Annotated in this window: 41 protein-coding genes and 2 pseudogenes; 21 read left to right on the forward strand and 22 right to left on the reverse strand. The window is 65.0% G+C overall.

The annotated features are described in order from the left end of the window. The coding region (locus H8A92_RS18090; protein ID WP_229197030.1) for a substrate-binding domain-containing protein at window positions 1–546 on the forward strand (546 nt) is incomplete at its 5' end. Window positions 547–854: 308 nt separating this feature from the next. Here the strand turns inward: H8A92_RS18090 and H8A92_RS41030 are convergent. Next, complete coding sequence (locus H8A92_RS41030; RefSeq protein ID WP_338026554.1) at window positions 855–1,370, reverse strand: hypothetical protein; 516 nt, start codon at window positions 1,368–1,370, stop codon at window positions 855–857. A gap of 54 nt (window positions 1,371–1,424) precedes the next feature. Between H8A92_RS41030 and mobB the strand changes: the two genes are divergently transcribed. The 4 genes from mobB to H8A92_RS18115 all read left to right on the forward strand — a co-directional run bounded on the left by mobB (window position 1,425) and on the right by H8A92_RS18115 (window position 4,604). Next, window positions 1,425–1,952: a molybdopterin-guanine dinucleotide biosynthesis protein B gene (mobB, locus tag H8A92_RS18100; RefSeq protein WP_229197031.1), complete on the forward strand. Its 528-nt coding sequence runs from the start codon at window positions 1,425–1,427 to the stop codon at window positions 1,950–1,952. A gap of 57 nt (window positions 1,953–2,009) precedes the next feature. Continuing rightward, a complete protein-coding gene (locus tag H8A92_RS18105; protein WP_163161001.1) occupies window positions 2,010–2,279 on the forward strand; it encodes a sulfurtransferase TusA family protein in 270 nt (89 codons plus the stop codon). Window positions 2,280–2,601: 322 nt separating this feature from the next. Beyond that, entirely contained in the window at window positions 2,602–4,254 is a 1,653-nt protein-coding gene (locus H8A92_RS18110; protein WP_229197032.1) for an OFA family MFS transporter, read from the forward strand. Between the two features lie 86 nt (window positions 4,255–4,340). Further along, window positions 4,341–4,604 (forward strand): hypothetical protein, encoded by a 264-nt coding sequence (locus H8A92_RS18115; RefSeq protein ID WP_229197033.1) that lies wholly within the window; start codon window positions 4,341–4,343, stop codon window positions 4,602–4,604. A gap of 293 nt (window positions 4,605–4,897) precedes the next feature. On the opposite strand, the gene lon is transcribed toward H8A92_RS18115, so the two are convergent. The 3 genes from lon to corA form a co-directional block, all read right to left on the reverse strand. Then, entirely contained in the window at window positions 4,898–7,273 is a 2,376-nt protein-coding gene (gene lon / locus H8A92_RS18120) for an endopeptidase La (protein ID WP_229197034.1), read from the reverse strand. Window positions 7,274–7,285: 12 nt separating this feature from the next. After that, the gene (locus H8A92_RS18125; RefSeq protein WP_229197035.1) at window positions 7,286–7,693 is read right to left on the reverse strand and encodes an Hsp20/alpha crystallin family protein; all 408 of its coding nucleotides are present in this window, start codon (window positions 7,691–7,693) and stop codon (window positions 7,286–7,288) included. A gap of 178 nt (window positions 7,694–7,871) precedes the next feature. After that, window positions 7,872–8,888: a magnesium/cobalt transporter CorA gene (gene corA / locus H8A92_RS18130; RefSeq protein ID WP_229197036.1), complete on the reverse strand. Its 1,017-nt coding sequence runs from the start codon at window positions 8,886–8,888 to the stop codon at window positions 7,872–7,874. Between the two features lie 259 nt (window positions 8,889–9,147). Between corA and H8A92_RS18135 the strand changes: the two genes are divergently transcribed. Next, window positions 9,148–9,423, forward strand: coding sequence for a hypothetical protein (locus tag H8A92_RS18135; protein ID WP_163149925.1), 276 nt, complete (start codon window positions 9,148–9,150; stop codon window positions 9,421–9,423). 1 nt (window position 9,424) lies between these two features. Further along, the gene (locus H8A92_RS18140; RefSeq protein WP_229197037.1) at window positions 9,425–9,589 is read left to right on the forward strand and encodes a hypothetical protein; all 165 of its coding nucleotides are present in this window, start codon (window positions 9,425–9,427) and stop codon (window positions 9,587–9,589) included. A 261-nt stretch (window positions 9,590–9,850) separates the two neighbouring features. Here H8A92_RS18140 and H8A92_RS18145 read toward each other — a convergent pair whose 3' ends face one another. Then, window positions 9,851–10,831, reverse strand: a complete 981-nt coding sequence (locus H8A92_RS18145; RefSeq protein ID WP_229197038.1) for a LysR family transcriptional regulator — start codon at window positions 10,829–10,831, stop codon at window positions 9,851–9,853. 105 nt (window positions 10,832–10,936) lie between these two features. On the opposite strand from H8A92_RS18145, the gene H8A92_RS18150 reads away from it, so the two are divergent. The 3 genes from H8A92_RS18150 to H8A92_RS18160 all read left to right on the forward strand — a co-directional run bounded on the left by H8A92_RS18150 (window position 10,937) and on the right by H8A92_RS18160 (window position 13,012). Beyond that, window positions 10,937–11,584 (forward strand): dienelactone hydrolase family protein, encoded by a 648-nt coding sequence (locus tag H8A92_RS18150; RefSeq protein WP_229197039.1) that lies wholly within the window; start codon window positions 10,937–10,939, stop codon window positions 11,582–11,584. Between the two features lie 111 nt (window positions 11,585–11,695). Continuing rightward, window positions 11,696–12,196 carry a cupin domain-containing protein gene (locus tag H8A92_RS18155; protein ID WP_229197040.1) on the forward strand — a complete coding sequence of 167 codons (501 nt, stop codon included), beginning with the start codon at window positions 11,696–11,698 and terminating at the stop codon, window positions 12,194–12,196. Between the two features lie 75 nt (window positions 12,197–12,271). Continuing rightward, window positions 12,272–13,012: a fumarylacetoacetate hydrolase family protein gene (locus H8A92_RS18160; protein ID WP_420831336.1), complete on the forward strand. Its 741-nt coding sequence runs from the start codon at window positions 12,272–12,274 to the stop codon at window positions 13,010–13,012. 255 nt (window positions 13,013–13,267) lie between these two features. Here H8A92_RS18160 and H8A92_RS18165 read toward each other — a convergent pair whose 3' ends face one another. From H8A92_RS18165 to H8A92_RS18190, 6 genes are all read right to left on the reverse strand, one after another. Beyond that, the gene (locus tag H8A92_RS18165; RefSeq protein WP_163149928.1) at window positions 13,268–14,029 is read right to left on the reverse strand and encodes a slipin family protein; all 762 of its coding nucleotides are present in this window, start codon (window positions 14,027–14,029) and stop codon (window positions 13,268–13,270) included. Continuing rightward, the gene (locus H8A92_RS18170; protein WP_229197042.1) at window positions 14,026–15,423 is read right to left on the reverse strand and encodes an NfeD family protein; all 1,398 of its coding nucleotides are present in this window, start codon (window positions 15,421–15,423) and stop codon (window positions 14,026–14,028) included. Before H8A92_RS18170 ends, H8A92_RS18165 begins: the two co-directional genes overlap by 4 nt. A gap of 116 nt (window positions 15,424–15,539) precedes the next feature. After that, entirely contained in the window at window positions 15,540–16,481 is a 942-nt protein-coding gene (gene dapA / locus H8A92_RS18175; protein WP_229197043.1) for a 4-hydroxy-tetrahydrodipicolinate synthase, read from the reverse strand. Between the two features lie 9 nt (window positions 16,482–16,490). Continuing rightward, window positions 16,491–16,745, reverse strand: a complete 255-nt coding sequence (locus tag H8A92_RS18180; protein WP_229197044.1) for a hypothetical protein — start codon at window positions 16,743–16,745, stop codon at window positions 16,491–16,493. Window positions 16,746–16,859: 114 nt separating this feature from the next. Further along, on the reverse strand, window positions 16,860–17,135 hold the full coding sequence (locus H8A92_RS18185) for a hypothetical protein (RefSeq protein WP_229197045.1): 276 nt from the start codon (window positions 17,133–17,135) through the stop codon (window positions 16,860–16,862). 13 nt (window positions 17,136–17,148) lie between these two features. Further along, entirely contained in the window at window positions 17,149–17,613 is a 465-nt protein-coding gene (locus H8A92_RS18190; protein WP_229197046.1) for a hypothetical protein, read from the reverse strand. Window positions 17,614–18,105: 492 nt separating this feature from the next. On the opposite strand from H8A92_RS18190, the gene H8A92_RS18195 reads away from it, so the two are divergent. The 7 genes and pseudogenes from H8A92_RS18195 to H8A92_RS18225 form a co-directional block, all read left to right on the forward strand. Continuing rightward, the gene (locus tag H8A92_RS18195) at window positions 18,106–18,195 is read left to right on the forward strand and encodes a K(+)-transporting ATPase subunit F (protein ID WP_016846764.1); all 90 of its coding nucleotides are present in this window, start codon (window positions 18,106–18,108) and stop codon (window positions 18,193–18,195) included. Between the two features lie 119 nt (window positions 18,196–18,314). Then, window positions 18,315–20,018, forward strand: a complete 1,704-nt coding sequence (gene kdpA / locus H8A92_RS18200) for a potassium-transporting ATPase subunit KdpA (RefSeq protein WP_229197047.1) — start codon at window positions 18,315–18,317, stop codon at window positions 20,016–20,018. Window positions 20,019–20,041: 23 nt separating this feature from the next. Next, complete coding sequence (kdpB, locus tag H8A92_RS18205) at window positions 20,042–22,153, forward strand: potassium-transporting ATPase subunit KdpB (protein WP_229197048.1); 2,112 nt, start codon at window positions 20,042–20,044, stop codon at window positions 22,151–22,153. Between the two features lie 114 nt (window positions 22,154–22,267). After that, window positions 22,268–22,873, forward strand: a complete 606-nt coding sequence (locus H8A92_RS18210) for a K(+)-transporting ATPase subunit C (RefSeq protein ID WP_229197049.1) — start codon at window positions 22,268–22,270, stop codon at window positions 22,871–22,873. A 39-nt stretch (window positions 22,874–22,912) separates the two neighbouring features. Further along, window positions 22,913–25,624: a sensor histidine kinase gene (locus H8A92_RS18215; protein ID WP_229197050.1), complete on the forward strand. Its 2,712-nt coding sequence runs from the start codon at window positions 22,913–22,915 to the stop codon at window positions 25,622–25,624. Continuing rightward, the gene (locus H8A92_RS18220) at window positions 25,621–26,310 is read left to right on the forward strand and encodes a response regulator (protein WP_212021789.1); all 690 of its coding nucleotides are present in this window, start codon (window positions 25,621–25,623) and stop codon (window positions 26,308–26,310) included. Before H8A92_RS18215 ends, H8A92_RS18220 begins: the two co-directional genes overlap by 4 nt. A 162-nt stretch (window positions 26,311–26,472) precedes the next feature. Then, a pseudogene (locus H8A92_RS18225) lies at window positions 26,473–26,694 on the forward strand (DUF6496 domain-containing protein); the annotation flags it as partial. A gap of 115 nt (window positions 26,695–26,809) precedes the next feature. Here H8A92_RS18225 and ku read toward each other — a convergent pair. Continuing rightward, complete coding sequence (gene ku, locus H8A92_RS18230) at window positions 26,810–27,697, reverse strand: non-homologous end joining protein Ku (protein WP_229197052.1); 888 nt, start codon at window positions 27,695–27,697, stop codon at window positions 26,810–26,812. Between the two features lie 104 nt (window positions 27,698–27,801). On the opposite strand from ku, the gene ligD reads away from it, so the two are divergent. Continuing rightward, on the forward strand, window positions 27,802–30,432 hold the full coding sequence (ligD, locus tag H8A92_RS18235; RefSeq protein ID WP_229197053.1) for a DNA ligase D: 2,631 nt from the start codon (window positions 27,802–27,804) through the stop codon (window positions 30,430–30,432). Window positions 30,433–30,610: 178 nt separating this feature from the next. On the opposite strand, the gene H8A92_RS18240 is transcribed toward ligD, so the two are convergent. Further along, a complete protein-coding gene (locus tag H8A92_RS18240) occupies window positions 30,611–30,775 on the reverse strand; it encodes a DUF3309 family protein (protein WP_021080901.1) in 165 nt (54 codons plus the stop codon). Window positions 30,776–30,941: 166 nt separating this feature from the next. On the opposite strand from H8A92_RS18240, the gene H8A92_RS18245 reads away from it, so the two are divergent. Next, a complete protein-coding gene (locus tag H8A92_RS18245) occupies window positions 30,942–31,250 on the forward strand; it encodes a polyhydroxyalkanoic acid system family protein (protein WP_229197054.1) in 309 nt (102 codons plus the stop codon). A 9-nt stretch (window positions 31,251–31,259) separates the two neighbouring features. Here the strand turns inward: H8A92_RS18245 and treY are convergent, their stop codons facing one another. The 6 genes and pseudogenes from treY to H8A92_RS18275 all read right to left on the reverse strand — a co-directional run bounded on the left by treY (window position 31,260) and on the right by H8A92_RS18275 (window position 45,283). Further along, window positions 31,260–34,043 (reverse strand): malto-oligosyltrehalose synthase, encoded by a 2,784-nt coding sequence (treY, locus tag H8A92_RS18250; protein WP_229197055.1) that lies wholly within the window; start codon window positions 34,041–34,043, stop codon window positions 31,260–31,262. 4 nt (window positions 34,044–34,047) lie between these two features. Beyond that, on the reverse strand, window positions 34,048–35,799 hold the full coding sequence (gene treZ / locus H8A92_RS18255; protein WP_229197056.1) for a malto-oligosyltrehalose trehalohydrolase: 1,752 nt from the start codon (window positions 35,797–35,799) through the stop codon (window positions 34,048–34,050). Then, window positions 35,796–37,868: a glycogen debranching protein GlgX gene (glgX, locus tag H8A92_RS18260; protein WP_229197057.1), complete on the reverse strand. Its 2,073-nt coding sequence runs from the start codon at window positions 37,866–37,868 to the stop codon at window positions 35,796–35,798. The genes treZ and glgX overlap by 4 nt, the downstream gene beginning before the upstream one ends. A gap of 3 nt (window positions 37,869–37,871) precedes the next feature. Beyond that, window positions 37,872–40,018: pseudogene (gene glgB / locus H8A92_RS18265) on the reverse strand (1,4-alpha-glucan branching protein GlgB). Then, a complete protein-coding gene (treS, locus tag H8A92_RS18270; protein ID WP_229197058.1) occupies window positions 40,015–43,323 on the reverse strand; it encodes a maltose alpha-D-glucosyltransferase in 3,309 nt (1,102 codons plus the stop codon). Before treS ends, glgB begins: the two are co-directional and overlap by 4 nt. Window positions 43,324–43,333: 10 nt before the next feature. Further along, window positions 43,334–45,283, reverse strand: coding sequence for an alpha-1,4-glucan--maltose-1-phosphate maltosyltransferase (locus H8A92_RS18275; protein ID WP_229197059.1), 1,950 nt, complete (start codon window positions 45,281–45,283; stop codon window positions 43,334–43,336). Window positions 45,284–45,486: 203 nt separating this feature from the next. On the opposite strand from H8A92_RS18275, the gene malQ reads away from it, so the two are divergent. Both malQ and H8A92_RS18285 read left to right on the forward strand, forming a co-directional pair. Next, window positions 45,487–47,436 carry a 4-alpha-glucanotransferase gene (gene malQ, locus H8A92_RS18280; RefSeq protein WP_229197060.1) on the forward strand — a complete coding sequence of 650 codons (1,950 nt, stop codon included), beginning with the start codon at window positions 45,487–45,489 and terminating at the stop codon, window positions 47,434–47,436. 15 nt (window positions 47,437–47,451) lie between these two features. Further along, a complete protein-coding gene (locus H8A92_RS18285) occupies window positions 47,452–49,260 on the forward strand; it encodes a glycoside hydrolase family 15 protein (protein WP_229197061.1) in 1,809 nt (602 codons plus the stop codon). A gap of 117 nt (window positions 49,261–49,377) precedes the next feature. On the opposite strand, the gene H8A92_RS18290 is transcribed toward H8A92_RS18285, so the two are convergent. Genes H8A92_RS18290 through pgl form a run of 3 tightly spaced genes read right to left on the reverse strand, consistent with a single transcriptional unit; the run spans window position 49,378 to window position 51,488 of the window. After that, window positions 49,378–50,196, reverse strand: a complete 819-nt coding sequence (locus tag H8A92_RS18290; protein ID WP_229197062.1) for an HAD family hydrolase — start codon at window positions 50,194–50,196, stop codon at window positions 49,378–49,380. After that, window positions 50,193–50,681: a gluconokinase gene (locus H8A92_RS18295; RefSeq protein ID WP_420831337.1), complete on the reverse strand. Its 489-nt coding sequence runs from the start codon at window positions 50,679–50,681 to the stop codon at window positions 50,193–50,195. The genes H8A92_RS18290 and H8A92_RS18295 overlap by 4 nt, the downstream gene beginning before the upstream one ends. Before the next feature lie 57 nt (window positions 50,682–50,738). After that, window positions 50,739–51,488, reverse strand: coding sequence for a 6-phosphogluconolactonase (gene pgl / locus H8A92_RS18300; protein ID WP_229197064.1), 750 nt, complete (start codon window positions 51,486–51,488; stop codon window positions 50,739–50,741). Between the last annotated feature and the right edge of the window lie 42 nt (window positions 51,489–51,530).

Consider the following 51,530-nt stretch of genomic DNA (forward strand, 5'->3'; position numbering starts at 1 on the left):
CTTGCGGCTGCCAAGCGCGGTGAATGCGATCTCGCCCCGATCCATCTGTTCGACGACAAGACCGCGACCTACAATGCGCCGTATCTCTCCGACGGCCTCGTGCTGGTGCCGGGCTGGCGGCGCATGCAGGGCATCGTGTTCCGCAAGGACGATGCGCGCTTTGCCGGCTTGAGCGCGGAGGAGGCGGTGCGCGCCGCGCTCGCCGATCCCGCCTGCATCATGGTCAACCGCAACCAGGGCGCCGGCACTCGCATCCTGATCGATCGCCTGCTGGACGGCCACCGGCCCGACGGCTACTGGAATCAGCCACGGTCGCATAATGCGGTCGCGGCAGCGGTGGCGCAGCATCGCGCCGACTGGGGCATGACCATCGCGCCGGTCGCCCTTGCGTCCGGGCTCGGCTTCATTCCGCTTGCCGAAGAGCACTACGACTTCGCGCTGGTGACGGCACGCAAGCGGCGGCCCGCAGTGCAGGCTTTTCTCGACGCGCTGGCGTCGGAGGAGGGGCGGGCTGCGTTGACGGCGGCGGGGTTCAGGCCGGCGTAGCCGAGTATGCGGCCGCGCTGCTACACCAATCACAACTGTCGTCCCGGCGAAGGCCGGGACCCATAATCACCAATGCTTATTGTTGCGCGACGCCATGGCCACAGGCTTCTTCAACAACACAACCCTGTGGTTATAGGTCCCGGCCTTCGCCGGACGACACTGAGTTTGTTGCACCGCTTGCGAGTCGCACTCACGCATTCTCGCGGCATGATTGCCTGAGCTTTGCGTTCGCGCGCGGATTGACGGGTTTTGCCGAGTTGCCCGTCGGGCTATCTTGCCGCGTGTCTCGGTGCGGTCGCGGATACTGCTCAGTGCCGCATGGCCGTCTCGACGAACTCCAGCACGGAGCGCGGGACCTCATCGTATTCGACGAAACGGCGCCGAAGCTCGTCGGCAATATCGGTCGTCACGTCGCGGGACCATCCTTCGGCGGTATTGAAGGCCACGATGCGCACCGGATGGCTGTACTGATCGTCGAGGAGACGGCGGATCAGCGTTTTCCGGTCAGTGCCTTCTTCATCGGTTTCGCACCAGGCGCGGCCAAGCCGGCCAAAATCGTTCAGCACCAAATAGGTGTCGTGATCGATTTGATGCGGCACGATCGAAGGCGAGCGAGGCATACGTGGCACTCCCGCGATGCATGTTACCGCGTTCCGGTCGCCCCGCGCATTGGAAACTTCGAGGTATATCCGCTGGATAGTCAGATGACGTGTGCCATGCGATGAGAGGGCGACGGTTCCCCGGAGCAAAGCGTCGACGCCATTGGCGACCGGACCGGCTTCCGGCAGGCTGCCTGTTTCCGCCCGGCGGGGCTGGCATGACATTGCGTCAAGCCTGATATAAGCAGCGTTGGACGCTATTTGCCTTCGGAGACGCGCATGAAAGTGATTGGCCTCGCGGGATGGAGCGGTGCCGGGAAGACCACCCTGCTGTCGCGGGTGATCCCCTACCTGCTGGGCCGGTCCTTGCGCGTCTCCGTGATCAAGCACGCGCACCACGAATTCGATGTCGACGTGCCCGGCAAGGATTCCTGGGTGCACCGGCAGTCCGGCGCGACCGAGGTGCTGGTGTCCTCGACACGACGCTGGGCGCTGATGCACGAGCTGCGCGGCGCCGAGGAGCCGCGGCTGCCGGAGCTGCTTGCCAAGATGGCGCCGGTCGACCTTGTTGTGGTCGAGGGGTTCAAGCGCGAGCCGGTCAACAAGATCGAGGTGTATCGCGCCGCCAACGGCAAGCCGCTGCTGTTTCCCGATGACCCACGCGTGGTCGGGATCGCGAGCGACGTCGCGATTGAAACCACGCTGCCGATCGCGCATCTCGACGACATCGAGGACGTTGCCGAATTGATCTTGCGTTCCGCGAGTCCCGTCGTCGATGTGCTCGCTTCGGCTACGGCCGATATCTGAACAGGGCGAGGAAGCGCCGGCGTTGACGATGCAGGCCAGCTTCGCCAAGGTCCAATCATGACAACGACAAAGCTTGATCTCACCGGCCTGAAATGTCCGTTGCCTGCGCTGAAGACGCGCAAGGCCCTCAGGAGCGTGACGGCGGGAGATTTCCTCGAGGTGCACTGCACCGATCCGCTTTCGGTGATCGATATCCCGGCGCTGATCCAGGAGACCGGCGACAAGGTTGAGATCACCGAACGAAGCGACGTTCGGATCGTTTTCCTGATCGAGAAGACGAATGGAATGATAGACAAATCAAATGCTGCAGCGCCGCGTACGCGCTAGATGCAGCCTGATATCTACCTTTTGCCTATCGACACCTATTTCCCCTTCTGCGCGAATTGATAAGCTGCACCGGCTTGTGCAGGTGGAGCTGTGCCCGGATGTGGGCACGTGGACGGACAAAACCGGCCCGCGCCCGGATCGGGTTGTACGGCTTGGCGTATTCGTTCGCATTGGGGGTTAACATTTCCAGAGTGCGCGTGGTTGGTCCCGGCGCACCGAGGGAATGTGCGGAATAGCCGGGCTGGCGCGTGCCGCAACGGGCTGAGACGGGATCGAAGACGCAGATGCGCCTGACGCAATGGCGGCTGCAGGGGAGGTTTCAATGACGACGATGAGCAGCGCCGGCCGCGTATCGACTGCAGGCGCAGGTTTCCTCGACAAGGAACACACGATCGCGACCGCCGGCTTCAACCGTTGGCTGGTGCCGCCGGCGGCGCTGTGCATCCATCTGTGCATCGGCATGGCCTACGGCTTCTCGGTGTTCTGGCTGCCGCTGTCGCGCGCGATCGGGCTGACCGCGCCGAAGGCATGCCCGGATATCTCGCTGGTGCAGGAGTTGTTCACGACGAGCTGCGACTGGAAGGTCGCGAGCCTCGGCTGGATGTACACTCTGTTCTTCGTCGTGCTCGGCGTTTCCGCCGCGGTGTGGGGTGGCTGGCTCGAGCGGGTCGGACCGCGCAAGGCCGGCTTCGTCGCCGCGCTATGCTGGTGCGGCGGCCTCGTGCTCGGCGCCATCGGCATCATCACCCATCAGCTGTGGCTGATGTGGCTCGGCTCCGGCGTGATCGGCGGCATCGGGCTCGGCCTCGGCTACATCTCGCCGGTGTCGACGCTGGTGAAATGGTTCCCGGACCGCCGCGGCATGGCGACCGGCATGGCGATCATGGGCTTTGGCGGCGGCGCGATGATCGGCGCTCCGCTGGCCGACAAGCTGATGAACTACTTCAAGACCCCGACCTCGGTCGGCGTCTGGGAGACCTTCCTCACCATGGGCGCGGTCTATCTGGTGTTCATGATGATCGGCGCCTTCCGCTATCGCCTGCCGCCGTCGGGCTGGCAGCCGGACGGCTGGACGCCGCCGGCCAAGACCAACGCGATGATCTCGAACAAGAACGTGCATCTCGACAATGCGCACAAGACGCCGCAGTTCTGGCTGATCTGGTGGGTGCTGTGCTTGAACGTGTCGGCGGGCATCGGCGTGATCGGCATGGCCTCGCCGATGCTGCAGGAGATCTTCGCCGGCAAGCTGATCGGCTTGCCCAACATCGGCTTCAACGCCCTCGATGCCTCGCAGAAGGCGCAGATCGCGGCGATCGCCGCCGGCTTTGCCGGCCTGCTGTCGCTGTTCAACATCGGCGGCCGCTTCTTCTGGGCCTCGCTGTCGGACAGGATCGGCCGCAAGAACACCTATTACACGTTCTTCGTGCTTGGCATCGCGCTCTACGCGCTGGCGCCGACCTTTGCCGCGATGGGCTCGAAGCTCCTGTTCGTGCTCGGTTTCGGCATCATCCTGTCGATGTATGGCGGCGGCTTCGCCACCGTGCCGGCCTATCTCGCCGACATGTTCGGCACCCAGTTCGTCGGCGCGATCCACGGCCGGCTGCTGACGGCGTGGTCGACTGCGGGCATCATCGGCCCCGTAGTCGTGAACTATCTGCGTGAATTCCAGCTCGCCGCCGGCGTGCCGCGCGACCAGCTCTACAACACGACGATGTACATCCTGTGCGCCATGCTGATCGCGGGCTTCATCTGCAACTACATGATCAAGCCGGTCGATCCGAAGTGGCACATGAGCGACGCCGAGGTGGCGAAGCTGCAGGAAGCCACCGCGACTGGCGGGGCCGGCCCGAGCGGGTCGTTCGGCATCGGCAAGGGCGGTCTGGACGGCCGGGCGGCGCTGTTCTGGCTGTTCGTCGGCATTCCGCTGGCCTGGGGCATCTACATGACGCTGCTCAGCGCGGTCAAAATCCTCTGATCGCGACCGTCATCGCCGCGGGTTGCCGGTTCTCCGGCGCCCGCGGCGCTCGCCTTATTCAACAGAAATGGAATTGGGGGATTTCAATGTTTCGCACCCGGATTTGCCTTGCCGCCGCGCTGCTCGCCCTGGGTCTTCATGCCGCCTCGGCCCAGACCGCGGCGCCGGCCGCCACGACCACGGCCAAGCCGTCGAAGGTCAAACTGACAATGGAGAAACTGAAGGCCATGAAGGCGCAGTGGCACGCCAACAAGCCCAAGCTCAAGGCCTGCCGCAAAGAGGTGAAGCAGAAGGGATTGGCCGGCGATGACCGCTGGTTCTATATCGAAGAGTGCATGGCCAAGAGCTGAAGCGCGGCTGCGTCGAATGCGTTGAACTTGAGCGGAGAGGGCGTGCCGTGGGGTACCCCTCTCCCTAACCCTCCCCCGCAAGGGGGGAGGGAACCCTTCCGCCGGTGCCTCCCTTACACTCGGCGCGGCGTTGGTCGCGAGCGCTGTGAAACGCCGAACGGCGCGAGCAAATCAATCATCCAATCGAGATGATATGCATGTGAGGTGAGCACGCAGATCAGGCTCCCTCCCCCCTTGCGGGGGAGGGTTGGGGAGAGGGGTAAGCCCCGGGCGTGATGGTCGATGCGGAGCAATCACTCCGCAGCCGCAGGCGTCGCCTTGGCGGGCTCCAGCGCGGCGGCGATTGCCTCGTCGACGCGTTCCAGCCAGATGAACTCCAGCTTGGCGCGGGCGCCGGCGGGGATGTCGTCGTAGTCGCGCTTGTTGCGCGCTGGCAGCATCACCCGGGTCAGGCCCGCGGCCGCGGCGGCGACCACCTTTTCCTTGATACCGCCGACCGGAAGCACGAGGCCGCGCAGCGAGATCTCGCCGGTCATCGCGGTGTCGCTGCGCACCGTGCGGTCGGTCAGGAGCGAGGTGAGGGCGGTGAACATCGCAACGCCCGCGCTAGGGCCGTCCTTCGGCGTGGCGCCGGCAGGAACGTGGACGTGAATGTCGCTCTTCTCGAACACGGCGGGGTCGATGCCGAGCTGGGCAGCGCGGCTTTTGACCAGCGTCATCGCGGCCTGCACGCTTTCGCGCATCACGTCGCCGAGCTGGCCGGTGATCATCAACGCACCGCGGCCCGGCGTGCGCGAGGCCTCGATGAACAGGATGTCGCCGCCGACCGGGGTCCAGGCAAGCCCGGTGGCAACACCCGGGATGCTGGTGCGCTGCGCGATCTCGTTCTCGAAGCGCGGCTGACCGAGCAGCGACACGATGTCCTTTGGCGTGATCGTGACGTGGCTGGTGCTGCCCTCGGCGATCTGCACCGCGACGTTGCGCAGCACCTTGCCGATCTCGCGCTCGAGATTGCGGACGCCTGCCTCGCGGGTGTAGCTCTTGATGATGAGCCGCAGCGCATCCGGCCCGATCTCGACCTGTTCGGCCTTGATACCGTTGGCCTCGAGCTGGCGGCGCACCAGATAGCGCTTGGCGATCTCGAGCTTCTCATCCTCGGTGTAGCCGGCAAGGCTGATCAGCTCCATGCGGTCGAGCAGCGGGCCCGGGACGCCGTCGAGCATGTTGGCGGTGGCGATGAACACGACGCGGGAGAGGTCGAACGGCACGCCGAGATAATTGTCGCGGAAGGTGCTGTTCTGCTCGGGGTCGAGCACCTCTAACATCGCGGCCGACGGATCGCCCTGGATGCCGCGCCCCATCTTGTCGATCTCGTCCAGCATCATCACGCAATTGCGCGCGCCGGCCTTCTTGATCGCCTGGATGATGTTGCCGGGCAGTGCGCCGATATAGGTGCGGCGATGGCCACGGATCTCGGCCTCGTCATGCACGCCACCAAGGCTGACTCGAACGAACGGCCGCGACATCGCGCGCGCGATCGATTGCCCGAGCGAGGTCTTGCCGACGCCGGGGGGCCCGAGGAAGCAGAGGATCGGTGCCTTGCCGCCGGGCGCGAGCTTGCGCACCGCGAGATATTCGATGATGCGGCTCTTGATCTTTTCCAGACCGTAATGGTCCTGGTCGAGGATCTTGCGCGCTTCCGCGATGTCGATCGGCTTCTCCTCGGGAATGCTCCAGGGCAGGTCGATCAGCCAGTCAAGATAGCTGCGCACCATGCCGGATTCGGCTGCGGCCTCCGGCATCCGCTCATAGCGGCGCAATTCCTTCTGCGCCTGGCTCTCGGCCTCCGGCGGCATCTTGGCCTCGGCGATCGCCTTGGTCAGCTCGGCGACCTCGGCGGCCTTGCCGTCGCCTTCACCGAGCTGGCGCTGGATGGTCGCCATTTGCTCGCGCAGGATCGCCTCGCGCTGCCGTTCGTCGAACACCGCCTTGGTCTTCTGCCCGATCTCCTGGCTCAGCCTCAGCACCTCGATGCGCTCGGCAAGGTGTCGTGACACCTTGTCCATACGCGCCACGAGGTCGATGGTTTCCAGGATGTCCTGCTTCTCCGCCGGCTTGATGTCCATGTAGGAGGTCGCAAGGTCGGCCAGCGTCGCGGGCGACGTCGTACCCTGCAGCGCTGCGATCAACTCGGGCGGCGTCTGCGGCAGCAATTGCGCGGCCTCCAGCGCCTGGCGTTGCAGATTGAGGAAGCGCGCTTCGATCTCGGGCGAGGTGTTGGTCGGTTCGGGAATCTGCAGCACGCGTGCGGCGAGGAACGGCGTGCCGGGCAGATAGTCGAGCACGCGCATGCGCTGCACGCCCTGGCAGACCAGATGGTGGGTGTCGTCGGCGCCGGTGATGTAGCGCACGATGTTGGCGACGGTGCCGACACGATAAAGCCCGTCCGGGCCGGGATCGTTGGTCTCGGGATCGCGTTGCAGCAGGATACCGATCGGCCGCTGCTCTCGCACCGCCTGCTGGGCGGCGGCAATCGAGCTCGCGCGCGCGATGGTAATCGGGATGATGACGTCGGGAAACAGCACGGTGTTGCGCACCGGGACGATGATCGTCGCGTCGCTCGGGATCGGCGCCGAGCCCGTCGGATTTGAAACGTCTGAAGCAGCCATGTCGAAATCCCTTTAGCTCGATTTTCCGAGCCGCAGGCCGACGCAACCGTGCGCGGCAAAGCGGCTGATGGTGTAGCGGCCGGTCGGCAGCGTGATGCGGCGCTCGAAGCGGCCCTGCGGCAGCTCGAGGCGCAGGATGCGGGCGTTGCGCAGCTCGGAAGGCAGAGTGCGGCGGCCAGAGATCACAAGCGCACCGCCGTCGAGCGCGGCCTCGACCTCGTCGGGATCGACCCCGGGCAGCGCGACCAGGATCAGGATCTCCTCCTCGGTCTCGATCACGTCCATCGGCGGTTCCCAGCTCGGCTCGCTGGTGCCCGCGCGCGGGTGCAAATTGAGGAAGCTCTGGTGCAACCGTTCGGCGCGGGCAAGCGCCTCGATCGCATCCGTCAGCATCCAGTTGGTCTGATCCTTGGGCCGCATGGGCACTCTCCACGTCGCATTGGCCGGCAACGTTACCGGTCTTGCAGCCCACCGTAAACCGGCCCCAAGCGGGGCCGTTCGAGGGAAAAATTGTCCAAATTGCTGGCGATTTGCACTTAGTCGCGCTGCGCCGTTGCGCTCGGCGCGGGCCGGAATGGCCCGATGTTCGGATCGCCGCCTACAACCAGCCGGAGCGCCTGAACCGCCAGAACAGCCCGCCGCATGCGGCCAGCATCAGGCCCATCACGACGAAATAGCTGTACTCCCATTGCAGCTCCGGAATGTACTTGAAGTTCATGCCATAGATGCCGGCGACCGCCGTCGGCACCGCCACGATCGCAAGCCATGAGGCGAGCTTCTTGGAGATCGCGGTTTCCTGCGCCTGACCGACCAGGAGGCTTGCCTCAAATGCAAAGGCGAGCACTTCGCGCAGTGAATCGATGCGTTCCTGGATGGTGCGGACGTGGTCCGTGACGTCGCGGAACAGCGGCCGCATCGTCTCGCGCACCATCGGCAGGTTGTCGCGCTCCAGCCTGCGGCAGACCTCCACCAGCGGCCCGACCGCGTTGCGTAGCCGCAGCAGGTCGCGCCGCAGCAGATAGAGTCGCTCGATCTGCGCCCGCGTCATCGCGCTCGCCAGCACCTCCGCCTCCATCGCCTCGACCTCGTCCTGGATGGTCTCGAGCACCGGCGAGTAGTTGTCGACGATGAAATCGAGGATGGCATAGAGGATGTAGTCCTCGCCGCGGGCAAGCGCGCGCGGGCAGCTCTCGCAGCGCTCCCTGACCGGCGTATAGGACGTCGAGGCGCCGTGGCGGACCGAGACGATGTATCCCTCGCCGACAAACAGATGCGTCTCGCCGAACGCGATGCTTTCGCCGTCGAGCTGCGCGGTGCGGGCCACGATGAACAGCGCATCGCCGTATTGCTCGATCTTCGGCCGCTGATGCGCGTGATCGGCATCCTCGATCGCGAGGTCGTGCAGCTGGAATTGCCGCTGCAGGCTGCTCAGCAACGCCATGTCGGGTTCGTGCAGGCCGATCCACACCACGTGATCCGGCTTGTTGCGCCAGCTCGCGGCCTCATCGATCGCGATATTGGCGACCCGCCGTCCCTCGACGTAGACACCTGCCGCGATCACACCATCGCAGGGGACGGGTCCGGCGGTTGCGACAGTTGGCGATACGAGGTTCATGGTCTCCACCCTCGGTTATCGGACCCGCTTGACGCTGTTTGCTGTCGAAAGGCTAGCACTGAATGGGCGCTGGTCAACCCGGCCAGCGACGTTGCGTTCCGGCCTGTACGGGGCGGCACATCCGGTCCCATCGCAGGTTGGCCGATCTTTATGCGGCTCCTATGTCGCGCCGCGGCGGGCCCTCTCGAATTCCTACGGCCTTCCCAGCATCTTTGGCGTGACGCGGTGCGTTCGCGCGCCGCCAACAGGAAGGTGGGATATGACCTTGCTCCACGTACACGATGTCCGGCCGCACGGTTCGGCGGGTGCCATGCCTCTGGTGCTGCGGCGGACCATCCGGCGGATCGGCCTCGCCTTCAGGACGCTTCACCGCGCCATCGCCGCGGCAAAAATCCACCGGCTGCGCAACGAGCTGTTGCTGCATCGCGGGCATGAGGACTGGGCACGGACCCATCTCAACGTCGGCATGCCCGGCGGCGATGCCGAGAGATATCCGCGGGCGCCGGTCGTACTCGGCGAGAAGTGGGACTACTGAGATGCGCGCAGTTGTATTCATCGCGTCCCTGCTGCGCAGCGCCGCAGAGGGGATGCTCAAATTCTTCGCCTGGATCGGCGAGGAGCCGATCAGCGTCTACCGGCCCGAGGCGCACTATATGCGCGGCCCGGGCCCGGCCTGGCGGGCCAAGCATCACGGGCATTAGCGCGCGTACTCATCAATTCGGGACGTCGGCTTTCGGGGGCAAAGCGGACACGCGACCCGGCCTCAGGGATATCGCCTTGTGACCCGAAGCGGTCGTCTCGATTTTCGTTTGCAGCTTCCACATAATTAAGACGACACACAAGGTCGAACTCAACTCCCGGCAGGCGCCCTTGCTTCACGTCGCCACCACGGGGGCAGTTCGCCGACTGATAATGACACAAGCGGAGAGTCCGCGAGGCGGATGCAAAATGCTATGCAGGCGTCATCGAGGTGGTCGCAACTGGCTGGCGTTTGTGACCGCCACCCTCAGCGTCTTTCGCAGCCACATCAGTGCTGGCTCCGCATCGAAGCGCTCGTGCCAGAACTGTCTGATCACCAGCTTCGGGAGCTTGAGCGGGTGCGGAAGTATCTCGATCGGGACTGCATCCGCCATCAGCACACCCAGCGGCCTTGGAACTGTCGCGACCAGATCCGACGCCGCCACGATCATCGGAAGCGCGAGGAAATGCGGCACGCGCACCGCGATCTGTGAATCGAGCCTATGCTTGCGCAGCGTCCTCTCGACGATGGCGTGACCGGTTCCCTCGGCTCGCGCAACCGCGTGTCGCTGTCTCAGAAAAACTGGCTTGGACATCGCCGATTGCTTCACGCCGGGATGGCCGCGCCGGGCCAGTACCACATAGTCGCTTTCGAACAAAAGCTGTTGCCTCGCGCCGGAGCGAAGCTCCGGAATATATCCGACCGCCAGATCGACCGTCCCCGCACGTAATGCGGGGAGCGTTTGCTCCATGGGCAGTTGCATCGTGCTGATGAAGATGCCGGGCGCAGTCTCCCGGCATACATTGAGCAGATGAGGCAGGATCACGGCTTCCGCGATATCGCTCATCACGATCGTGAACGTGCGCTTGTCGGTCGCGCTGTCGAAGCCCGATCGCATGGCAAGCCCGCGTCGGACCGAGCTCAAGCCGTCGCACCAGTGGGTCGCAAGCCGCTCGGCAAGGGGCGTCGGCTCCATGCCACTCCCGCTGCGGACGAAAAGCGTATCGCCCGTGAAGTCCCTCAGCCGCCGCAATGCATTCGACACCGTGGGCTGACTAGCGTTGAGCTCGATCGCGGCCCGCGAAATGCGTCGATGGCGCCAGACGGCATCGAACACGACGAGCAGGTTGAGGTCTATCTTATTATTCATAGCGGAAATATCTAGTATTTCAGTATTCTCCTTGCAAATGAAATCGCCAGCCATAGTCTTGTTGGCATGAACAGCATCCGATTTTCCGGCGCGGACCGCGCTGCCCTTTCGACACCCCTCGTCCTTCCCCAAACCGGGAAACGTGGGGTTGCAGCCATCGTGCTCCTTCCGGCCATCGCCGGCGTGAACGACTATGTGATGCGCGTGGCGCATCGCCTGGCAGCAGACGGCTTCGCGGTCGCGATCCTCGATTACTTCGCGCGCGAAGGCGGGGTTCCCGATGTCTCGACCCCGGCTGCGATCGACGTCGCGGTGAATTCCCTCGCCGATCGCCGTGTGATCTCGGATGCGTGCGGCCTCATCGGCGCCTTGCGCGAACACGAGGCGATTGATCCGGAACGAGTCGGCTCGCTTGGCTTCTGCATCGGCGGCATGTATTCGCTGATGCTGTCGGCGGAGACATCGGATATTTCCGCCTCGGTCGATTATTACGGCTCGGTTCGCTACGCGAAGACGTCAAGCCAGAAGCCGGTGTCGCCGCTCGATCGCGTCAAGGACGTCCAGGCCCCATTCCTTGCTCATTTTGGCACGCTCGACCGGCTGATTTCTGCAGCCGACATCGACGCGCTCGACGCCGAGCTGAAGCGCGCCTCCAAGTCATACGAACTTTTCACCTATCGCGGCGCGCCCCACGCCTTCGATGAGGACTTTCGGCCTGCGGCCTATCGCCCGGTCGCATCGCAACTCGCCTGGCAGCGCACGATGACGTTCTTGGACTGGCATCTGAAGGGTTCACCCGCACGTTGAGTTTTTGTCAAACCGAAAAGGAGGAAACTGATGAACAAACTAACGAGGACGATCGCGGCCGACCCGGGCGCGAACATGAAAAATACCGATACGACCGATTGGTCGAAGTTCATGACCGACGACGAATACTATCCGTTCCTCGTCAAGAAGAACATCCGCCCGGCGATCTGGCGCTGGCGCGACCTCAAGCCGAGGCTTGAAGAGGTCGCCCAGGATCCGCTCCGCCGCGCGGACCGGCGGTTCATCGCTCTGGTCAATGCGGATACTGGCGAGGCGGGCGGCGTGCTGCCATCGATATTCCTCGGCATCCAGATCATCAATCCCGGCGAGCATATCGTGCCGCACCGGCACAATTCCTACGCGCTTTATCACATCATTACGGGCAGCGGTTACTCCATCGTGGGTGACCACAAGTTCGAATGGTCGCGCGGCGACACGTTCGCGTGCTCGCCCTGGGCTTCGCACGAACATATCAACACCGGCAACGAGCCCGCGATTCAGTACGTCATTCAGGACATGCCGGCCCGCGCCATGGATCGCAACCTGATTTGGGAGGAGCCGGTCGGCCACATGTTCCACATGGTTGAAGGCAACGTCCCACACTCGGACTGATCGCCTTTTTCTTCAATGTCTCCGGCTTCCCCGAGCCGGAGGCGGTGAGCCGCACCAGACAAGAAAGCCATGACGATGAGCTACGTGTTCGATCCGCCGGCTCCGCCGTCGGTCGCAATGGCCGGCGGGGGCGGGAGGTTTCCGGTCCGCCGCATCTTCTGCGTCGGCCGCAACTATGCCGCGCACGCCCGCGAGATGGGCAAGGATCCGGATCGCGAGCCACCGTTCTTCTTCACGAAGCCGGCGGATGCGGTTGTCGATAGCGGCGCGATTGTGCCCTATCCTCCTGAAACCAGCGATTTCCAGTACGAGATCGAATTCGTCGTGGCGATTGGCCGGGAAGGCTTCGACGTCGGCCGCGAGGCGGCGCTCGACCTCGTGTTTGGCTACGGCGTCGGCATCGATCTCACTCGCCGGGATCTGCAACTGGAAGCAAGGGACAAGGGACGCCCCTGGGATTGGGGCAAGGCGTTCGACCAGTCGGCGCCGATTGCGCCGCTGCATCGTGTGAACGGCGGACGGCATCCGGCCGCGGGCCGCATCTGGCTCGCCCTTAACGGCGTGGTGAAGCAGGATGCGGACCTCACTGAACTGATTTGGCCGGTGCCGGACATCATCTCGATCCTGTCGCGCTCCATGGTGCTCAAGCCGGGCGACCTCGTCATGACGGGAACGCCCGCCGGCGTCGGCACGATTGTCGCTGGCGACAAGGTGACTGGCGGCATCGACGGTCTCGGCGAGATCGGCATCGCGGTCGGCAAGCCGATCGCACGGCGCTCGCAACGTGTCGTTCGAAATGGCCCAGAGTCTGAATAAGCAGCATCGAACAGATGGCAAGCCAGTCTTCAAACCAGAAAATCGGGCCGGATCAGAGCACACTCGGTCGCATCGTACGCTTCGAAAGCTTATGGGAGAGCCCGCGCTGGTCGCCACCGAGGCAGCGATTGCTGCGATGCACGAGTCTGCATTGGCCGGCCCTTAGCCGACATGACCACGCGCGCCTCTTTTGGTCGCCTCCGGAGGGGAGTGCCGACATTGTCAGCGGGCGGATTTATGGGTCCACGCACCCGATCACGTCGCCTCGCTCCGTCGCGTCAGGTGATCGAGCAAATTCATCGGCAGCGGGAAAACCACGGTTGAGGAGCGCTCGCCGGCGATGTCATGCAGTGCCGCGAAATAGCGGAGCTGCATCGCCTGCGGCTCCTGGGCGAGGATGCGGCCGGCCTCGACCAGCTTCTCGGCGGCCTGCTGCTCGCCCATCGCGTTGATCACCTTGGCGCGCCGCAGCCGTTCGGCCTCGGCCTGCTTGGCGATCGCCCTTACCATGGTCTCGTTAATATCGATATCCTTGATCTCGACCGCGTTGACTTTGATGCCCCAGACGTCGGTCTGCTTGTCGAGGGTCTCCTGGATATCGGCATTGAGCCGGTCGCGTTCCGCCAGCATCTCGTCGAGCTCGTGCTTGCCGAGCACGGAGCGCAGCGTGGTCTGGGCCAGCTGGCTGGTCGCGGCCATGTAGTCGCTGACCTTGATGATGGCGCGCTCGGGATCGACGATGCGGAAATAGAGAACCGCGTTGACCTTGACCGAGACGTTGTCGCGGGAAATCACGTCCTGCGGCGGCACCACCTGCACCACCACCCTGAGATCGACCTTCACCAGCTGCTGCACCACCGGAATCAGGATGATCAGCCCTGGCCCCTTCACCCCGGTGAAACGGCCCAGCGTGAAGATGACGCCACGCTCATATTCGCGCAGCACGCGCACGGCCTGGGTCAGGAATATGATGATCAGCAACGCGATCGCCGCATAGGTGAAATAATCAAGCATCATGCTTTACCTCCCTGGCCGGCGGCGGCCGGCGCACGCCGCACCACCAGCGTCAGATCGACGATGTTGGCGACCTCGACCGTCTCTCCGGCCCTGAATGTCTCGGTGCCGCGCGCCTGCCAGCGTTCACCATTGGTGAAGACGTGGCCTGACGTCTCGGTCCAGTCGAGCACCTCGGCCGATAGCCCGCGCATGGCTTGCGCGCCAAGGCGGATCGGGCCGTTGCGCGCGCGGCGCAGCGCGCCGAGCACGACGAGAACGAGGCCTGCGAACATCGCCGCGACGATGCAGATCACCGACCATGACAGGTGGTATCCGGGCGCCTCGATCCGAAACAGCATGGCGGCGCCAAGCACGAAGGCGACGATGCCGCCGAGGCCGATCACGACGGTCGGGTTGAACGCCTCGATCGCAAGCAGCGCGATCCCGACCAGCATCAGGGCGAAGCCGGCATAGTTGATCGGCAGCATGTTGAGTGCATAGAGGCCGAGCAGCAGGCAGATCGTCCCGACGACCCCAGGCGCCACGGCACCGGGCGACATGAACTCGAATATCAGGCCGTAGATGCCGACCATCAGCAGGACGAACGCGATGTTGGGGTCGGTGACGACCGCCAGCGCGCGCGAGAGCCAGGTGGGGTCGATGGCTTCGATCACGGCATCCTTGGTCGCCAGGCGCTGTGTCTTGCCGCCGGCAAGCTCCACCGTGCGGCCGTCGATCTGCCTCAGCAGGTCGGCCGGATCGCGCGCGGTAAACTCGATGACATTGGCTTGCAATGCGGCGTTGGTGCTGAGGGTGGCAGCATCGCGGACCGCCTTCTCGGCCCAGTCGGCATTGCGGCCGCGCAGTTCGGCCAGGCTGCGGATGAAGGCGACGGCATCGTTGGTCACCTTCGCCGTCATGGCATCCTTGGTCTCGGACGCGCTGCCGCCGTCTTTCTGATCCTTGCCACCCTTGTCCGGGGTGCTGCCCGGCAGGCCCGGCATCGGGCCGCCAATCTGGACCGGCGTCGCGGCGCCGATATTGGTGCCCGGCGCCATCGCGGCAAGATGGGTCGCATAGAGGATATAGGTCCCGGCGCTCGCGGCGTGGGCGCCGGAGGGCGCAACATAACCGACGACGGGAACGGGCGAGGCCAGCACGTCGGTGATGATCTCGCGCATGCTGGTGCTGAGACCGCCCGGCGTGTTCAGGCGCAGGATGACGATCTCGGCGTGCCGTTCGGCGGCCTTGGCCAGGGCATCTTTGACGTAACTGGCCGATGCCGGCCCGATCGCGCCGTCAATTGATATGGTCAGGGCAAGATGGCTATTGTCCGCGGCCGCGCCGGGACGGATGGAGAAAACCAGAGCGACCAGGATGGTCGCCATAACGAGAGCCGCCTTGAGGGTCTGCACGGCAAGCACTCCCTTGCCGTGGATATGGGGCGCCGTCCGGGAACCTCAATATGGCGCGGTGTCACGGAGCCGTGCGTGACCCCTATTGTGCGTTGCGATGGCTCGCGTCGCGGCTTTCATTTTGCTTCCGCCAGATAATCATCGGCGATGTCAGTCATCGCCTGCGCGATCTCGGCCTTCGCCTGCGCCTCCAGCTGAACGATCGGCAGCCGCGTCGCCGGCTGCATGAAGCCCAATAATGCCAGCGCGAATTTCAGGGCAGCGGGATGGTCGCGTTCCAGCAGTGTCGCAAGCGGCGTCAGCCGCCGGTGCAGCTCGCGCGCCTGATGCAATCGCCCGGCGCGGAGATGCCGGGCCACGGCCACACACAGATCGGGCGCAAGGTTCGCCACGGTGGAAATGCAGCCATGACCGCCAGCTGCGAGATGCGCCAGCGAAATGGTGTCGTCGCCGGTCAGCATCCGGAATGTCGCCGGCAGGCGTGAGCGCAGGCGCGTCAGGCGGCCGATATCGCCGCTGCCGTCGCGCAGGCCCATGAACTGCGGCGAAGCTGCGATCTCGACCAGCGTCTCGTCGGCCAGGCCTTTCACTGTCCGGGACGGAATGTCGTGCAAGATCACGGGCAAGGTCGTGGCCGCGGCGACGGCGCGGAAATGCGCCGCCATGCCCTGTGGCATCGGCTTGTTGTAGTAAGGCACGACCGACAATATGGCGTCGGCACCGGCTGCTTCCGCAGCGGCTGTGAGCGTGACGGCACGATCCGTCGCGTTGGACCCGGCACCGGCGATGATGCGGACCCGCTTGCGTGCGACGCGGGCGGCGATGCGGACCAGCTGCGTGCGCTCCGCGGGCTCGAGCGTCGAGCTCTCACCTGCAGTCTCCCCGACCACCAGTGCCGTGGCGCCGGCCGCGATCTGGCGCTCGCACAGCCGGCCGAACGCCTCGGTGTCGATGTCGTCCCGGTGGTTGAAGGGGGTCGGAAGATCGGGGATGAAGCCCGACAGCCATTCGCCCGAATCCGGACGCGACGCCGCTATCGAAGTCACATTTGAAGTCATGGGGGTGGCTCAGGCCACGCGGCTTGTGGGGAGGCTTGCGGTCTCGCCGCGCATATCGAGCTCGATCTCGCGCGACAGCTCGACGATCATTTCGGGGTGCTGGCCGTTCTCGAACAGCGCGTATTTGACGGCCTGGGCGCGATTGACGAACAGGCCGCCATAGAGGCCGTTCTGCTGCTGGGCGACCCATTGGCCGCGGTGGTTGCGGCCGATGAAGACAATGGTGGACGCTGCGCTACACGAGGGAGGTTCGACGAATTTCACTGCGGTAGTCCTTAAGGTGGAAGTCACGCGTTTAATGTCTGTCTTGCCGGATATGAAATCGAGCACGAGCGAGCAGCGACTTCATAGGAGCGGCATAGGATTTCGAGGGATGGTTCAGAGGTGCTGGACGATGCCGGTGCCGAGCGCGCACAGCGCGACATAGGCGGTCATCTCGTCCCAGTGATTGAGGTTTGCGGCAAACGGCATTTCCCGTTTGGCAATCCCGGCGAAGGCGCAGATCACGGCCGACATCAAGAGCAACGTGACGAGGCCCCTGCCGAAGCCGGCGCCGGCGAACGCCGCGAAGCCGATCATGATGGCAAGCCGGAAGCCGAACCGGACCATGACCTGGACCGACTGCAGCTGCCGCGGCAATTGTTTGGTGTTCACGGCTGCGCTGCCGTCAGCCGATATTGTCGACGAGCAGCGGCTCGTACAGCGTGCGCGGTTCGCGACGCACGGTCGGCACGCTGGTGCGATTCTCAGGCGTCGAGATTCGCTGCGCCTCGACGAAGCCACTGAGGATTGCGAGTGCGAGATCGGTATGGCGGGTCTCGATCGACTGGTCGAGCCAGTCCGGCAACTCGCGCTCGCGTGACAGCGCGCAGTGCCACTCGCCCTCGTCATAGACCAGGCGGCGGATTTGCCACTGCGGCAGTTCGAGATCGAGCAGCGCGATCGCAGCATCGGTCCAGGCGCCGGACTGGATCAGGCGCTCGACGTGGGCGGTCTTGCCGCTTTGTCCGACCGAGGGAAAGCGCCGGCAGGTCTGGCTGACGATGTCGGCCATGAATTCGGTGGATACCGCATGGGCGTCGCGCAGCCGTTCGCCGAGGTCGGTCGAGGTGTTTTCGGATAGCACGGACATGGCGTTATCTCGTTCTGGGGGCGACCCAAAGCATTGGCCGCAGACCCAAAATGGTCCCGATGGCCGTTGGAAAACGAGATGAGCCGGGGGGCGGGGATATAGGGATTCCATAAAGGCCGCGCGTCGTCCCGGCGAAGGCCGTGACCCAACCACCGATCTCAGTTGTCGTGTCGCGCGGGAGCTCCAGCCATCGCAAAACTCGGCCCTGTGGCTATGGGTCCCGGCCTTCGCCGGGACGACGGCTGAGAATGTTGTCGGCACTGAGGCACTTATACGATTCCTATAACGTCCTTATTCGCCACCTCTCGAAAACCTATGCCCCGGATGGCACCTCACGGCGATCCCGCGCAGGGCGCCTATACGGTCGCCCGCGCTCTCGGATGCATAGGAGTCTCTCATGATGGACATTCTCATGGCGGCGCTCGCGATCGGCTTCTTCGCGGCCGGCATCGGCTACGCCTACGCCTGCGAACGGCTGTGACGGAGGCGACGATGATCTTCGATTACTCGCTCGCCGGCCTCGTCTCGCTCGGCCTCTTGTTCTACCTCACTTACGCACTGCTGCGGCCCGAACGCTTCTAGGCGGCCCGCGATGTCAGTGCTTTGCACAATTCTGTTGGCCGACGCGGTGCTGACCGGGCTGTTGCTCGGCGTGTTCGCGTCGCTGCTGCGCTTCGTCCCCATTCGAAAGGTTTGACGCGATGACCGTCATCGGCTGGATTCAAATTATTCTGTTTTGCGCGATCGTGATCGCGCTGGTCAAACCGCTCGGCTGGTACATGACCCGCGTGTTCGACGGCGAGCGCACCTTCCTCTCCCCCGTGCTGCGCCCCCTCGAGCGCGGCATCTACTGGGTCGGCGGCGTCGACGAGCGGCGCGAGCAGCATTGGCTGACCTATACGGTCGCCATGCTGCTGTTCCATGTCGGCGGCTTCGCGCTGATCTACGGCCTGATGCGGTTACAGGCGGTGCTGCCGTTCAACCCGGCCGGCCAGACCGCGGCTGCCGAGGATCTCTCGTTCAACACTGCGATCTCCTTCATCACCAACACCAACTGGCAGAACTACGGCGGCGAGAGCACGCTGTCCTATCTGGTCCAGATGCTGGGCCTGACCCACCAGAATTTCCTGTCGGCCGCGACCGGCATCGCGCTGGCGATGGCGCTGATCCGCGGCTTCACCCGGTCGTCGATGCGCACGGTCGGCAATTTCTGGGTCGACGTCACGCGCTGCACGCTCTACGTGCTGCTGCCGATCTGCATCGTCTATGCGCTGTTCCTGGTCTGGCAGGGCATGCCGCAGACGCTCGGCGCCTATGTCGATGCCACCACGCTGGAGGGCGGCAAGCAGACCATCGCGCTCGGGCCCGTCGCTTCGCAGGTTGCGATCAAGATGCTCGGCACCAATGGCGGAGGCTTCTTCAACGCCAACGCCGCGCACCCGTTCGAGAACCCGACCGCCCTGTCCAACCTCGTGCAGATGATCTCGATCTTCGCGCTCGGCGCCGCGATGACCAACGTGTTCGGCCGCATGGTCGGCAATGAACGGCAGGGCTGGGCGATCTTCGCCGTGATGGGCCTCCTGTTCGTCGCCGGCGTCACGGTCACCTACTGGGCGGAAGCCAACGGCACCTCGCTCCTGCAGGCTTACGGTCTGACCGGCGGCAACATGGAGGGCAAGGAGGTCCGCTTCGGCATCGTCGCGTCCTCGCTGTTCGCCGTGATCACCACCGCCGCCTCCTGCGGCGCGGTCAACGCCATGCATGACAGCTTCACCGCGCTCGGCGGCATGATCCCGCTGATCAACATGCAGCTCGGCGAGGTCATCATCGGCGGTGTCGGTGCCGGCTTCTACGGCATGCTGCTGTTCGTCGTGCTGGCGATCTTCGTCGCCGGCCTGATGGTCGGCCGCACCCCCGAATATGTCGGCAAGAAGATCGAGGCGCGCGAGGTCAAGATGGCGATGCTTGCGATCCTGGTGCTGCCGCTGATGTATCTCGGCTGGACCGCGGTCGGCGTGGTGCTGCCGTCGGCGGTGGCCTCGATGGCCAATGCCGGTCCGCACGGCTTCACCGAAGTGCTCTATGCCTACACCTCGGGAACCGGCAACAACGGTTCGGCGTTCGCGGGCCTCACCGGCAACACCCTGTTCTACAATCTGACGCTCGCGATGGCGATGTTCGTCGGCCGTTTCTTCATGATCGTGCCGGCCATGGCCATTGCAGGTTCGCTGGTCGAGAAGAAGTCGATCCCGGCCTCGGCGGGCACCTTTCCGACCACCGGCGGCCTGTTCGTCGGCCTCGTCATCGGCGTGATCCTGATCATCGGCGGTCTCACCTTCTTCCCGGTGCTGGCGCTCGGGCCGATCGTCGAGCACCTCGCCATGAACGCCAACACCCTGTTCTGATCGAATTGTCCGGAGTGACATCCATGGAAACCACAAGACTGCAGAAGCAGGTGACGGCGTCAACCATGCTCGACCCGAAGATCCTGGTGCCGGCAATCAAATCGGCCTTCGTCAAGCTCGATCCCCGGCTGATGGCGAAGAACCCCGTGATGTTCGTGGTCGAGGTCGTGGCGGCGCTGACCACCGTGATCTTCGTGCGCGACCTCGTCATTGGTAACGCCAATCTCGGCTTCACCTTCCAGATCATCCTCTGGCTCTGGTTCACCGTGCTGTTCGCCAACTTCGCCGAGGCCGTTGCCGAAGGCCGCGGCAAGGCGCAGGCGGAGTCCCTGAAAAAGACCCGTACCGAGAGTCAGGCCAAGCTGCTCACCGGCACCGACCGGACCTATCGCATGGTGCCCGGCACCTCGCTGAAGGTCGGCGACATCGTGCTGGTCGAGGCCGGCGACAACATCCCGTCGGACGGCGAAGTGATCGAAGGCGTTGCTTCAGTCAATGAAGCGGCGATTACCGGTGAATCCGCGCCTGTGATCCGCGAGTCCGGCGGCGATCGCTCGGCGGTCACCGGCGGCACCCAGGTGCTGTCGGACTGGATCCGCGTCCGCATCACCGCAGCCCAGGGCTCAACCTTCATCGACCGGATGATCAAGCTGGTGGAGGGCGCGGAGCGGCAGAAGACGCCGAACGAAATCGCGCTCAACATCCTGCTGGCGGGCCTCACCATCATCTTCGTGTTCGCGACGGTGACGATACCGAGCTATGCGGCCTATGCCGGCGGCTCGATCTCGGTCGTGGTGCTGGTGGCCCTGTTCGTGACGCTGATCCCGACCACGATCGGCGCGCTGCTGTCGGCGATCGGTATCGCCGGCATGGACCGCCTGGTGCGCTTCAACGTGCTGGCGATGTCCGGCCGCGCGGTGGAAGCCGCCGGCGACGTCGATACGCTGCTGCTGGACAAGACCGGAACCATCACGCTCGGCAACCGCCAGGCGACCGCGTTCCGCCCGATCCGTGGCGTTTCCGAGCAGGACCTCGCCGACGCGGCACAGCTGGCTTCGCTGGCCGACGAGACGCCGGAAGGCCGCTCGATCGTGGTGCTCGCCAAGGAGAAGTACGGCATCCGTGGCCGCGACATGCACGAGCTTGCCGCGACCTTCGTGCCGTTCACCGCGCAGACCCGCATGAGCGGCATCGATGCCGGCTCCTCGTCGGTCCGCAAGGGCGCGGTGGATGCCATCCTCGCCTATGTCGACGGCGGTTCACCCCGCACGGTCGCCTCCGGCAACACCGTCCGTGCGGTCGCGGCGACGATGAGCGCGGAAGCCCGCGAGATCCAGGCGATCGCCGACGAGATCGCCAAAGCCGGCGGCACGCCGCTGGCGGTGGCCAAGGACGGCAAGCTGCTCGGCGTCGTGCACCTCAAGGATATCGTCAAGGGCGGCATCCGCGAGCGCTTCGCAGAATTGCGCCGCATGGGTATCCGCACCGTGATGATCACCGGCGACAACCCGATGACCGCGGCAGCGATCGCGGCCGAGGCCGGCGTCGACGACTTCCTGGCGCAGGCAACCCCTGAGGACAAGCTCAAGCTGATCCGCGACGAGCAGTCCAGGGGCAAGCTGGTTGCGATGTGCGGCGACGGCACCAATGATGCGCCGGCGCTCGCGCAGGCCGACGTCGGCGTCGCCATGAACACCGGCACCCAGGCGGCCCGCGAAGCCGGCAACATGGTGGACCTCGACTCCAACCCGACCAAGCTGATCGAGGTGGTCGAGATCGGCAAGCAGCTGTTGATGACCCGCGGTGCACTGACCACGTTCTCGATCGCCAACGACGTCGCGAAATATTTCGCGATCATCCCGGCGATGTTCCTCGCGTTCTATCCGCAGCTCCAGGTGCTGAACGTGATGCACCTCGCGAGCCCGCAGAGCGCGATCCTGTCGGCGATCATCTTCAACGCGCTGATCATCATTGCGCTGATCCCCTTGGCGTTGAAGGGCGTCAAGTATCGCGCCGTCGGCGCCGGCGCGCTGCTCAGCCGCAACCTGATGATCTATGGCCTCGGCGGCATCATCATCCCGTTCATCGGCATCAAGGCGATCGACCTCATCGTCGCCGCCCTGGGCCTGGCTTAACTACAACCGTCATTGCGAGGAGCGAAGCGACGAAGCAATCCATCCATCCGTTATGCCGAACCATGGATTGCTTCGCTTCGCTCGCAATGACGAAAGAGACTTAGGAGACCTATCATGTTGAGAGAAATTCGTCCCGCCATCCTCGTGCTGGTTCTGCTGACCGCGATCACGGGCCTTGCCTATCCGCTCGCCATGACGGCGATCGCCGGCGTCATCTTTCCGAAGCAGGCGCAAGGCAGCCTGATCGAGAAGGACGGCACGGTGATCGGCTCCGCTTTGATTGGGCAGGAGTTCAAGGAGGACAAATACTTCCACGGCCGGCCGTCGGCGACGGTCGCGCCCGATCCGAACGATTCCTCCAAGACCGTGCCGGCGCCCTACAACGCGGCCAATTCCGGCGGCTCCAACCTCGGTCCGACCAGCAAGGCGCTGAACGACCGGGTCAAGGAGGATGTCGAGAAGCTGAGGGCGGAGAACCCGTCGGCCGGCGTGCCGGTCGATCTCGTCACCACCTCGGCCAGCGGCCTCGATCCCGACATCACGCCGGACGCTGCGCTGTTCCAGGTGCCGCGGGTGGCCAAGGCGCGCAGCATGTCCGAGGATTCGGTGCGTGAGCTGGTGACGCAGAACACGCAAGGTCGCTTCGCCGGCGTGATCGGCGAGCCTCGCGTTAACGTTCTTGCGCTCAACCTGGCGCTCGACGCGGCAAAGGCGAAATAGGGGAGTAGGCCCGCTCTCGCAGGATGACTATATTGCGGTATGGCCAATCAGCGTGACCCCCACAAACGACCCTCGCCGGATGCGCTGCTGGAGGCGGCGCGCCGGGAGACCGATCGCTCGGGGCGGCTGAAGATCTTCATCGGCGCCGCCCCCGGCGTCGGCAAGACCTACGAGATGCTCTCGAGCGCCCACGCCCGCCTCAAGGCGGGCGTCGACGTCGTGGTCGGTGTCGTCGAAACCCACGGCCGGATGGAGACCGAGGCGCTGCTCAGGGGTCTCGAAGTGATCCCGCGGAAGCGGCTGGCCTATCGCGACCAGACGCTCGAGGAAATGGACCTCGATGCCGTGATCGCGCGGCGCCCTCAGCTCGCGCTGGTCGACGAGCTCGCCCACACCAATGCACCGGGCAGCCGGCATCCCAAGCGCTATCTCGATGTCGAGGAGCTGCTGTCGCACGGCATCGACGTCTACACCGCGATCAACATCCAGCACATCGAGAGCCTCAATGACGTCGTCGCGCAGATCACCCATGTGCGGGTGCGCGAGACCGTGCCCGACTCGGTGGTCGATCGCGCCGATGCGATCGAGCTGATCGACCTCACGCCCGACGACCTGATCCAGCGGCTGAAGGAGGGCAAGGTCTATGTGCCCAGGCAAGCCGAGCGGGCGCTTGAGCACTATTTCTCGCCCGGCAATCTCACCGCGCTGCGCGAGCTGGCACTGCGCCGCACCGCCGAGCGTGTCGACGAGCAGCTGCTCAACCACATGCAGGCCAATGCCATCCAGGGCCCTTGGGCCGCCGGCGAGCGGATTCTTGTTTGCCTGAGCGAAGACCCGCGCGCGGCAGGCCTCGTGCGCTACACCAAACGCCTGGCCGACCGGCTGCATGCGCAATGGACCGCCGTCAGCATCGAGACGCGACGCAGCCTGCAATTGAGCGACGAGCAGCGCGACCGCCTGGCCGATACCATGCGGCTGGCGGAATCGCTCGGCGGCGAGGCATTGACGCTGCCCGGCGTCGGTCGCCGCATCGCCGACGACGTCATCAATTTTGCGCAAGCCAACAACGTCACCCAGATCATCATCGGCAAATCGACGCGTTCGCGCTGGTTCGAGCTGACGCACGGCTCTGTGGTGCACGATCTGGTGCGCCGCGCCGGCAATATCAGCGTCAACGTGATCGCCGGCGACGAGCTGCCGGTTGGCAAGGCGGCGGTGCAGACCGCGCAGCGGCAAGAGCCGTTCAATCCGCGGCCCTACCTGATGGCGCTGCTGCTGACGGCCATCGGGCTCGGCGCGGCCAAGCTGATCCAGCCATTCTTCGGCATCGAGAATGTCGACCTCGTGTTCATCACCGCCGTGGTCGGCGCTGCGGCGCGCTACGGCCTGTGGCCGTCGCTGCTGGCCAGCGTCGCGGCATCGCTGTGCTACAATTTCTTCTTCCTGCCGCCGGTCTATACCTTCACCATCACCGACCCGACCAACGTTGCGGCGTTCTTCTTCTTCATGCTGATCGCGCTGCTGGTCTCCAACGTCGCGGCGCGGGTGCGCACCCAGGCCGATACCGCGATCGGCCGCGTCCGCACCACCGAGTCGCTCTATGCCTTCAGCCGCAAGCTCGCCGGCACCGCGACGCTGGACGATGTGTTGTGGGCGACCGCCTACCAGATCGCGCTGATGCTGAAGGTGCGCGTGGTGCTGCTGCTGCCGGAAGGCGGCACGCTGACCGTCAAGAGCGGCTATCCGCCGGAGGACCAGCTCGACCAGGCCGATCTCGCCGCCGCCAACTGGGCCTGGGGCAACGATCGCCCGGCCGGCCGCGGCTCGGACACGCTGCCGGGGGGAAAACGGCTGTTCCTGCCGATGCGCACCGGCCGCGGGCCGATCGGGGTGATAGGCATCGACGACGACCGCACCGGCCCGCTGTTGACGCCGGACCAGCGCCGGCTGCTCGACGCGCTGGTCGATCAGGGCGCGCTCGCGATCGAGCGCGTGCTGCTGGTTGAGGACATGGACCGAGTCAAGCGCACGGTCGAATCCGACCGGTTGCGCGGCGCGCTTCTGACCTCGATCTCGCATGATCTGAAGACGCCGCTGGCCTCGGTGCTCGGCTCGGCCTCGGCGCTGCGCGATCTCGGCGCCAACCTGAGCGACGCCCAGAAGCATGACCTGCTCGCGACCGTGATCGACGAGTCGGAGCGGCTGAACCGGTTCATCGCCAATCTGCTCGACATGACCAAGCTGGAATCCGGCGCGATCGTGCCGAACACCGCGCGACACGATGTCGGTGAGATCGTCGGCAGCGCGCTGCGCCGTGCCGCCAAGATCCTGGTGCATCACCGGGTCTCGCTGGAACTCGCGGCCGACCTGCCGATGCTGGAGCTCGATGCCGTGCTGTTCGAGCAGGTACTGTTCAATCTGCTCGACAACGCCGCCAAATATGCCCCCTCGGACACCACGATTTCGATCCGCGGCGCGCGCGACCGTGACGCCGTGACCCTGCAGATCCTGGACGAGGGCAATGGCATTCCCCCCGCCGAGCTCGAAAGCGTGTTCGACAAGTTCTATCGCGCCGAGAAGGGGGACCATGTCCGTCCCGGCACCGGCCTCGGGCTTGCGATCTCGCGCGGCTTCGTCGAGGCGATGCGCGGCACCATCGCGGCGGCCAACCGCGCCGACCGCAGCGGTGCCGTCATCTCCATCCGCCTGCCTGTTACGGCCGACACCAACGCGCTGGACACTGCCGCATGAACGCGACACCCATTAAGGTCCTGGTCATCGACGACGAGCCGCCGATCCGCAAGCTGCTGCGGATGGGGCTGAGCACGCAGGGCTACGACATCCTGGAAGCCTCCAACGGCAAGATCGCTCTGGAGATGCTGGCCGAGGGGCCGGCGCTGATCATCCTCGATCTCGGACTGCCCGATATCCAGGGCCACGACCTCCTGCGCATGATCCGCGGCCGCAACGAGAGCGTTCCGGTGGTGGTGCTGTCGAGCCGCGGCGACGAGGCCGGCAAGGTGCAAGCGCTCGATCTTGGCGCCGACGACTATCTGACAAAACCGTTCGGCATGGACGAATTGCTGGCGCGGCTGCGCGCGGCGCTGCGCCACCAGCTTCAGGTGCAGGGCGAACGGCCGGTGTTCCGCTCCGGCGATCTTTCGGTCGATCTGGTGCGGCGGATCGTCAAGGTCGGCGACAAGGAGATCAAGCTGTCGCCGAAGGAATATGACCTGCTGCGCGTGCTGGTGCAGCACGCCGGTAAGGTGCTGACCCACCGCTTCCTGCTGAAGGAATTGTGGGACGAATTGACCGACGCGCAATATCTGCGGGTCTATGTGCGCCAGCTCCGGCAGAAGATCGAGGCCGATCCCGAGCGTCCGCAATTCGTGCTGACCGAGACCGGCATCGGCTATCGGCTGCGCGCGGCGGACTGAGCTGTCATGCCCCGCTTCATGCGGGGCATCCAGTACGCCGCGGCTTCTCCGCTCAATCACAGGCGTCTCTGGAATACTGGGTTGCCCGGTCAAGCCGGGCAACGACGCAGATGGAACGTTCGCCCCCACCGAAGCTTGTCCTCCCTCACCGGGAGAGAAACCATGGCAAGAAAATACTCGCGGAAGGCATCTGGCGATGTCGAGCGTGTGATGAAGAAGCGCAAGGCCGGGACGCTGCGCAGCGGCCGCTCCAAGAAGAAGGTGAAGAGCCGCAAGCAGGCGATCGCGATCGGACTATCCGAGGCGCGCGCCAAGGGCCGCAAGGTGCCGAAGAAGGCGTCCAAGAAGAAGACGGCGAAGAAGCGCAAGACGTCGAAGAAGAAGTAGCCATCGCATATCCATCCTCGTCATTGCGAGGAGCGAAACGACGAAGCAATCCATCTCTCCACGCGGGGAAAGATGGATTGCTTCGCTTCGCTCGCAATGACGTGGAGAGGCCTTATCCCGCCTTGCGCGATCGCGCGCTCGACCGGTGCGCCTTCTTGGCGGTACGGCGATGCGCGGCCGGGCGCCGTGCGCTGGAGCCTGAGCGCCTGGCGCCGCCTTTCCGGTTCTTCAGGCTCTGCTTCAGCGCGTCCATCAGGCTCACCACATTGCTCGGCTTTTCCTCGCGCGCGGCGGCCTTGATCGGCTTGCCGGCGGCCTTGCGGCGGACGAGCGCCTTCAGCGCGGTCTCGTATTCGTCCTTGAATTTCGACGGGTCGAAATGGCCGGCCTTGCTGTCCAGGATGTGACCGGCAAGCTCGATCATGTCCTTGGTCACTTTCGGGCTCTTGATGTCATCGAAATAATCGTCGGCCTCGCGCACCTCGTAGGGGTAGCGCAGGGTGGTGCCGAGCATGCCCTTGTCGAGTGGTTCGATCGCGATCACGTGTTCGCGGTTGGTCAGCACGATCCGCGCCAGCGCGACCCGGTCCTGGTCCTTCATGGCGTCGCGGATCACCGCGAAGGCGTCGACGCCGGCTTTGCCGTCGGGCCTGATGTAATAGGGGTGGTCGAGATAGCGCTTGTCGATCTCGCCCTCGGGCACGAAACTGTCGATATCGATGGTGTGGTTGCTCTCGATCTCGACCGCCTCGAGCTCGTCCTTCTCGATCTCGACATATTTGCCCTTGCTTACCTCGTAGCCGCGGCCCTTCTGGTCGCCCTCGACGATATCGCCGGTCTCGGTATCCACCATCTGCTGCTTCAGCCGGTTGCCGGTCTCCCGGTTGATCATGTGGAAGCGGGTCTTCTCGACTGTGGTCGAGGCCGGGTAGAGCGCCACGGGGCACGACACCAGCGAGAGTTTGAGCGTGCCTTTCCAGTAGGCGCGGGGAGCAGCCATCATCGTCTCCAAACAGCTTGAGTTTGGAACTTGAACGGATACCGTAGGTTTTGGTTCCTGATGGCCGCACAGGCGGCGGCCGCCGTTTGTCCCGAGGCCTTTACGTGTCGCTGAGAAATCTCACCACCTATCGCAAGAAGCGCGACTTCGAGAAGACCAATGAGCCGTCGGGCGAGGTCAGGGTCGCGCCAGCGAAGCAGCGGCGCTTCGTGATCCAGAAGCATGATGCGACGCGGCTGCATTATGATTTCAGGCTGGAGTTCGATGGCGTCTTCAAGTCCTGGGCGGTGACGCGCGGGCCCTCGCTCGATCCGCATGACAAGCGGCTCGCGGTCGAGGTCGAGGATCATCCGCTCGACTATGGCGATTTCGAAGGCACCATTCCCGAAGGCCAGTATGGCGGCGGCACGGTGCAGCTGTGGGATCGCGGCACCTGGGAATCTGACGATCCCGAGCGCGGCTTCAAGAAGGGCGACCTCAAGTTCACGCTGCATGGCGACAAGCTGCACGGCAGCTGGGTGCTGGTGCGGATGAAGAACGATCGCACCGGCGGCAAACGTACCAACTGGCTGCTGATCAAGCACCGAGATGAGTATGCCGTCGATGGCAACGGCGAAGCAATCCTCGACGAGGACCGCTCGGTTGCCTCCGGCCGTTCGATGGAGCAGATCGCAGCCGGCAAGGGGCGTGCACCGAAACCGTTCATGCTGGCGAAGGGCAACGGAAGGGCCAAGGCCGATGCAGTCTGGCAATCCAATCACGGCATGGCGGCGGACGCGCGCGCCAAAACCAAGGCGCCGGCGCCGAAAGCAAAGCTGAAGGAACGACCGAAGGCGACGTCGAAGCAGGTGACGGAGATGCCCGATTTCGTCACGCCGCAGCTCTGCGCCGCGGTCGAGAGCCCGCCAAATGGCGCGGGCTGGTGCCACGAGATCAAGTTCGACGGCTATCGCGTGCAGCTTCGCGTCGAGGACGGTGAGGCCGTGCTGAAGACCCGCAAGGGGCTCGACTGGTCCGACAAGTTTGGCGCGATCGTGAAGGAGGCCGGCAAGCTGCCGGATGCCCTGATAGATGGCGAGATCGTCGCGCTCGACGAGAAAGGCATCCCGCATTTTTCGACGTTGCAGGCGGCGCTCTCGGACGGCAAGACCGGTCAGCTGATCTTCTACGCGTTCGACCTGCTGTTTGCCGGCCACGAGGATCTGCGCCCGCTGCCGCTCACCGCGCGCAAGGCGCGGCTCAAGGCGCTGCTCGCAGCCCGCAAGGGCAAGAACCCTCTGATCCGTTATGTCGAGCATTTCGAGCAGCGTGGCGACGCCGTGCTGGACTCGGCGCGCGAGCTCGGGCTGGAAGGTATCGTCTCCAAGAAGCTCGACGGCGCCTATCGGTCGGGCCGGTCCGACGACTGGACCAAGGCCAAGATCCGCGCCGGCCATGAGGTGGTGATCGGCGGCTGGAAGGATACCAATGGCAAATTCCGCTCGCTGATGGCGGGCGTCTATCGCGGCGATCATCTGGCCTTTGTCGGCATCGTCGGCACCGGCTTCGGCCGGGACACCGTTCGCCGCATCATGCCGGCGCTGAAGGCGGCGGCATCGGACACCAGCCCGTTCGGCGGCAAGAATGCGCCGAAGAAGACCCGCGACGTGCACTGGCTGAAGCCCGAACTGGTCGCCGAGATCGAGTTCGCCGGCTGGACTGACGCTCAGAATATCCGCCAGGCGGCGTTCAAGGGCCTGCGCCAGGACAAGCCGGCGCATGAGGTCGAGGCCGAACGGCCGGTCGTAACCAAGGTGGTGAAGCCGATGGCAAGAGGCGTGGCGAAAAAGGGGACTGCCGAGGTAATGGGTGTCGTCATCTCCCATCCCGACAAGGCGCTGTGGCCGGATGCCGGCGATGCCGAGCCAGTGACCAAGCTCGACCTCGCCAACTATTTCGCTGCGGTCGGCGAATGGATGATCTCCTACCTCAAGGGCCGGCCGTGCTCGATCGTGCGCGCGCCTGACGGCATCAAGGGCGAGACTTTCTTCCAGCGCCACGCGATGGCGGGTACGTCGAAGCTCCTGAAGCTCGCCAAGGTCTCCGGCGACCGCAAGCCCTATCTGCAGATTGATCAGGTCGAGGGGCTCGCCGCGGTCGCGCAGCTCGGCGGCCTTGAGCTGCATCCCTGGAATTGTGCGCCCGATGCCTACGACACGCCGGGCCGGCTGGTTTTCGATCTCGATCCCGCGCCCGATGTAGCGTTCCCCGACGTGATCGACGCTGCCAAGGACATGCGCCAGCGGCTCACCGCGGTCGGCCTCGAGAGCTTCTGCAAGACCACCGGCGGCAAGGGTCTCCACGTCGTGGCGCCGCTATCCTCAGGCGCGAAGGACAAGGTGACGTGGAAGGAGGCCAAGGCGTTCGCGCAAGCGATCTGCCAGTGGATGGCGCAGGATGACCCCGAACGCTACCTGATCAACATGTCGAAGGCCAAGCGCACCGGAAAGATCTTCCTCGACTATCTGCGCAACGACCGGCTCTCGACCGCGGTCGCGGTGCTGTCGCCGCGGGCGCGACCGGGCGCCACCGTGTCGATGCCGCTGACCTGGACCCAGCTGCGCGACGATCTCGATCCGAAGAAGTACACGGTGCGGTCGGTGCCAGCGCTGCTCGCGAAGACCAAGGCCTGGGACGGCTATGAGGATGCGGCCTCGTCGATCAAGCCGGCGATGAAGAGGCTCGCGGCATTGTAGCCGTCATTGGGCGGGCTGGTGCCGTTGACTCACGTCGTCATACTCCGCGAAGCGGGGTATCCAGTACGCCGCGGCCCATCGGTTCAATCGTCGACGCCTCTGGAATACTGGATCACCCGCGTTCGCTTTCGCGGGTGATGACAGTTGTTGATGCGGATAGTACCCAACATTCCCGGCGCTAGAGGCGTCCGAGCAACAGCAGGATGAGCAGGATCACGATTACGAGGCCGAGACCGCCGCCGCCATAATAGCCGGTGCCGTAGAACGGCCCGCCCCCGATGCCGCTGAAGCCACCAAGCAGCGCAATGACCAGAATAATAAGGATGATCGTTCCAATTGACATCTCAACTCTCCTCAGCCCGGCGGGCCTGTTGATCTCTGCCCTTCGGGAGAGGAAACAACCCGTCATGATGAAGGTTCCGGGTTGGGCAGTGCGATAAAGCTGTGTGGTCTTCCGTTTGGGTTGGAACAGAACTACATGAACGGAATCCTTGGAGGAGTGCACCCCGATGTCGGCTCCGCTGATCGTCTCGATTCCCCACAGCCTTGGCCGTGACGAGGCCATCCGCCGCTTGAAGATGGGCTTGTCGCGCGCAGCCGCGAACGTGCCGGTGCTGAGTGTCGACGAGGAGCGCTGGGAGAATAACCGCATGAACTTTCGTGTCCGCGCGATGGGGCAGGTCGCGGCCGGGCATGTCGACGTCGAGGATGCCGTCGTGCGTGTGGAGGTGACGCTGCCGTGGCTGCTGCAGCGCTTCGCCGAGGTTGCGCAGGCCGCCATTCAGAAGAGCGGACAGTTGCTGCTGACCAAGCGCTGACGCGCGGTGTCAGCAGTGGGAGCGCGCGCGCTTTGAGGCTTGCGTCGCTGCTGCCGCAACCTTGGCCTTCAGCACTGCGACCGGCAGACTGGCAAACAGTGTCGAGAGCTGAATTTTGTTATCGCCGCCGGGGAGGGCGTATCCAACGAGGTCGAGCTCGCCTTCAAAGGCTTCAGGTCGCGGCCAGCTGCGTCCGCCTTGCGTGAACGGCGCGAATGATTTCGTCACCGCGACGATGACTGCCTCGCGGCCATGGCGCCGTGCGAAGGCGACGACATGATCGCGGTGCGGCCCGCCGATGGCGAGCGGTTCGTAGCTGCCGCTGGTGAAGATTTCGGCCATCTCGTTGCGCAGCCGCAGCAGGTGCCGCGTCCATGCGAATTTGAGCCGGCCGTCGCGCCGGCTCTGTGCCAGCGCGTCCCAATCCGGCGTCTCAAGCGCTGCAAGCGCTTCCGCGCGTGCGGCAAAATCGACCGGGCGGCGATTGTCGGGGTCGACCAGCGAGAGGTCCCAGCTTTCGGTGCCTTGGTAGAAGTCCGGCACGCCCGGCGTGGCCGCCTTCAGCGTGATCTGGCTGAGCGAATTCAATGCGCCGATCAGCGCGGTGCGTTGTGCCAGCGTGTTGAGCGCATCGAGGAATTCAGGTGAGGTCTTGCGATCGAGGATCCGCTCGATGAAGGTTTTCACGCCGGCCTCGTAAGGCTGGTGCGGATTGAGCCAGCTGGTTTCCTGCTTGCCCTCGCGCGCCGCCTTCAGTGCATAGGCCTGGATGCGCGCGACCAGCGCTGGATCATCCGGGTCCCAGACCCCGAGCAGGGCCTGATACAGCATGTATTCAAACGTTGCCGACGGAGCGCGCATCTCGCCGTCGAGCACCAGATGCGGCGCGTTCAGCACCTTCCAGCGCGCCACCGCGCTGGTCCATTCGCCGGGGATTTCCGCGAGCGCCGTGATCCGGGCGCGGGCGTCCTCGCCGCGCTTGGTGTCGTGGGTCGCAGTCGAGGTCATGCCGTGCGGCCATTCGCGGGCGCGGGCCTGCATCATGGCGTGGAAGGTCTCAGGCGCAATCGCACGCGCCGCCGGATCGCCGCCGACCTCGTTGAGCGCCAGCAGGCGGTGATAGCGATAGAACGTCGTGTCCTCCAATGACTTCGCCATCATCGGCCCGGTGAATTGCTGCACCTTCAGGGCGAAGCGCCGCACCCGCGGCGCGCTGTGCGGGGGGCGGCCGGGCTTCAGCAGGTCCATCGTCAGGGCGTCGCGCAAGAAGTCGAAAATGCCTTCGTCCGCCGCGAACCAGTCGGCGCGGGCGCGCTCGATGGTCTCGCTGATCAGCGCACGGTCATGCGCAGTCGGGCCGGAGCCGGTGAGATAGGTGCGATAGACCGGGAAGTGCAGCACATAAAGCTCGAGCGCCTGGCGCAGGCTGTCAGCGGAGAAGTCGCGGGTCGAATAATGCCCGCTGGCGATGCGTGCGACGAGCCGCGCCAGCACGGTGAATTCGCTGGTCAGCAAGGTCTCCAGCACGCGGCGCTTGGCTGCGCGCAGCACCGGCGTCAGGTTCGGCGATTGGTTGCTGATCTGGCGCCAGATCTCGTTGAGCGGATCGAGGCCGCTGCCGTCGACCAGCACCTGGCTGATCGTGTTCATCCATTCATAGCCGGTGGTGCCATGGACGCCGGCAAACTTCGTCAGCTTCTCGTCCTCGCCGAGGATCTTCTCGATCACCATGTAGAACGGCTTTGCCGTGGCGCCCTGCGCGGAGCGGATCAGGCGGCGCAGCCGCTGGAAATACTGCGCGGGATCGCGCAGGCCGTCGATATGGTCGAGCCGCAGGCCTTGCAGCCGGCCCGCCGCGATCAGCCGCTTCACGAGACTATGGCTCGCTTCGAAAGTGGCGGCGTCCTCGACCCTGAGACCGGCCAGCGTGTTGACGTCGAAAAAGCGACGATAGTTGATGTCGCTGGAGGCAAGCCGCCAGTGACCGAGCTTGTAGTGCTGGCGTTCCAGAAGATGATGCAGCGCCAGCGTCTGGGTGGCGCGATCCTCGCCGGCGCGATAGGCATCGAGCCCGCGCGCGATGATCTCGGCGCCGCCTTCGATCGCCTTGATCGCCGCCTTCAGCGTCGGGGCCTCGACGCGGTTCGGATGGCGCAGTCCGCGGTACCGCGCGGCGAGCTCGATCAGCGCGCGGCCGGCTGGACTGTCTTCGGCACCGGCCTCGCGGACGATGGTCCGCAGCACCTCGCCATAGCGCTCCGGTGCGATCGGCAGGCGGTGCTCGAAATACCAGGCGGAGAAGCTGCCTTCATTGGCGTCGTAACGCAGCGCGATGTCGCCGCGCTCCAGCGCCTGGCCATAGGACGAGCCGAGGATCGGCAGCAGCACGCCGCCGCGCGCGCGATAGGGCAATTGGTCCCAATCGATGTCGAACGAGACCGCGTGCGGCGACACCGGGCCCCATTCCAGCACGTCGAGCCACCACGGATTGTCGGCAAAGTGCACGCCGACATGGTTCGGCACGAAATCCAGGATCAGCCCGAGGTCGTTCTGCTTCAGAGCATCGCTGAGCCGCGCGAAGCCTTCTTCGCCGCCGAGCTCCGGATTGAACTTGGTGTGGTCGACGACGTCATAGCCGTGGGTAGAACCCTTTCGCGCCTTCATGAAGGGCGAAGCATAGACATGGCTGATGCCGAGCGCCTTCAGATACGGCGCCACCGCGGCGGCGGCATCGAAGTCGAAATCGGCGGTGAGTTGCAGTCGGTATGTCGCGATCGGGATCGCCGGAGGCATTGTGCTATCCGATGTGCCAGCGCACCGCCCAGCCGGGGAGGTCGTTCGACAACGCGCCGCCCCAGATCGCAGTTCCCTTCGGCTCCGCCACGCCGGAGATCGCCCGATCCGACAGATTGGCCGTGAGCCACAGCGTGCGGCCGCCGCCCATCTGCCAATGCGCAGTCAGGAGATCGCCCGTCACGCGGTCGCCGCCGAAGCGCGCCCCTGGGAGGTGCGGCGTGATCTCGCGCCGGCGTACGGCGAGCAGGTCACGCACCAGCGCAAGCCGTGTGCGGGCGGGATCGTGGCCGAGTGCTGCCCAGTCGAGCACGGCCGACCGCACCGTCTCCTCGGCAAGCGGGTCGGGAATGTCGTTGCCATATTTGGCATAGGCCCAGGCAAATTCCCTGCGCCGGCCGGCGCGGACGGCGTTAGCGAGGTCGCCCTTGAAATCGCAGAAGAACGGGAACGGCGTCGTCGCGCCCCATTCCTCACCCATGAACAGCATCGGCGTGTTGGGTGCGATCAACGTCACCGCCAGCGCGGCTTCGATCGCCGCAGGCTTTGCGAGGCTTTCGAGCCGATCGCCGAGCGGCCGGTTGCCGATCTGGTCGTGGTTCTGCAGGAAGTTGATGAAGCAGGTCGGTGACAGCGCGCCGCTCGGCTCGCCGCGCGCCTTGCCGCCCCAGAACTCCGAGACCTCACCTTGATAGATGTAGCCGGACGACAGCGCGCGTGCGAGGTCCTGCTTCGGTGAGCGGTAATCACCATAGTAGCCCTGCTTTTCGCCGGTCAGCAGCACATGCCAGGCGTGATGATAATCGTCGTTCCACTGGCCGCGGAATTTGCCGTCCGGCGGGTCCTCGGCGCCGTCAAGCAGGCTCGCAATGTTGTCGCCGTTCTCCAGCGCGAGGTTGATCTGCCGGCCTGTCTCCGTGGCGAGCTGGCCGGCGGCCCGGCTGAAGTCATGCAGGATGGAGATTTCGCCGGCTTCGACGATGGTGTTGACGGCATCGAAGCGCAGCCCATCGAAGCGGTAGTCGCGGAGCCAGCTCACGACGCTGCCGATCGCGAAGGCGCGCACCTCGGGTACGCGATAATCAATCGCGCTGCCCCACGGCGTATGCGCGTCACTGAAGAAGGTGGGCGCGTAGCGGCCGAGATAATTGCCCTCGGGCCCGAAATGGTTGTAGACCACGTCGAGCATCACCATCAGCCCGCGCAGATGCGCCTCGTCGATCAGGGTCTTGAGGTCTTCGGGCCTGCCATAGGCACTGTCGGGCGCGTACCACAGCACGCCGTCATAGCCCCAGTTGCGGCGCCCAGCGAAATCCGCCAGCGGCATCAGTTCGAGCGCGGTGATGCCGGTTGCGACGAGGTGATCGAGCTTGTCGATCATCGCGCGGTAGGTGCCTTCTCGTGTGAAGGTGCCGACATGGGCCTCGAGAACGACGGCCTCGTGCCAGGGGCGGCCGCGCCACTCCGTCGCGCGCCATTTGAAGGCGGCGTGATCGATCACCTCGCTAGGGCCGAACAAGTCGTCGGGCTGGAAGGCGGCGGCCGGATCGGGTACATCGACCTCGTCATCGATGCGGAATTTGTAGCGCGCACCGGCGCGCGCGCCGGGGATCTCGGCGACGTACCAGCCGGCGGCATCGCGCGTGAGTGCATGCGGATTGTCGAGCAGCAGGTCGACGCGCCTGGCTGCCGGCGCCCACAGCCGGAAGCGCGCGCCGTCGGGTGTGAGCTCAGCGCCGAAATGCTGCCTGCTCATGCCGAGCCCGCAAATGCCAGCACCGAGCGCGGCGGTGCCGTGGTGTCGGTGCCGGATGCGAATTGGTCGCCGGTCTGCTCCGCCTTGGTGGTGTTCAGGACCTGCTGCCAGCTCTTGTATTCCGCCATCCTCGGCATTCTGAACACGATCTCCTGCGGCGCGGCATTCAGCACGATAAAGATCGGCGCCTGTCCTTGTTCCATCGGGCCCAGCACATAGGCGAGGAACCGGCTTTCGGGGAATTTCCAGTCGGACTCCTTCATCTCCTCCGCTGATGGCGTCAGCCACAGCACGCCATAGCTGCCGTCGGTGCGGCGGCCGTCGAGCCAGCTCTGGCAGCGGATCTGGCCGAAGCGCTGGCGCAACGCGGTAAGGTGACCGATGAAATCGACGGCGTCGTCGTCCGTGCCGAGATTGTCCCAGCCGATCCAGCCGGTCTCGTTGTCCTGGCAATAGGCGTTGTTGTTGCCACCTTGCGTGTTGGCGACCTCGTCGCCTGCGAGGATCAGCGGCGTGCCCTGGGCAAGCAGCAGGCAGGCGAGCGCATTCTTCCGGAGCTGGCGGCGCAGCGCGATGATCGCGGGATCATCGGTCGGGCCTTCGTGGCCGCAATTGTTGCTGTGGTTGTCGTTGGAGCCGTCGCGATTCTCCTCGCCATTGGCCTCGTTGTGCTTCTCGTTGTAGCTGAAGAGATCGGCGAGCGTGAAGCCGTCATGCACCGTGATGTGGTTGATGCTGGCGCGGGTCGCGCGGTTGTCGTGGTGGAACAGATCCGACGACGCGGTCATGCGCCCGGAGATATCGCCGATCAGGCTGCCTTCGCCGCTCCAGTAGCGCCGCATCGCGCTGCGATAGCGGTCATTCCACTCCGACCATTGCGACGGAAACGCGCCGACCTGATAGCCGCCGAGCCCGAGGTCCCAGGGTTCGGCGACCATCTTTGCGGTCGCCAGTACCGGGTCCTGGCGTATTGCGGTGAGGAAGGGATGGTTGCGATCGAACCCGTTCGGTCCGCGCGCCAAGGTGGTGGCGAGATCGAAGCGGAAGCCGTCGACATGGCAGACCTCGACCCAGTAGCGCAGCGAATCCATCACCATCTGCAGCACGCGCGGATGGGTGAGATTGACCGAGCTGCCGCAGCCGGTGAAGTCGTCGTAGAAGCGCGGGTTCTCGCGGTTCAGCCAGTAATACGAGGCATTGTCGATGCCGCGGAAGCACAGCGTCGGCCCCATATGGTTGCCCTCGGCGGTGTGGTTGTAGACGACGTCGAGCAGCACCTCGATGCCGGCATCGTGCAGTCGCGCGACTGTAGTACGAAACGAGTCCAGCGCATTGTCCTGGGCGTAGCGTGCCTCGGGTGCGAAGAAGGCGATGGTGTTGTAACCCCAGTAATTCGAAAGCTTCTTCTCGACCAGGACACGGTCGTCGATCAGCCCGTGGATCGGCAACAGCTCGATGGTGGTGACGCCGAGCCGCTTGAGGTGGTCGATCATCGCCGGCGACGACAGGCCGCCATAGGTGCCACGCAAATTGGGCGCCACATCCTCGCGCTTCTGAGTCAGGCCCTTGACGTGCGCCTCGTAGATGATGGTGTCTTCCCAGGGAATCTGCGGCCGGATCTCGCGGCGGCCCCAGTTGAAGGTCTCGTCGACCACGACCGCCTTCGGCATGCCGCGGGCATTGTCGCGCCGGTCGAAGGAGAGATCCTCGCGTGCGCTGCCGGTGCGGTAGGCGAAATGCGCATCGCTCCATACCAGCCGGCCAGCCAGCCGCTTGGCATAGGGGTCGAGCAGCAGCTTGTTGGCGTTGAAGCGGTGGCCGCGCTCCGGCGCGTAGGGTCCGTAGACGCGGTAGCCGTAGAGCTGGCCCGGCGAGACGTCATTGAGATAGCAGTGCCAGACGTCCTCGGTGCGCTCCGGCATCTCGATCCGCTCAAGCTCGCGGCGGCCCTGGCCGTCGAACAGGCACAGCTCCACCTTCTCCGCATTGGCCGAGAACAGCGCAAAATTGGTGCCCCTGCCGTCCCAGCTTGCACCGAGCCGTGCGGACGTTCCTCCGGTCAGTCGCATGAATCAGCTTTCCGGTACGAGGAAGATCGCTGCCAGCGGCGGAATGGTGAGGCTGAGCTCAGGCGTGGCGCCCTCCGAGGCACGGACCTCGCCGACATTGCCGACATTGGTGCCGCCGTAATGGGAGGAATCCGAGTTGAACACCTCGTGCCACTTGCCGGCGAACGGCACCCGGACGCGGTAATTGCGATAGACGTTGGGCGAGAAGTTCAGGACCACGAGGCAGCGGGCGCGCGCGTCATTGCCCTTGCGGATCCAGCCGAACACATTGTTGTTGGCGTCGTCGGTGACGACCCATTCGAACCCGGCCTGGTCGCAGTCGAGCTCGTGCAGCGCCGGCAGCGCGCGGTAGAGCCGATTGAGGTCGCGGACCAGGTTCTGGATGCCCTTGTGCTCGGCTGTTGCAGCAGATGCCAATCGAGCGAATAGTCGTGATTCCACTCGCGCTCCTGGCCGAACTCGCAGCCCATGAACATCAGCTTCTTGCCGGGATGGCCGAACATGAAGCTGTAATAAGCGCGCAGATTGGCGAAGCGCTGCCAGTCGTCGCCGGGCATCCGGCCGAGGATCGAGCGCTTGCCGTGCACGACCTCGTCGTGGGACAGCGGCAGGATGAAGTTCTCCGAGAAGGCGTAGTGCAGGCCGAACAGGATGTCGCCGTGATGGTGCTTGCGGTGGATCGGATCCTTGCCGATGTATTTCAGCGTGTCGTGCATCCAGCCCATATTCCACTTGTAGCCGAAGCCGAGCCCGCCATATTCGACGGGACGCGATACTTGCGGCCACGCCGTGGACTCTTCCGCCGCCGTCGTCGCCTGCGGAAAATGTGCGAACAGCTCGGTGTTGAAGCGGCGCAGGAAGTCGATCGCCTCGATGTTCTCGCGCCCGCCATATTTGTTCGGGATCCAGCCGCCGGCGGGGCGGCTGTAGTCGAGATAGAGCATGGAGGCGACGGCATCGACGCGCAGCCCGTCGATGCCGTAGCGATCGAGCCAGAACAGCGCGTTCGACACCAGGAAGTTGGTGACCTCGGTGCGCCCGTAATTGTAGATCAGCGTGCCCCAATCGAGGTGCCGGCCCTGCAGCGGATTGGCGTGCTCGTAGAGCGCGGTGCCGTCGAAATTGCCGAGACCGTGCGGATCGTCGGGGAAATGCCCGGGCACCCAGTCGAGCAGCACGGCAAGGCCGGCGCCGTGGCAGGCGTCGATCAGCGCGGCGAAATCGTCGGGTGATCCGAACCGGCTGGTGGGCGCGAACATGCCGGTCGGCTGGTAGCCCCACGAGCCGTCGAACGGATGCTCTGATATGGGCAGGAATTCGATATGAGTGAAGCCCATGTCGCTGGCATAGGCCGGCAGCTGCTCGGCCATCTCACGATAGGTCAGCCACTCGTTGCGGCCCTTGCGGCGCCACGAGCCGAGATGGACCTCGTAGATCGACATCGGCGAACTCAGCGCGTTGACGCGATCCGGCGCCGGGCGCGGATGCGGGATCTTGCGCTCGTCGATCACGATCGAGGCGGTCTTCGGCCGCAGCTCGGCGGCGAATGCCAGCGGATCGGACTTCAGCGGCAGATGCTGGCCGTTGCGTCCGATGATCTCGAACTTGTAGTGGTCGCCGACGCGGGCGCGCGGGATGAACAGCTCCCAGTAACCGGGGCCGCGGACGCGCATCGGGTGGCGGCGGCCATCCCAGAAATTGAAGTCGCCGACCACGCTGACCCGCCGCGCATTCGGCGCCAGCACCACGAAGCCGATGCCGTCGACGCCGTCGAGCGTCATCGGATGCGCGCCGAGCGTGTCGTAGACGCGCTGATGCGTGCCCTCGCCGAGCAGATAGAGATCGAAATCGCTCAGGATCGGCGGAAAGCGGTAGGCGTCCTCCAGCTCGACGACATTGTCGCCGAACCGGGCGCGGAGCTGATAGCGGGTCGAGCCGTTCGGCAGGGGGCCCGCGAACAGGCCGGCATCATGGATCCGCGCCAGCGGCACCGTCTCGCCATGCTCGCCGATCGCCTCGACATTGGCGGCATCAGGCAGGAAGGCGCGCACGACGTTGCGATCCCCCTCGGCGTGGAGCCCGAGATAGTGGAAGGGGTCGGAGTGACGGCCCTCGATGATGGCATAGGCCTCGGCGGGCAGTTTGTTCATGCAACCTCATGCGGCTGTTGCGCCAAAATCCTTAACAGGCCGGTCAGCGGCACCCGCAGCCAATCCGGCCGGTTGGCCAGCTCATACTCGATCTCGTAGAAGGCTTTCTCAAGCAGGAAAAAGTTGAGCAGGCGGTCGGCCGCCCTGGCGTCGGCAGGCCACAGGCGCTGTCCGGCCATGGTCTCGCGATAGGCGGTCAAAAAGACCACCGCGGCTTGGTCGCGCCATTCGGCGAGAGCCAGGCTCAGCCTGCCGCTCTCGTCGGGCGCGACCCTGAGCGCGCGTTCCAGCGCCGCGGTCGCGGCATAGTCGATCGAACGGATCAGGCCGGCGACGTCGCGGGCCGCCGGCGCCTTGCGCCGCCGCTCGGCGATCGTGCGGCCGGGTCCGCCGTCGAAATCGATGATGAAGATGTCGTCCTTGGCGACCAGGAGCTGGCCGAGATGCAGGTCGCCGTGATGGCGGATGCTGAGCCCGTCGGTCTCGCGCGGCAGCAGCGCCTTCAGCCGTTCCGGCAGCGTATCGTGCTGGGCCTGCAACTGATCGGCCAGCAGCCGCTCGGGCTCCTTGAGGGAGCCGCGGCGCTGCTTCAAAGTGTCGAACACGCGCTCGGCACGCGCCATGATCTCATCGGTCCAGCGCTGCAGGTCTTCGGGCCTGGTCGGCTCGGGCGCGAAGTCCGGCAGGTCGCGATTGCTGGCGAGCGCGATGTGCAGCTCGGCGAGGCGCTTTCCGCTATGCGACATATGGCGCAGCCAGGTCGCATGATCGCCGCCGTCCTCTGCCGGGCCTTCACTTGCGGCGAGCAGGCGTTGCCGTTCGACCAGGCGGTCGAGATGCGAAGCCGCGACGGTCCAGAGGTCGCCCTGGTTGACGACCATCGCATGCAGCACGGCGACCGCGCTGCGCTTGTCGCCCTCGACCAGTTCGGAGGTGCCGAGCAAAGCCGGCGTGTTCGGAAAGGCGACCACTTCGGTAAGGAAGCGGCCCATCTCGATCTCCGGATTGATGCCGACCTCGAGCTTCCGGTAGATCTTGGTGACATACTCGTTGTCGACCAGGGCGGTCGAATGCGGCTGATCGTTCTCGAATACGCGAATCCGCTCCGGCTGCCGCACCGGGCGGTCGGAGAACCGGCTGGTCGGCCGGAATTCGAGCTTCAGGCCTTGCTCGCCCTCGTCGACCGTGAGGTTTTCACGCAAGTTTCGCAGGAACAGGCCGGTGAATATCTGGTCGGTGGCGACGTCGAGCAGCGTGCCCTCGCGCGCACCCTGGCGCACGGCGGCGAAAGCACGCGGATTGTAGCGTTCGCGATCGAAGCGAACCCACTCGATCTGCATCGGCAGCACGTAGCGGCTGGTGGTGCCGCGCTGCGTGGTCTCGAAGACGATCAGCCAGGGCCTGTTGTCGCCGACGTCGCAGAACGGGATCGCCGACACCAGCGTCGGCTGGATCGCCTTGGCGGAATGCTCCGGATACCAGCGGGTACGGGCGAGATGGCCGGGCAGCACGTCGTGCTCGAACACGCCGCGCTCGCGCGCCAGCGAGGTCCAGGTCGAATTGAGCGGCACCACCAGCGTCTCGAATTCCGGCACGGCCCGCGGCGTCACCGGCTCGGACTTGTCGCGCTCCTGCAACTGGAACCAGTAGAAGCCGTAAGGGGCGAGCGTGATCATGTAGGGCAGCTCGCCGATCGCCGGGAAGCGCGTGCGCCCGAGCATCTCGAGCGGAATGCGGTCCTTGAAGGCGGAGAGGTCGAGCTCGGTCGCCTGCGCCGAGCGCGACAGATTGGCGACGCACAGGATCACCTCGCCCTGGTACTGGCGCACATAAGCGAGCACCGAGCGGTTCTCCGGGCGGATGAAGGTCATGGTGCCGCGGCCGAACGCCAGCGTCGACTTGCGCACCGCGATCAACCGCTTGGTCGCCGACAGCAGCGACGACAGGCTGCGAGACTGCGCCTCGACATTGACGGCCTCGTAGCCGTAGACCGGGTCCATGATCATCGGCGCGTACAGCCGCGCCGGATCGGCACGCGAGAAGCCGCCATTGCGATCGGGCGACCATTGCATCGGCGTCCGCACGCCGTTGCGGTCGCCGAGATAGATGTTATCGCCCATGCCGATCTCGTCGCCGTAATAGATGATCGGCGTGCCCGGGAACGACAGCAAGAGCGAGTTCATCAGCTCGATCTTGCGGCGGTCATTGTCCATCAGCGGCGCAAGGCGGCGGCGGATGCCGACATTGATGCGGGCGCGCGGGTCGTTGGCGTAGGTCGACCACAGATAGTCGCGCTCGACGTCGGTGACCATTTCCAACGTCAGCTCGTCGTGATTGCGCAGGAACAGCGCCCACTGGCACGCCGACGGGATGTCGGGCGTCTGCCGGAGGATGTCGGTGATCGGAAAGCGGTCTTCCTGGGCGATCGCCATGTAGATGCGCGGCATCAGCGGGAAGTGATAGGCCATGTGGCATTCGTCGCCATGGCCGAAATACTCCTGCACGTCCTCCGGCCATTGGTTGGCTTCGGCCAGGAGGATCTTGCCCTTGGCATAGGCGTCGAGTTCCTGGCGCAGCCGCTTGATGATGGCATGCGTCTCCGGCAGATTCTCGTTGTTGGTGCCGTCGCGCTCGCACAGATAGGGAATGGCGTCGAGCCGGAAGCCGTCGACGCCGGTGTCGAGCCAGCGCTTCATCACTTGCACGATGGCGCGCACCACGCGCGGATTGTCGAAGTTCAGGTCCGGCTGATGCGAGAAGAAGCGGTGCCAGTAGAACTGGCCGGCTTCCGGATCCCAGGTCCAGTTCGACTTCTCGGTATCAGTGAAGATGATCCTCGTATCCAGGTACTTCTGGTCGGTGTCGCTCCAGACATACCAGCTGCGCGCGCTCGAATTCGGCGGGCTGCGGCGCGCACGCTTGAACCAGGCATGCTGGTCCGAAGTGTGGTTGACGACGAGCTCGGTGATCACGCGCAGGCCGCGTTTCTTCGCCTCCTGGATGAAGCGCTTGAAGTCCTTCATCGTCCCGAAATCGGGATTGATGTCGCCATAATCGCCGATGTCGTAGCCGTCGTCGCGGCCCGGCGAGGGATAGAACGGCAGCAGCCACAGCGCGGTGACGCCGAGCTCCTGCAGATAGCCGAGCTTCTCCGTCAGCCCCGCGAAGTCGCCGATGCCGTCATTGTTGCTGTCGGCAAACGCCTTGACGTGCAGCTGGTAGATGATCGCGTCCTTGTACCACAGCTGGTCTGAGGTCTCGGTTGCGACCTTCACCTCGGCATCGACGGAGGAGAATACGTTCATGAAAGCTCCTTCAGGCGATACAGCGCAGCAGCAACGCGGGATCGCGCGCAGGATCGAGATGCAGGCTAATGCCTCCCCATTCGAGCGCGTGACGCTCGCCGGTGACAAGGTCTTCCAGTTCCGCGACAGGACGGCGGGCCTCGCCGCGGCCGACCATGACGTCGCCGAGCGGAAGCCAGACCTCACGCGGTTCGCCCGACAATGCAATCGCAGCCGCGATCACATTGCCCTGATCGGCGGCCTCCTTGACAAAGCCGATCACGCCACCGTCATCGACATTGATAAAGCGCAGATTGGCGAATTGTTGCAGGGCCGGATTGCCGCGCCTGATCCGGTTGAGCGCCGCGATATAGGGCTTGATGTTCCCCACCTGATCCCAGTCGCGAACTCTGATCTCGTACTTCTCGGAGTTGAGATATTCCTCGCGGCCGGGGACCGGCGTGTGCTCGAGCAATTCAAAGCCGCTATAGATACCGTAGCTGCTTGAAAGCGTCGCGGCCAGCGCGAGACGCAACTTGAACATCCAGGACTCGCCGCTTTGCAGGTGGAAGGGCAGGACGTCGGGTGTGTTGACGAAGAAATTCGGCCGAAAGAAGTCACGCTCGGGATAGGAGTCCAACTCGCCGAGATACTGTTCGAGCTCGACGCGTTGGGTGCGCCAGGTGAAGTAGGTGTAGGACTGCGTGAAGCCGAGCTTGGCAAGGCCCTTCATCAGTTTCGGCCTCGCGAAGGCTTCGGAAAGGAAGAGCACATCCGCATCGCGGTCCTGCACCTCGCGGATCAGCCATTCCCAGAATGCCAGCGGCTTGGTGTGCGGGTTGTCGACCCGGAAGATCTTGACGCCCTGTTGGACCCAGAACAGCACGACATCGCGCAGCGCGCACCACAACGCTGTGGCATCCTCGGATCCGAAATCCGGATTGACGACATCGTCCCAGCGCTGCGGCGGATGTTCGGCGGTGCGCATCGACCCGTCCGGACGCCGCTTGAACCAGTCCGGATGGTCGGTCAGCCAGGGATGATCGGGGGAGCATTGCACGGCGAAATCAAGCGCGACCTCGAGGCCGTGCGACTGGCATGCCGCAACGAAAGCGCGGAAGTCGTCCAGCGTGCCGAGCTCGGGGTGTACGGCGTCGTGGCCGCCTTCGGCCGAACCGATCGCATAGGGGCTGCCGGGATCGCCCGGCTGCGCAATGGCGGCATTGTTGCGGCCCTTGCGGTGCGTCTGTCCGATCGGGTGGATCGGCGCCAGCAGCACGACGTCAAAGCCCATCGCGGCAATGTCGGGCAGCCGCGCGATGCAATCGCTGAAGGTCGCATGCACGCCCGGCCTCTTGCCCTGGCTGCGCGGAAACATCTGATACCACGCGCCGCTGCGCGCCCGCGGCCGGTCCGCGGTGAGCGGATAGAGCTGCGATCGCATCAGGTCGCGGCGGAACTGGCTGCCGGCCATCGCATCGCGCAATTCCGGTGCGAGCAGCGCGCCCGGCTCGCCGGTCTGCAGAAAGATCTCACACTGCCTGATGATGACGGCGGCCGCGGCAGGTCCCCCGGCCTGCGCCTGGGTCAGCATGCCCGCGCCTTCGACCGCATCCAGCGTGTGGTCACAGCCGTCGCGCTGCTTCTGCTCGAAGCGATGCCGCCAGCTAGCGAATTCGTCGGTCCAGGCCTCGATCGCGAAGCTGTAGCGGCCGGGCCGGTCGGGCACGAACGCGCCGCCCCAGCGGTCGTCGCTGTGCGGCGTCATCGGTGCGGTCTGCCACGCGTCGTCGCCGTCGTGCCGCCACACCAATGCCGCCGATATCACGTCATGTCCGTCACGGTAGATGTCGGCCCACACCTCGACAGGTTCGCCCGCGATGCGCTTGACCGGAAAGCGGCCGCCATCGACCGACGGGTAGACATCGGTGATATGAAAAGTGCCATGGGCACTCTCGACAGGCCGGAGGGTTTTGTTCACGGTGATGCCGCCATTGAAAATGCAAATGACGTCCCGACGCCGGGAAGGAGGCGCGCCAGACCCAGATAGAAAGCCGCTCGCCGGACAATGGTTCCCGGCGGGAACGCTTGATAGGGTAGAGCGTTGAACATCAACTATCCCTTTCCCGTATATGTACAATTTAGCAACGATCCCGATACCGTTGCGAGCAAGCAGCGTGCCGAATGGACCTTTACGCCAAAGCCCAGACCCTGGGAATCCAGACCGAGTATATCGATGGTAGCGGTCACCGCCGTGTGACAACCCCCGAGGCGCTGACGGCGATCCTCGCGGCGCTGCCGCCCCAGACGCCGCGGCGGATCGTTGCCGATCCCGTGGTCGTCAGAGGCGGCCATGGTGGGCAAACGCAGCTCGCGGAGACGGCCCGGCTTCCGGTGCAATGGAAGGTCACGAACGGCCCCGCGGTGCTTGCGCAGGGCGAGGCACATGAGCGGAATGTGACGTGGCCGTCCGGTCTGGCCGAAGGCGTGCACCGGTTGCAGCTATCGGATGCATCGGGCACCGAGGAATTGCCGCTGCTGGTGGCGCCGGAAGGCGCGTTCGGCGGCGCGTTCGATCGCTGCTGGGTGATCGCGGTCCAGCTTTACGGCGTGCGCTCCGCGCGCAATTGGGGCATCGGTGATTTCACCGACCTGCAAGCGCTGCTCGAATTCGCCCATCAGCTCGGCGCCGATGGCATCGGGCTCAATCCGCTGCATGCGCTGTTCGACGACCGCCCGGGCGATTGCAGCCCGTATTCGCCGAACAGCCGGCTGTTCCTCAACGCGCTCTATGTCGACGTCGAGCGGATTCCCGAATTCCGCATCGATGCCGGGACGCAGGCCGCACTGGCGCAGCTGCGCGGCCACGACATGGTCGACTATGTCGGGGTTGCCGCGCTGAAATGGCATGCGCTGCGCGCGGCCTTCGCCGCCTTCAAGGCCAATCCCGGCCCCGGCCGCCGGCAGGATTTCGAGGCCTATCGCAACGAGCAGGGCACGCCGCTGTCGCGCTTCGCCTGCTTCGAGACGATGCGGCACAAATTCAACAAGCCGTGGTGGGAGTGGCCGGACGAATGGCGGCAGCCCAACGACGCGGCCTGCGCCAAATTGCGCAAGGCGCGCGACAGCGCGGCCGAGGTCGAGTTTGTCGAGTTCGTGCAATGGACCGCGGACCGTCAGCTCGGTGCTTGCCAGGCGCTCGCGCACAAGCTCGGCATGCGGGTCGGGCTCTATCTCGACGTCGCCGTCGGCGTGCAGTCGGATGGTTTCGACGCCTGGAATGAGCAGGTCGCGATCTCGCGTCATCTCGGCGTCGGCGCGCCGCCGGACCCGCTCAACACCGCGGGCCAGGACTGGGGACTGGCCGGCTTCAACGCCGCGGGCCTCGAGCAGCGCTCGTTCGAGCCGTTCCGGCAGATGCTGCGGGCCTCGATGCACCATGCCGGCGCGATCAGGCTCGACCATGCCTTCGGGCTGAAGCGGCTTTATCTCGTGCCGCGCGGCTTCGGCCCGGCCAACGGCGCCTATGTGCTGATGCCGTTCGAGGCGCTGCTGGCGGCGACCGCCCAGGAGAGTGTGGCGAGCCGCTGTGTCGTCATCGGCGAGGACCTCGGCACCGTGCCGCCGGGTTTCCGCGAGCAGATGAACGGTTGGGGTATCTGGTCCTATCTTGTGATGATGTTCGAGCAGGATGACCAGCGCGCCTTCCGCAACGCCGACTACTATCTGCCGAATGCGCTGGTCACCTTCAACACCCACGATCTCTCGACCTATGCCGGCTGGCGCTCGTTCAGCGACCTCAAGACCAAGCGTGCGCTCGGTATTGATCCCGGCGAGACCGACCAGGGGCGCTGGGACGCGCTGGGTCAGCTCGACGACGTGCTGCGCCGGCACGACATCCACCACAACGACTTCTATTCGGTGGTGAGCTTCATGGCACGGACCCGGTCGCGGATGATGGCGGTTTCGATGGAGGATCTGCTCGGCATCGTCGAGCAGCCGAATATCCCCGGTACCGTCTACGAGCATCCGAACTGGAAGCGGCGGCTGCCGGTCTCGCTCGAGCATCTCGCGTCGGCAATCGACATCGAGGCGCTCAAGCGTGCAACCCGCGAGCGGTCGCACGCGGGATAACGCGGAGCACGTCGCGTGGCCTCTCGCATCGAAGACTACGGACTGATCGGCGATTGCGAGACCGCAGCGCTGGTCGGCCGTGACGGCTCGATCGACTGGCTGTGCTGGCCGGCGTTCGATTCCGACGCCTGCTTCGCGGCGCTGCTTGGCACGTCGCGGAATGGCCGCTGGCTGCTGGCGCCCGCTGGCGGGATCAGGCGGACCTCGCGCCGCTATTGGGACGATACGCTGATCCTGGAGACGCGGTTCGAAACCGAGAGCGGCGTGGTCGCGCTGATCGACTTCATGCCGCCGCGCGGCAACGCCTCCGACGTGGTCCGCCTCGTTCGCGGCATCAGCGGCCGGGTCAAGATGCACATGGAGCTGGTGATCCGCTTCGGCTTCGGGGTCGATGTCCCCTGGGTCAAGAAGAGCCCGGACGGCGAGGGGCTGCTGGCGATCAGCGGGCAGGACATGATCGTGCTGCGCACGCCGGTCGAGACGCGTGGCGAGGATCTTACCACGCTCGCCGATTTCGAGGTCGGCGAGGGCGACACCGTGCCGTTCGTCCTGACCTACGGCGCGTCGTATCAGCCGGTGTCGGAGCCGATCGATCCCGCGGCCGCGCTGCAGGACACCGAGGACTACTGGAAGGAATGGTGCAGCCGCTCGACCTACGACGGCGGTGATCTGCGCGGCCTCGTGATGCGCTCGCTGATCACGCTGAAGGCGCTGACCTTCAGGCCGACCGGCGGCATCGTTGCTGCGCCGACCACGTCGTTGCCGGAGAAGCTCGGCGGCGCGCGCAATTGGGACTATCGGTTCTGCTGGCTGCGCGACGCCACCTTCACGCTGCTGGCGCTGATGAATTCGGGCTATACCGAGGAAGCGGCGGCCTGGCACAACTGGCTGCTGCGGGCTGCCGCCGGCGCGCCGGCCAACATGCAGATCATGTACGGCATCCTGGGCCGGCGTCGCCTGCTGGAATGGGAGGCCGGATGGCTGTCCGGCTATGAAGGGGCGCAGCCGGTCCGCGTCGGCAATGCCGCGCATGCGCAGCTTCAGCTCGATGTCTACGGCGAGCTGATCGACGCCTTCCACCAGTCCCGCATGGCCAGGCTCAAGCTCGACGAGGAGAACTGGTCGCTCGAATGCACCGTCGTCAATCATCTCGCCGAGGTCTGGGACCAGCCTGATCACGGCATCTGGGAGCGCCGCGGCACGCCCAAACACTACGTGTTCTCCAAGGTGATGTGCTGGGTCGCGTTCGACCGCGCCATCAAGAGCGCGGAGCGGTTCGGCTTCAAGGCGCCGCTGGTCAAATGGCGGGTGCTGCGCGAGGCCATCCATCGCGACGTCTGTCGGCGGGGGTTCGACCCTGATCTCAACAGCTTCGTCGAGAGCTATGGCTCGAAGCTGCTCGACGCCAGCCTGCTGCTGCTGCCGTCGGTCGGCTTCCTGCCGCCGACCGATCCGCGCATTCGCGGTACGATCGAGGCGGTCGACCGGCACATGATGCGTGGCGGGTTCGTGCTGCGTCACGATCCGCGCGAGATGTCCGATGAAATCCAGCCGATCGAGGGAGCGTTCCTGGCCTGCAGCCTGTGGCTCGCCGACGCCCATGTGCTGGCGGGAGACGTCGACAAGGCGCAGACCATGTTCGACCGCGTGGTGGCGGTCGCCAACGATCTCGGGCTGCTGGCGGAGGAATTCGACTCCGTCGCCGGCCGGCAGACCGGCAATTTCCCGCAGGCGCTGACCCATATTGCGCTGATCAACACGGCGCACAATCTCAGTGCCGCGAGGGCCGACGCCGAGAAGCCCGTGGTGCAGCGGTCGACCTGATTTTCCGGATCGTGCCTTAAAGCATGATCCGGAAAAGTGCGAAGCGGTTTTCCGAAAAGGTCATGCTCAAACAAGGAGCTAAAGCGCGATGACGATTCAACCCAATCTCATCGCGCTTTAGCGGCCCGTCGTCAGCACGACATCCATGGCGCGTGCGAAGCCGTCGTTCTCGTTGGTCTCAGTGACGTGCGTGGCTCGCGCCTTCACGTCATCGCTGGCGTTGCCCATCGCGAACGAGACGCCGCTTCTCGCGAACATCGGCAGATCGTTCTGCATGTCGCCGATCGTGGCAACATTTTCGAGCGGCACGCCGAGGCGCTTCGCGATGCCCTCGACAAAGGTTCCCTTGTCGTGGCCGGGCGGGGTGACGTCGAGATAGTAGGTCTGCGAGCGCACCGCGGTCGCCTCACGGCCGACCATCTGCTGCATGTCGGCTTCGCAGCGTTGCAGCAGGGGCGCATCCGAGCTGGCGCCGACGATCTTGCAGGCCTGGTCGAGATAGGGCGCGAAGTCGTCGACGATGGTCGGGTCATGCTTGATCGCACGCTTTTCGTGCGCGTTGTACTCGCCGTCTGGATTTCGGGTCAGCCAGCGGTCGTTGGTGAACAGCCAGATATCGATGCCGCGTTCGCGGAGCAGATCGATGCAGCGCTTGGCCACGACTGGGGGGATCAAATGCTGTTCGAGTGGCGTCAATTGCGGGTCGACGATCGAAGAGCCGTTGAAGGCACCGATCGGCAGCGTGATCGCAAGCGGCGCGACCAGAAAACCCATCCCGATGGTCGGCCGGCTGGAGACGATGGTGAAGCCGATGCCGGCCTCATGCAGCCTGCGTACCGCCGTCAGGGCGCCGTCGGTCAAGGTCTTGTCCTTGGTGAGCAGCGTACCGTCGACATCGGAGACGACAAGGGCGATGCGGGTCGCGATACGGGTCATGGGCGGTCCAGCTTCAATTGAGTGACGATGTCTTCGATGATGGTGTCGACCGATCGGTCGATCGCGACCGTGATCGGGCGTTCGTCCGGCGTCGGCGGCTCCAGCGTCTTGAACTGGCTGGCGAGTAGGCCCGGCGGCATGAAATGGTCCTTGCGCGCGGCCAGCCGCGTGGCGATCAGCTCCTGCGTGCCGTCGAGGAAGACGAGGCGGATATCCTCGCGGCCATGCACCAGGATGTCGCGATAGCTGCGCTTCAGCGCGGAGCAGGCGATGACGGCGGGTTCGCGGACGCCGCAGGTGCGGTCGATCTCGGCGGCGATCGCGCGCAGCCAGGGCCAGCGATCCTCGTCGGTGAGCGGCTGGCCGGAATGCATCTTCGCGACATTGCTCGGCGGGTGAAAGCTGTCGCCGTCCTCGAAGCGCCAGCCGATCCTGATCGCGAGGCGGTCGGCGATGGTGCTCTTGCCCGAGCCGGAGACGCCCATCACGACCAGTGCGCAGGGATTTTGCCCGTCACCCAAGAACGTCACCCAAGAAAATCATCAAGCAGAATCCTCCGGCAGCGCGGCCCGATCGATCAGCCAGACGGTCTCGCCCAGCGATCGCGCGCGGTTTGCCGGCAGGTTCTCGCCTGCGAACAGGCGCGTCAAGATCGCGCGCTTGTTTTCGCCCGCGACCTCGAACAGCATCTCGCGGCAGGAGGCGAGCGTGGGGAGGGTCAGCGACACCCGCGGCACGAACGGTTCGACATTGGCTTTGGGCACCCCGACCACCCAGCGCTGGGTTTCCTCGACCGCCGGATATCCCGGAAACAGCGAGGCGGTGTGGCCGTCGGGCCCGATGCCCATCAGCACCAGGTCGAACAGCGGCCGCTTCGGATCGAGCTGCTCGGCGCCGTAGAACGCCATCAGCTCGTTCTCGTACAGTGCCGCGCTGACGTCGGGATCCCTGAGATCGGCGGTATCGGTCGCAACAGGGTGCACATTCGCAGCCGGCGCGCAGCGGTCCAGGAAGGCCTGGCGCGCCAAGCTCATATTGTGCAGTCTGTCCTTGCGCGGCACCAGACGCTCGTCGCCGATGAACCAGTCGATCCGATCCCACGGAATCCGCCGGCGATAGTCCGGTGTCGCCAGCAGCTGGTATAGCGCGTTGGGGCTGGAGCCGCCGGTGAGGCAGATCGCGATCCGGCCGGGGTTTTCGTCAATCCTTGCGATCACCCGCTCGGCGGCCGTCTTCGCCAGTGCCGCCGGATCGGCGACCGTGATGATCTTGCGCTTGCCGCCGGCGGCCATGTCAGCCCAGCTTCCGCCAGCTGCGGCCGTCGCGCGTCAGCA

It is taken from the genome of Bradyrhizobium acaciae, from assembly GCF_020889785.1.
Lineage (GTDB): Bacteria > Pseudomonadota > Alphaproteobacteria > Rhizobiales > Xanthobacteraceae > Bradyrhizobium > Bradyrhizobium acaciae.

Excerpts from the sequence above, each read along its gene's own strand:
- H8A92_RS18245 (WP_229197054.1), top strand. The coding sequence starts at position 30,942 with ATGTCGGCTCCGCTGATCGTCTCGATTCCCCACAGCCTTGGCCGTGAC.
- H8A92_RS18190 (WP_229197046.1), bottom strand. The coding sequence starts at position 17,613 with ATGTCCGTGCTATCCGAAAACACCTCGACCGACCTCGGCGAACGGCTG.
- corA (WP_229197036.1), bottom strand. The coding sequence starts at position 8,888 with ATGAACCTCGTATCGCCAACTGTCGCAACCGCCGGACCCGTCCCCTGC.
- treY (WP_229197055.1), bottom strand. The coding sequence starts at position 34,043 with ATGCCTCCGGCGATCCCGATCGCGACATACCGACTGCAACTCACCGCC.
- glgX (WP_229197057.1), bottom strand. The coding sequence starts at position 37,868 with ATGCGACTGACCGGAGGAACGTCCGCACGGCTCGGTGCAAGCTGGGAC.
- H8A92_RS18105 (WP_163161001.1), top strand. The coding sequence starts at position 2,010 with ATGACAACGACAAAGCTTGATCTCACCGGCCTGAAATGTCCGTTGCCT.
- dapA (WP_229197043.1), bottom strand. The coding sequence starts at position 16,481 with ATGACTTCAAATGTGACTTCGATAGCGGCGTCGCGTCCGGATTCGGGC.
- treS (WP_229197058.1), bottom strand. The coding sequence starts at position 43,323 with ATGAACGTATTCTCCTCCGTCGATGCCGAGGTGAAGGTCGCAACCGAG.
- kdpB (WP_229197048.1), top strand. The coding sequence starts at position 20,042 with ATGGAAACCACAAGACTGCAGAAGCAGGTGACGGCGTCAACCATGCTC.
- ku (WP_229197052.1), bottom strand. The coding sequence starts at position 27,697 with ATGGCTGCTCCCCGCGCCTACTGGAAAGGCACGCTCAAACTCTCGCTG.
- H8A92_RS18160 (WP_420831336.1), top strand. The coding sequence starts at position 12,272 with ATGAGCTACGTGTTCGATCCGCCGGCTCCGCCGTCGGTCGCAATGGCC.
- H8A92_RS18165 (WP_163149928.1), bottom strand. The coding sequence starts at position 14,029 with ATGATGCTTGATTATTTCACCTATGCGGCGATCGCGTTGCTGATCATC.
- H8A92_RS18240 (WP_021080901.1), bottom strand. The coding sequence starts at position 30,775 with ATGTCAATTGGAACGATCATCCTTATTATTCTGGTCATTGCGCTGCTT.
- H8A92_RS18195 (WP_016846764.1), top strand. The coding sequence starts at position 18,106 with ATGATCTTCGATTACTCGCTCGCCGGCCTCGTCTCGCTCGGCCTCTTG.
- H8A92_RS18145 (WP_229197038.1), bottom strand. The coding sequence starts at position 10,831 with ATGGCTGGCGATTTCATTTGCAAGGAGAATACTGAAATACTAGATATT.
- pgl (WP_229197064.1), bottom strand. The coding sequence starts at position 51,488 with ATGGCCGCCGGCGGCAAGCGCAAGATCATCACGGTCGCCGATCCGGCG.
- H8A92_RS18140 (WP_229197037.1), top strand. The coding sequence starts at position 9,425 with ATGCGCGCAGTTGTATTCATCGCGTCCCTGCTGCGCAGCGCCGCAGAG.
- malQ (WP_229197060.1), top strand. The coding sequence starts at position 45,487 with ATGGACCTTTACGCCAAAGCCCAGACCCTGGGAATCCAGACCGAGTAT.
- H8A92_RS18290 (WP_229197062.1), bottom strand. The coding sequence starts at position 50,196 with ATGACCCGTATCGCGACCCGCATCGCCCTTGTCGTCTCCGATGTCGAC.
- H8A92_RS18110 (WP_229197032.1), top strand. The coding sequence starts at position 2,602 with ATGACGACGATGAGCAGCGCCGGCCGCGTATCGACTGCAGGCGCAGGT.
- H8A92_RS18295 (WP_420831337.1), bottom strand. The coding sequence starts at position 50,681 with ATGGGCGTCTCCGGCTCGGGCAAGAGCACCATCGCCGACCGCCTCGCG.
- H8A92_RS18210 (WP_229197049.1), top strand. The coding sequence starts at position 22,268 with ATGTTGAGAGAAATTCGTCCCGCCATCCTCGTGCTGGTTCTGCTGACC.
- mobB (WP_229197031.1), top strand. The coding sequence starts at position 1,425 with ATGAAAGTGATTGGCCTCGCGGGATGGAGCGGTGCCGGGAAGACCACC.
- H8A92_RS18135 (WP_163149925.1), top strand. The coding sequence starts at position 9,148 with ATGACCTTGCTCCACGTACACGATGTCCGGCCGCACGGTTCGGCGGGT.
- H8A92_RS18215 (WP_229197050.1), top strand. The coding sequence starts at position 22,913 with ATGGCCAATCAGCGTGACCCCCACAAACGACCCTCGCCGGATGCGCTG.
- H8A92_RS18220 (WP_212021789.1), top strand. The coding sequence starts at position 25,621 with ATGAACGCGACACCCATTAAGGTCCTGGTCATCGACGACGAGCCGCCG.
- H8A92_RS18155 (WP_229197040.1), top strand. The coding sequence starts at position 11,696 with ATGACCGACGACGAATACTATCCGTTCCTCGTCAAGAAGAACATCCGC.
- lon (WP_229197034.1), bottom strand. The coding sequence starts at position 7,273 with ATGGCTGCTTCAGACGTTTCAAATCCGACGGGCTCGGCGCCGATCCCG.
- H8A92_RS18125 (WP_229197035.1), bottom strand. The coding sequence starts at position 7,693 with ATGCGGCCCAAGGATCAGACCAACTGGATGCTGACGGATGCGATCGAG.
- H8A92_RS18115 (WP_229197033.1), top strand. The coding sequence starts at position 4,341 with ATGTTTCGCACCCGGATTTGCCTTGCCGCCGCGCTGCTCGCCCTGGGT.
- kdpA (WP_229197047.1), top strand. The coding sequence starts at position 18,315 with ATGACCGTCATCGGCTGGATTCAAATTATTCTGTTTTGCGCGATCGTG.
- treZ (WP_229197056.1), bottom strand. The coding sequence starts at position 35,799 with ATGAGCAGGCAGCATTTCGGCGCTGAGCTCACACCCGACGGCGCGCGC.
- H8A92_RS41030 (WP_338026554.1), bottom strand. The coding sequence starts at position 1,370 with ATGTCATGCCAGCCCCGCCGGGCGGAAACAGGCAGCCTGCCGGAAGCC.